The organism is Protofrankia sp. Cr2, assembly GCF_963555885.1.
Classification (GTDB): Bacteria; Actinomycetota; Actinomycetes; order Frankiales; family Frankiaceae; genus Protofrankia.
The window spans coordinates 1-54650 of record NZ_CAUVXG010000019.1 but is presented as its reverse complement, the minus strand read 5'-3'; the positions used below and the strand labels follow the sequence as shown (position 1 = coordinate 54650).

44 protein-coding genes and 4 tRNA genes are annotated in these 54650 nt (G+C 68.5%); 20 read left to right on the top strand and 28 right to left on the bottom strand.

Annotated features, from left to right (window positions below; translation table 11 throughout):
* Positions 1-130: 130 nt before the first annotated feature.
* The 14 genes from U9978_RS11365 to pgsA all read right to left on the bottom strand — a co-directional run bounded on the left by U9978_RS11365 (position 131) and on the right by pgsA (position 13523).
* Positions 131-685, bottom strand: a complete 555-nt coding sequence (locus U9978_RS11365) for an adenine phosphoribosyltransferase (RefSeq protein ID WP_322761053.1) — start codon at positions 683-685, stop codon at positions 131-133.
* Between the two features lie 20 nt (positions 686-705).
* Positions 706-1950 carry a protein translocase subunit SecF gene (gene secF, locus U9978_RS11360; protein ID WP_322761052.1) on the bottom strand — a complete coding sequence of 415 codons (1245 nt, stop codon included), beginning with the start codon at positions 1948-1950 and terminating at the stop codon, positions 706-708.
* 2 nt (positions 1951-1952) lie between these two features.
* A complete protein-coding gene (gene secD / locus U9978_RS11355; protein WP_416210931.1) occupies positions 1953-3920 on the bottom strand; it encodes a protein translocase subunit SecD in 1968 nt (655 codons plus the stop codon).
* A gap of 372 nt (positions 3921-4292) precedes the next feature.
* A complete protein-coding gene (gene yajC, locus U9978_RS11350; protein ID WP_416210930.1) occupies positions 4293-4862 on the bottom strand; it encodes a preprotein translocase subunit YajC in 570 nt (189 codons plus the stop codon).
* Positions 4863-4955: 93 nt separating this feature from the next.
* Positions 4956-5987 (bottom strand): Holliday junction branch migration DNA helicase RuvB, encoded by a 1032-nt coding sequence (gene ruvB, locus U9978_RS11345; protein WP_322750930.1) that lies wholly within the window; start codon positions 5985-5987, stop codon positions 4956-4958.
* A gap of 8 nt (positions 5988-5995) precedes the next feature.
* Entirely contained in the window at positions 5996-6685 is a 690-nt protein-coding gene (gene ruvA / locus U9978_RS11340) for a Holliday junction branch migration protein RuvA (protein WP_322761051.1), read from the bottom strand.
* Positions 6682-7221 (bottom strand): crossover junction endodeoxyribonuclease RuvC, encoded by a 540-nt coding sequence (ruvC, locus tag U9978_RS11335; RefSeq protein WP_322761050.1) that lies wholly within the window; start codon positions 7219-7221, stop codon positions 6682-6684. Before ruvC ends, ruvA begins: the two co-directional genes overlap by 4 nt.
* A 201-nt stretch (positions 7222-7422) precedes the next feature.
* Complete coding sequence (locus tag U9978_RS11330; RefSeq protein ID WP_322761049.1) at positions 7423-8178, bottom strand: YebC/PmpR family DNA-binding transcriptional regulator; 756 nt, start codon at positions 8176-8178, stop codon at positions 7423-7425.
* Positions 8175-8816 (bottom strand): pyridoxal 5'-phosphate synthase glutaminase subunit PdxT, encoded by a 642-nt coding sequence (pdxT, locus tag U9978_RS11325; protein ID WP_322761075.1) that lies wholly within the window; start codon positions 8814-8816, stop codon positions 8175-8177. Before pdxT ends, U9978_RS11330 begins: the two co-directional genes overlap by 4 nt.
* A gap of 11 nt (positions 8817-8827) precedes the next feature.
* Entirely contained in the window at positions 8828-9793 is a 966-nt protein-coding gene (gene pdxS, locus U9978_RS11320; protein WP_322761048.1) for a pyridoxal 5'-phosphate synthase lyase subunit PdxS, read from the bottom strand.
* 262 nt (positions 9794-10055) lie between these two features.
* On the bottom strand, positions 10056-10685 hold the full coding sequence (locus U9978_RS11315; RefSeq protein WP_416210929.1) for a hypothetical protein: 630 nt from the start codon (positions 10683-10685) through the stop codon (positions 10056-10058).
* Positions 10686-10720: 35 nt separating this feature from the next.
* Positions 10721-11878, bottom strand: coding sequence for a glycosyltransferase family 4 protein (locus U9978_RS11310; RefSeq protein ID WP_322761047.1), 1158 nt, complete (start codon positions 11876-11878; stop codon positions 10721-10723).
* Positions 11875-12816, bottom strand: coding sequence for a phosphatidylinositol mannoside acyltransferase (locus U9978_RS11305; RefSeq protein WP_416210928.1), 942 nt, complete (start codon positions 12814-12816; stop codon positions 11875-11877). Before U9978_RS11305 ends, U9978_RS11310 begins: the two co-directional genes overlap by 4 nt.
* Before the next feature lie 35 nt (positions 12817-12851).
* The gene (gene pgsA / locus U9978_RS11300) at positions 12852-13523 is read right to left on the bottom strand and encodes a phosphatidylinositol phosphate synthase (protein WP_322761045.1); all 672 of its coding nucleotides are present in this window, start codon (positions 13521-13523) and stop codon (positions 12852-12854) included.
* Positions 13524-13768: 245 nt separating this feature from the next.
* Here pgsA and U9978_RS11295 point away from each other — a divergent pair, with 245 nt between their 5' ends.
* The gene (locus U9978_RS11295) at positions 13769-15952 is read left to right on the top strand and encodes an elongation factor G-like protein EF-G2 (protein ID WP_322761044.1); all 2184 of its coding nucleotides are present in this window, start codon (positions 13769-13771) and stop codon (positions 15950-15952) included.
* Positions 15953-16493: 541 nt separating this feature from the next.
* On the opposite strand, the gene U9978_RS11290 is transcribed toward U9978_RS11295, so the two are convergent.
* The gene (locus U9978_RS11290; protein WP_322761073.1) at positions 16494-17051 is read right to left on the bottom strand and encodes an HIT domain-containing protein; all 558 of its coding nucleotides are present in this window, start codon (positions 17049-17051) and stop codon (positions 16494-16496) included.
* Positions 17052-17740: 689 nt separating this feature from the next.
* Here U9978_RS11290 and U9978_RS11285 point away from each other — a divergent pair.
* A complete protein-coding gene (locus U9978_RS11285; protein WP_322761043.1) occupies positions 17741-18676 on the top strand; it encodes a cytochrome P450 in 936 nt (311 codons plus the stop codon).
* Between the two features lie 56 nt (positions 18677-18732).
* Here U9978_RS11285 and U9978_RS11280 read toward each other — a convergent pair whose 3' ends face one another.
* The gene (locus U9978_RS11280; RefSeq protein ID WP_322761042.1) at positions 18733-19449 is read right to left on the bottom strand and encodes a Crp/Fnr family transcriptional regulator; all 717 of its coding nucleotides are present in this window, start codon (positions 19447-19449) and stop codon (positions 18733-18735) included.
* A gap of 833 nt (positions 19450-20282) precedes the next feature.
* Here U9978_RS11280 and trpS point away from each other — a divergent pair.
* Positions 20283-21284 carry a tryptophan--tRNA ligase gene (gene trpS, locus U9978_RS11275; RefSeq protein WP_322761041.1) on the top strand — a complete coding sequence of 334 codons (1002 nt, stop codon included), beginning with the start codon at positions 20283-20285 and terminating at the stop codon, positions 21282-21284.
* Between the two features lie 189 nt (positions 21285-21473).
* Positions 21474-21719, top strand: coding sequence for a tyrosine-type recombinase/integrase (locus U9978_RS11270; RefSeq protein WP_322761072.1), 246 nt, complete (start codon positions 21474-21476; stop codon positions 21717-21719).
* A 25-nt stretch (positions 21720-21744) separates the two neighbouring features.
* Here the strand turns inward: U9978_RS11270 and U9978_RS11265 are convergent.
* Positions 21745-21816, bottom strand: a tRNA-Val gene (locus U9978_RS11265).
* A 527-nt stretch (positions 21817-22343) separates the two neighbouring features.
* On the opposite strand from U9978_RS11265, the gene U9978_RS11260 reads away from it, so the two are divergent.
* Positions 22344-22775: an SsgA family sporulation/cell division regulator gene (locus U9978_RS11260; RefSeq protein ID WP_322761040.1), complete on the top strand. Its 432-nt coding sequence runs from the start codon at positions 22344-22346 to the stop codon at positions 22773-22775.
* Between the two features lie 177 nt (positions 22776-22952).
* On the opposite strand, the gene U9978_RS11255 is transcribed toward U9978_RS11260, so the two are convergent.
* On the bottom strand, positions 22953-24104 hold the full coding sequence (locus tag U9978_RS11255) for a chorismate-binding protein (RefSeq protein WP_322761039.1): 1152 nt from the start codon (positions 24102-24104) through the stop codon (positions 22953-22955).
* A gap of 193 nt (positions 24105-24297) precedes the next feature.
* Here U9978_RS11255 and U9978_RS11250 point away from each other — a divergent pair.
* From U9978_RS11250 to U9978_RS11235, 4 genes are all read left to right on the top strand, one after another.
* Positions 24298-24370 (top strand) — tRNA-Gly (locus U9978_RS11250).
* A 45-nt stretch (positions 24371-24415) separates the two neighbouring features.
* Positions 24416-24487 (top strand) — tRNA-Cys (locus U9978_RS11245).
* Positions 24488-24510: 23 nt separating this feature from the next.
* Positions 24511-24582 (top strand) — tRNA-Val (locus U9978_RS11240).
* A 293-nt stretch (positions 24583-24875) separates the two neighbouring features.
* A complete protein-coding gene (locus U9978_RS11235; protein ID WP_322761038.1) occupies positions 24876-25064 on the top strand; it encodes a ferredoxin in 189 nt (62 codons plus the stop codon).
* 31 nt (positions 25065-25095) lie between these two features.
* Here U9978_RS11235 and U9978_RS11230 read toward each other — a convergent pair whose 3' ends face one another.
* Complete coding sequence (locus U9978_RS11230; RefSeq protein WP_322761037.1) at positions 25096-25929, bottom strand: N-acetylmuramoyl-L-alanine amidase; 834 nt, start codon at positions 25927-25929, stop codon at positions 25096-25098.
* Positions 25930-25946: 17 nt separating this feature from the next.
* Complete coding sequence (locus U9978_RS11225) at positions 25947-26765, bottom strand: DUF3097 domain-containing protein (RefSeq protein WP_322761036.1); 819 nt, start codon at positions 26763-26765, stop codon at positions 25947-25949.
* Positions 26766-26862: 97 nt separating this feature from the next.
* Between U9978_RS11225 and U9978_RS11220 the strand changes: the two genes are divergently transcribed.
* Positions 26863-27468: an isochorismatase family protein gene (locus U9978_RS11220; protein WP_322761035.1), complete on the top strand. Its 606-nt coding sequence runs from the start codon at positions 26863-26865 to the stop codon at positions 27466-27468.
* Positions 27469-27612: 144 nt separating this feature from the next.
* Here the strand turns inward: U9978_RS11220 and U9978_RS11215 are convergent, their stop codons facing one another.
* Both U9978_RS11215 and U9978_RS11210 read right to left on the bottom strand, forming a co-directional pair.
* Positions 27613-27906 (bottom strand): DUF4193 domain-containing protein, encoded by a 294-nt coding sequence (locus U9978_RS11215; protein WP_322755642.1) that lies wholly within the window; start codon positions 27904-27906, stop codon positions 27613-27615.
* A gap of 158 nt (positions 27907-28064) precedes the next feature.
* On the bottom strand, positions 28065-28595 hold the full coding sequence (locus U9978_RS11210) for a DUF3145 family protein (protein WP_416210934.1): 531 nt from the start codon (positions 28593-28595) through the stop codon (positions 28065-28067).
* 451 nt (positions 28596-29046) lie between these two features.
* Here U9978_RS11210 and glgX point away from each other — a divergent pair, with 451 nt between their 5' ends.
* The 3 genes from glgX (at position 29047) to treZ (ending at position 35794) form a co-directional block, all read left to right on the top strand.
* Positions 29047-31287 carry a glycogen debranching protein GlgX gene (gene glgX, locus U9978_RS11205; protein ID WP_322761033.1) on the top strand — a complete coding sequence of 747 codons (2241 nt, stop codon included), beginning with the start codon at positions 29047-29049 and terminating at the stop codon, positions 31285-31287.
* Positions 31277-33760, top strand: a complete 2484-nt coding sequence (gene treY, locus U9978_RS11200) for a malto-oligosyltrehalose synthase (RefSeq protein ID WP_322761032.1) — start codon at positions 31277-31279, stop codon at positions 33758-33760. The genes glgX and treY overlap by 11 nt, the downstream gene beginning before the upstream one ends.
* Positions 33761-34042: 282 nt before the next feature.
* Positions 34043-35794, top strand: coding sequence for a malto-oligosyltrehalose trehalohydrolase (treZ, locus tag U9978_RS11195; RefSeq protein WP_322761031.1), 1752 nt, complete (start codon positions 34043-34045; stop codon positions 35792-35794).
* A gap of 338 nt (positions 35795-36132) precedes the next feature.
* Here the strand turns inward: treZ and zapE are convergent, their stop codons facing one another.
* Positions 36133-37263, bottom strand: coding sequence for a cell division protein ZapE (gene zapE, locus U9978_RS11190; RefSeq protein WP_322761030.1), 1131 nt, complete (start codon positions 37261-37263; stop codon positions 36133-36135).
* A 172-nt stretch (positions 37264-37435) separates the two neighbouring features.
* On the opposite strand from zapE, the gene U9978_RS11185 reads away from it, so the two are divergent.
* On the top strand, positions 37436-38161 hold the full coding sequence (locus tag U9978_RS11185) for a pyrimidine reductase family protein (protein WP_322761029.1): 726 nt from the start codon (positions 37436-37438) through the stop codon (positions 38159-38161).
* A gap of 33 nt (positions 38162-38194) precedes the next feature.
* Here the strand turns inward: U9978_RS11185 and U9978_RS11180 are convergent, their stop codons facing one another.
* The 3 genes from U9978_RS11180 to U9978_RS11170 all read right to left on the bottom strand — a co-directional run bounded on the left by U9978_RS11180 (position 38195) and on the right by U9978_RS11170 (position 41294).
* Positions 38195-39439 carry a sulfate adenylyltransferase subunit 1 gene (locus tag U9978_RS11180; RefSeq protein WP_322761028.1) on the bottom strand — a complete coding sequence of 415 codons (1245 nt, stop codon included), beginning with the start codon at positions 39437-39439 and terminating at the stop codon, positions 38195-38197.
* A gap of 16 nt (positions 39440-39455) precedes the next feature.
* Positions 39456-40370 (bottom strand): sulfate adenylyltransferase subunit CysD, encoded by a 915-nt coding sequence (cysD, locus tag U9978_RS11175; RefSeq protein ID WP_322761027.1) that lies wholly within the window; start codon positions 40368-40370, stop codon positions 39456-39458.
* Positions 40371-40514: 144 nt separating this feature from the next.
* Positions 40515-41294, bottom strand: coding sequence for a 3'(2'),5'-bisphosphate nucleotidase CysQ (locus U9978_RS11170; RefSeq protein WP_416210933.1), 780 nt, complete (start codon positions 41292-41294; stop codon positions 40515-40517).
* Between the two features lie 143 nt (positions 41295-41437).
* On the opposite strand from U9978_RS11170, the gene cysC reads away from it, so the two are divergent.
* The 5 genes from cysC to U9978_RS11145 all read left to right on the top strand — a co-directional run bounded on the left by cysC (position 41438) and on the right by U9978_RS11145 (position 47080).
* Entirely contained in the window at positions 41438-43030 is a 1593-nt protein-coding gene (cysC, locus tag U9978_RS11165; protein ID WP_322761026.1) for an adenylyl-sulfate kinase, read from the top strand.
* 162 nt (positions 43031-43192) lie between these two features.
* The gene (gene dnaK, locus U9978_RS11160; RefSeq protein ID WP_322761025.1) at positions 43193-45094 is read left to right on the top strand and encodes a molecular chaperone DnaK; all 1902 of its coding nucleotides are present in this window, start codon (positions 43193-43195) and stop codon (positions 45092-45094) included.
* The gene (locus U9978_RS11155) at positions 45091-45642 is read left to right on the top strand and encodes a nucleotide exchange factor GrpE (protein ID WP_322761024.1); all 552 of its coding nucleotides are present in this window, start codon (positions 45091-45093) and stop codon (positions 45640-45642) included. The genes dnaK and U9978_RS11155 overlap by 4 nt, the downstream gene beginning before the upstream one ends.
* Before the next feature lie 5 nt (positions 45643-45647).
* Positions 45648-46676 carry a DnaJ C-terminal domain-containing protein gene (locus U9978_RS11150; RefSeq protein ID WP_322761023.1) on the top strand — a complete coding sequence of 343 codons (1029 nt, stop codon included), beginning with the start codon at positions 45648-45650 and terminating at the stop codon, positions 46674-46676.
* 2 nt (positions 46677-46678) lie between these two features.
* Entirely contained in the window at positions 46679-47080 is a 402-nt protein-coding gene (locus U9978_RS11145) for a chaperone modulator CbpM (RefSeq protein WP_322761022.1), read from the top strand.
* Between the two features lie 40 nt (positions 47081-47120).
* Here the strand turns inward: U9978_RS11145 and U9978_RS11140 are convergent, their stop codons facing one another.
* Both U9978_RS11140 and U9978_RS11135 read right to left on the bottom strand, forming a co-directional pair.
* The gene (locus tag U9978_RS11140; protein ID WP_322761021.1) at positions 47121-47897 is read right to left on the bottom strand and encodes an alpha/beta hydrolase; all 777 of its coding nucleotides are present in this window, start codon (positions 47895-47897) and stop codon (positions 47121-47123) included.
* Positions 47898-48031: 134 nt separating this feature from the next.
* Positions 48032-50983, bottom strand: coding sequence for a helix-turn-helix transcriptional regulator (locus U9978_RS11135; protein ID WP_322761020.1), 2952 nt, complete (start codon positions 50981-50983; stop codon positions 48032-48034).
* A gap of 235 nt (positions 50984-51218) precedes the next feature.
* Here U9978_RS11135 and U9978_RS11130 point away from each other — a divergent pair.
* Positions 51219-54650 (top strand): TIR domain-containing protein (locus U9978_RS11130; RefSeq protein ID WP_322761019.1); only part of this gene is annotated, 3432 nt, incomplete at its 3' end.

Here is a 54650-nt window from a genome sequence, read left to right as displayed (position 1 = left end):
TTGCAGGCTAACGCTGCGTCGGTCGTACTCCATCCGCAACCCCAGGCAGACACAGCTGGATCACATGTAGATCGCAGGGCCTACGGATCAGAGCTGACGTGATCGAATCACCACGACACCACCCGATCCGTTACACCTCCATGATCGATGAAATCTCGAGGGGCACCAGGCGATCGCGTCCGAGCAGGAACATGATCTCCATCAGCACGGCGAGCCCGACAACCTCGGCACCGGACTGGCGTACCAGTTCGGCGGCGGCGAGCGCGGTGCCACCGGTGGCGAGGACATCGTCGACGAGCAGGACCCGGTCACCGGGCCTGAAGGCGTCGGTCTGGACCTCCAGCGTGGCGGTGCCGTACTCCAGGTCATAGGTCCTGCTGATCGTCGCACCGGGAAGCTTGCCCTGCTTGCGTACGGGAACGACACCGACGCCGAGACGGTAGGCAACCGGAGCCGCCAGCAGGAAACCACGCGCCTCGACGGCCGCCACGACGGTGGCACCGTGGCCGTCGGCAGTCTCGGCGAGGGCGTCGATGACCACCGCGAAGGCCGCCGGTGTCATCAGCAGGGGCGTGATGTCCTTGAAGACCACCCCGGGCTTGGGAAAGTCAGGAACGTCTCGAATGTGGGCACGCAGCACGTCCGCGGCACGACCCGGCACGCCGGTGGAGGTGGCCTCGGTCATCGGAGTTGGTTCGGTGGTCGTCACCGCCGCTTTTTACCGCCTGGACGGCCTTTGCGGCCAGAACGCCGCGCCTGCGTCGGCCGGCGCGCCGCCCCGGGCCGGCCGGATCGGGCCCCGGCCACGGCAGGTTCACGGTTGCCGAGGGGTTTCTCACGTTCGTCGTCGGAGAGATCGTCAGCGCCGGTCGGGCCCCGCGTCTGACCGACCTCCATCCCGCGGTCCGATGTCACCACATCGGGATCAGGCGCAGGCATGGTCCCCACCCCCGTGGCGACCCGGGGGCCTTTGGTCGACTCGCGCAAGGCCACCGCCCGGGACTTGGCCACTCGCGCATCCAGCGCCCGGACCGCCGGCTCGTTCTTCTTCAGATCCACCAACAGCGGTGTCGCGACGAACAGCGACGAATAGGTACCCGAAGCGATTCCGACGAACTGGGCGAGGGCAAGATCTTCCAGCGTGCCGGCGCCCAACAGCCCGGCACCGACGAAGAGCAGCGAACCGACCGGTACCAGCGCGATGAAGGAGGTGTTGAGCGAACGCATCAACGTCTGATTCAACGAGTCATTGGTGGCCTCGGCATAGGTGCGCCGGCTGGTCGTGCCCATCCCGACGGTGTTCTCCCGGACCCGATCGAAGACCACGACCGTGTCGTAGAGGGAGAAGCCCAGGATGGTCAGCAAAGCGATCACCGTGGCGGGTGTGACCTGGAAACCGACCAGCGAGTAGATGCCCATGGTGACGACCAGGTCGTGGACGAGCGACGCCATGGCGGCGACCGCCATCTTCCACTCGAACCTGACGGATAGATAGATCATCACCAACACCAGGAACACCGCGAGCCCCTGCAGCGCCTTGTTCGTGATGGTCGATCCCCAGGACGCGCCGACCGTCGAGATGTCGATGGCGGTATCGGTGAGGGCGAACCGTTGCTCGATGGCGGTCTGGAGCTGAGCGGTCTGCACGTCGGTCAACGACGGGGTCTGTACCCGTATCTGGTGCGAGGTCTCCAGCTCCTGGATCACGGCGTCGGCGGGGTTGACACCGGCCGTGGACAGTGCAGCCTGCGCCTCCGCGACCGGCCGGCCGCCGGCGGGAAACTGGAACAGCGCCCCGCCCTTGAAGTCGATCCCGAGCGAGAAACCCCGGATTGCCATACTGGCGATGCAGATCGTCAGGACCACGGCGGAGGCGAGGTACCAGACCTTGCGCCGGCCGACGAAGTCGACGTCGAACTCGCTGCGGTAGAGCCTCCTGGCCCAGGACACCTCTACTCCTCCTGTCCCGCGCCGGCCGGACGCGACCGTGACGACGGTGAATCGGACGATCGCGAATCAGCTGGACGCGCACCCGCCTTGGGCTGGGCGACCGAGGACCGCCCGCTCTTTGTCAGGCGCGCCGGTGCTGGCGGCCTGTCACGGCCGGTACCGGGGATTGCCCTCGCACCGACTGCTGAGACTGTGAGGCCGGAGAAACGGCTGGTCGCGAAGAACGGCATGCGGACGAGCAGGGAGACAACCGGTTTAGTGAAGATGAACATGATCAGAATGTCGATCAGCGTTGACAGCCCGAGCGTGAACGCGAATCCCCGGACGGACCCGACCGACAGAACGTACAGCACCGCGGCGGCAAGGAAGGAGACCGTGTCCGCGGACAACATGGTCCGCCGGGCTGACGGCCATGCCCGGTCGACCGCCACGCGCACGCTGCGGTGGGCGCGGACCTCATCCTTGATGCGCTCGAAATAGACAACGAAGGAGTCCGCGGTGACGCCGATGGCGACGATCAGACCGGCGATTCCGGCCAGGGTCAACGTAAATCCGATCCACCGGCCGAGCAGCGCCACCGCGGCGTAGACAAGCAGTCCGCTCACCGCCAGCGAGCTGATCACCACAATCCCGAGTGCCCGGTAGTACAGGAACGAGTACAGGACGACCAGCAGCAGACCGATGGCACCGGCCAACAGGCCGGCCTTGAGTGAATCCTTGCCCAGGGTCGGGGATACCGACTCCGCGCTGGACTGCTCGAATGCCAGGGGCAGGGCGCCGTAGCGCAGCACATTGGCAAGATCCTGAGCGCTGGACTGCGTGAACGACCCCGATATCTGTGCGTCACCGGCGATGCGGTCATTGGTGCTCGGAGCGGACTGAACCACGCCGTCGAGAACGATCGCCACCTGTTTGCCGATGGTCTCCTCGGTCAACTTGGTGAACTTCGCCTGCCCGCTGCCGGTAAAGCTGACGTTGACGACCCACTGTCCCGTGCTCACCGAGGTGGCACCGCCGGAACTGGCCAGTCCCGCCGTCGCCGATTTCACGTCGGTTCCCACCACCTCGGCGGGCATGAGCAGGTATTTGGTCACGCCCTCACGATCGCAGGCGGCAACCCAGTCGGACGGCTTCTCGGTACTCGCCGTCCGGCGGTGTGCATCCGACGGAGCACAGGTCAGTGCTTCGAACGCGCTGATGACCTCCGCTGGTGGCGTGGCACCGGCGGCGGCCTGCGCGGCCTGGTCCGTCGCCGCCGGCGGCGAGGACGACGCGGCGGGCGCTGGCGAGCCCGTCGTGGCAGCCTGCGTCGCAGGGGCCTGCGTGGTGGCGGCCTGCGTGGTGGCGGCCTGCGCGAGCAGGCCGCTGCTCACGACATCCGATCGACTGGTTGTGGACACAGACGGCTTCGGCGTGGCCCCGGACGTCCCTGAAGGCGACGTGCCGGGAGATGACGCAGCGGGAGGCGAGGTGGCGGCCGGACCTCCGGATGAGGTTGCGGCGGGAGCCGGCGTCGGTGTACCGCTCTGACCCGGGGCTGGGGCCGATGTCGGCGCCGGTGCGGGCGCCGCAGCCGCGGGTGCTGAGGTGGCGACCTGGCGGAAACGCAGCTCCGCCGTCTGGCCCACCAGTGCGACGACATCGTTGCGTCCGCGGCCGGGGACCGAAATCTCGATCTGCGTGCTATTCCGCTTGACCTCGGCCTCGGCGACGCCGAGACCGTTGACGCGCTCGCGAATGATGTCGACGGCCTTGTCGACGGCCCCGCTGTCCACACCCCTGCCCGCTTCGGTCGACCTGGGCGTGAGAATCACGCTGGTGCCGCCCTGCAGGTCAAGCCCGAGCTTCGGCGTCCAGGTTCCCGTCAGGGCCATGACCCCGTAGAGCAACACCAGAAGGCCGGAAAGGACCCCGATCCGGGACCAGGCGGGGCGCGTGGCCTTACGCCGTGGCCCTGACCCTTGTGCCAACGGATGTCCCTTCGTCACGCGCCGGTGCGCTCATTTCACTGCGTGTTCCAGTGCTTACGTCGGTGCTCACGTAGCTGCTTACGTCAGTGTTCATGTCAGTGCTCATGTCAGTGCTCATGTCGCTGTCCGGTGGACCAATCGGCCCACCACCGGCGGCCCCGGATCCGTCGGAACCGCTGGCAACGCACAGCGGACCATGTTCGCTCCGCCTGCGACCGACCCAGATAACGATGGTCGAGACAACGATGCCAGCCGCGCCCAAGGTATCGGAACGACTGTCAAGCTGGATGCGTTCCTCTGCCCCGTTCAGGTTGCGCCTTTTTTAGATCTTCTGTCCGACCCGCTCGGACGGTGTCGGATCAGGGAACCGACCTACCCGCCGGGCGCGTCCTGCTTGCCCGAGCCTGGGGCGGTCCCGCTCCCCGACGTGCCCCCGCTCCCGGGCGAGTCGCTTCTGGTCACGTCCCTCTTGGCCACGTCCGCCGTGCCCAGGTCCGTCTTGGTCAGGTCCGTCTTGGTCAGGTCGATGTGTGAGTCGGCCGAACCGTCGTCGTCAACCCCGGGGTCCCCCGTCGTGAGGTGATGATCCGAGTGATCATCGGCCGCCTCGTCATCGGGCGGCGTGTCGTCGTCCGGTGCGGAGACAACCTTGGCGATCGCCGCACGCGAGAATCGGCACACGACGTCCGGCGCGACCTCCAGCAGCACGTCACCCTCGTCGACCTCGACCACCGTCGCGTAGAGCCCGGCCGTGGTCACCACCAGGGTGCCCGGCGCAAGCGAGGCCAGCGTCTCCTGGTGCGCCCGCTGGCGGCGCCGCTGGGTCGAGAAAAAGAAGAAGACAAGCACCACAATCAGGATCAACGGCAGAAAACCGCCGATCCCGCTACCGCCACTAGTCTGGGCCACCGTCTCGGCGGCCACCATTGCCTGCACGTCCACGTCCTCCCTGTAGTGCGGCCGATGCTACGTACCGACCGCGGGCTCGTGGCGCGCAGGCCCCCTCTTGCCAGGCGTCCCTATTGCCGGGCGCTCTTATCGCGGGACCTGGGAACGTCCCAGCGCATCGTCAAGCGGATCAAGACCGAGATGAGTGAACGCGGCCGGGGTGGCGATCCGCCCGCGGGGGGTCCGGGCCAGCAGACCCGCACGGACCAGGAACGGCTCGGCGACCTCCTCGACCGTGTCGGGCTCCTCCCCCACGGCGACCGCCAGGGTGGTCAGGCCCACCGGACCGCCGCCGAAGCGGCGTACCAGGGCCTCCAACACGGCCCGGTCGAGCCGGTCCAAGCCGAGCGCGTCCACATCGTAGACGCGCAGGGCGGCGCGGGCGACCTCGCGCGTGACGATTCCGTCCGCCCGCACCTCTGCGTAGTCACGGACCCGGCGCAGCAGCCGGTTGGCGATCCGCGGCGTCCCTCGCGACCGCCCGGCGACCTCGGTGGCGCCGTCGCCGGTGAGACGCACCCCTAGCAACCCGGCCGAGCGGGTAAGCACACTGGTCAGCTCGTCGGGATCGTAGAAGTCCATGTGTGCGGTGAAGCCGAACCGATCACGCAGCGGACCGGTGAGAAGACCTGACCGGGTGGTCGCGCCGACCAGGGTGAACGGCGCGAGGTCGAGCGGGATAGCGGTCGCGCCGGGGCCCTTACCGAGCACCACGTCGACCCGGAAGTCCTCCATCGCGGCGTAGAGCAGTTCCTCCGCGGGGCGGGCGATCCGGTGGATCTCGTCCAGGAACAGCACGTCGCCCGGAGCGAGCGCGGTGAGGATCGCGACGAGATCTCCCGCGCGTTCGACCGCCGGACCGCTGGTCATCCGCAACGGGACCGACAGCTCCCGTGCGATGATCATCGCCAGGCTGGTCTTGCCCAACCCGGGTGGCCCGGACAACAGGACGTGGTCGGGCGGACGGGCGCGGGCCCGCGCCCCTTCCAGCATGATCGTAAGTTGCTCGCGGACCTTCTGCTGGCCGATGAACTCCGCCAGGCTCCCCGGCCGCAGACCGGCCTCGAACGCCTGCTCCTCCGGCTCAGCCACCGGCGAGACCAGACCCTCGGCATCCACGGGCTGCATCACCGGGGCCGCAGGGCAGCCAGCGTCCGGCGCAGCAGCAGAGCTACCGTGTCCGGCGCCTGATCGTCACCAACAGCGACAGCGTCACCCGAGCCGTTGTCGCTGGCGCGCACTGTGGTCAGCGCGTCCTCGGCCTCACGCGCGGTGTAGCCGAGCCCGAGCAGCGCGAGACGGACCTGTTCGGCAACGGCGACCCGGGGTCTGTCCTGCGCCGCCGACGGACCGCCGCCCACGCCGGCATCGCTGTCCGCGTCGGCGTTCCCACCCCGGGCCACGGGCACCGACATCGGCGCTGCGAGGCGGTCCTTGAGATCGAGGACGATGCGCTGCGCACCCTTGCGGCCGATGCCGGGCACCTTGGTCAGAGCGGCCAGATCCTCAGCCGCGACCGCGCGGCGCACGCCGTCGGGGCTGTGCACGCCGAGGACGGCCTGGGCGAGCCGGGGACCGACCCCGGATGCGCTCTGCAGGGTTTCGAAGACGTCACGTTCGTCGGCATCGGCGAACCCGTAGAGAGTGAGCTCGGTCTCCCGAACAACCAGGGTGGTGGCCAGGCGTGCATCCTGGCCTACCCGCAGCCGTGACAGCGTCGCGGGGGTGCACTGCACGAGCAGCCCGACCCCACCGACCTCGACGACGGCTGCCTCGGGTGACAAGGCTGCGACCGTGCCCGAAACAGAAGCGATCATCGACCGGTCTCCTTTCGGGCGCTCTGGCCGCCGTGGGCCGCCGCCGCCGCCATCCTGGCCAGCGCCGGGCCACGCCACAGGTGACACAGGGCCAGAGCCAGGGCGTCCGCCGCATCGGCCGGACGCGGCGGATCGGGCAACCTCAGCAGGCGGCTCACCATGAACGCCACCTGAGCTTTGTCCGCCCGGCCGCTACCGCTGACCGCGGCCTTCACCTCGCTGGGCGTGTACAACGCCACCGGTAGGCCCCGCCGGGCCGCGGTGACGATGGCCACCGCCCCGGCCTGCGCCGTACCCATGACCGTCCGGACGTTGGCCTGACTGAACACCCGCTCGACCGCGACCGCATCGGGGTTGTGCCGACCGATCCATTCATCCAGGCCCTGCTCAAGTGCCCACAGTCGGGCTGCGACGTCGTCGGTGGCCGGCGTGCGCAGCACGCCGACCGCAATCAGCGAGGCGTTCCGGCCGGGGCCGCCGTCAACCACACCGAGACCGCAGCGCGTGAGCCCCGGATCGACACCGAGCACCAGCACCAGCGCCCTCCCGCTTGCTGGTCCGCGGACCAGCCGTCCTGAATCCTGACTTCAGCTACCGTCGACCATTGTGGCCCCGGGACGGTTCGCCACGGTCGCGACACGCGCGAACGTCCGTTCGAATCTTGAAACGTCAAAACAGACCTGGAAACCAGGGCATCGCACAGCGCAAGGTGGCCGGCAGCCGGCGAGGACTACCCGTCAGGCCGACACCAGCTCCATGATCTCATCCGAGATATCAGCGTTGAACCAGACATTCTGGACGTCGTCGAGATCCTCCACCGCCTCAACGAGCTTGAGGACCTTGCGGGCGGATTCCTCGTCCAACGGCACGCTGACGCTCGGCAGCCACGACAGGTCCGCAGTCGAAACCGCGAGCGCGGCGCCCAGCACGGCGACCCGTACCGCGTTGAGGTCCGTCGCCTCGGACACGACCTCGAAGGCGTCACCCAGGTCGTTGACCTCCTCAGCACCGGCGTCGAGAACGGCGATCAGGACGTCGTCCTCGCTCAGGCCGGGCGTCTTGGGGACCAGGACCACACCCTTGCGATTGAACAGGTACGAGACCGAACCGGGGTCCGCAACGGTGCCACCGTTGCGGGTGATCGCGACCCGGACGTCGGAGGCGGCCCGGTTGCGGTTGTCGGTGAGGCACTCGACCAGGACGGCCACACCGCTGGGCCCGTACGCCTCGTAGGTGATCTCCTCGTAGTTGACGCCGCCGGCGAGCTCTCCCGAGCCCCGCTTGACGGCCCGGTCGATGTTGTCGTTCGGCACCGACTGCGACTTGGCCTTGGCGATGGCGTCGGCCAATGTCGGGTTGCCAGCCGGGTCTCCACCACCGGTCTTCGCCGCCACTTCGACCGATTTGATCAGTTTTGCGAACAGCTTGCCGCGGCGTGCATCAACGACTGCCTTCTTGTGCTTCGTGGTCGCCCACTTGGAGTGACCGCTCATGCCCTGCCCCTCACCTGTACCGACCCCTGCCTTCCACGATTGCCTGTGACAACGTCGACGAACATCCGGTGTATCCGGATGTCACCGGTCAACTCCGGATGGAATGCCGTCGCCAACAGATTGTCCTGGCGGACCGCGACAATCCTGTCACCAACCCGGCCCAGAACCTCAACCTCATCCCCGACCTTCTCCACCCACGGTGCCCGGATGAAGACCGCTCGAACCGGGCCGCCGCCGACACCGATAAGATCGATATCCGCCTCGAACGAGTCCACCTGACGGCCGAATGCGTTGCGCCGCACGACAACATCCAAGCCTGCCAGCAGCGGTTGGCCGGGTGCGGCGTCCAGGACCTCCCGAGCCAGCAGAATCATGCCCGCGCAGGATCCGAACACCGGCAGCCCGGCCGCGATCGCCGCCCGCAGGGGGTCCAGAACATCGAACACGCGCAGCAGCCGCCCGATCGTGGTGGACTCCCCACCGGGCAGGACCAACCCGTCCACCGCGTCCAGATCGGACGCGCGCCGGACCTCCAGCGGGTCGGCGCCGACCGCGCGCAGCGCCCGGACATGCTCGCGGACGTCGCCCTGCAGTGCCAGCACGCCCACCCGCGCCGGCCGCGCTGCCGGTGCGATCATGCCGAGGTCGCTCACCAGCCGCGATCGGCGAACCTGGCCGCGGGCTCCAGCTCGCCGGTGCTGATGCCGACCATCGCCTCCCCGAGACCACGCGAGACCTTCACCAGGACGTCGGCGTGGTTGTACATGGTGGTGGCCTCGACGATCGCCCGCGCACGCCGCGCCGGATCACCGGACTTGAAGATGCCCGAGCCGACGAACACGCCGTCGGCACCCAGCTGCATCATCAGTGCCGCGTCCGCGGGCGTGGCGATGCCACCCGCGGTGAACAGGACGAGTGGCAGGCGCCCCAGGTGCGCGACCTCGGCCACGAGCTCGTACGGGGCGCGCAGATCCTTGGCCGCGGCGAACAGCTCGCTGGGGTCCAGCACGGACAGGCGGGCGATCTCCGCTCTGATCGTGCGCATGTGCACGACGGCGTTGGACACCTCACCGGTGCCCGCCTCACCCTTCGACCGGATCATCGCCGCACCCTCGCCGATGCGACGCAACGCCTCCCCCAGGTTGGTCGCGCCACAGACGAACGGGACGGTGAACCGCCACTTGTCGATGTGATGGTGCGGGTCGGCGGGGGTGAGGACCTCGGACTCGTCGACGTAGTCGACCCCCAGCTGCTGGAGCACTTGGGCCTCGACGAAGTGGCCGATACGCGCCTTGGCCATGACCGGGATCGACACCGCCTCGATGATCTCCTCGATCATCTCCGGGTCGCTCATGCGAGCCACCCCGCCCTGGGCACGAATGTCGGCCGGCACCCGCTCCAAGGCCATCACCGCGACCGCACCGGCATCCTCGGCGATCCTCGCCTGGTCGGCGGTGACCACATCCATGATCACACCACCTTTGAGCATCTCCGCCATGCCCCGCTTGACGCGGGCCGTCCCCACCTGGGTACCGGCAGAACCGGGAGGCTCGGCCACCCGTGCGGACCCGTCGTCGGGCTGCGCAGACTCGGGTGCGGTCAGGCCATCGGACATGACTCGCCTCTCTGTACACGGATCCGTCGGGAGCAGGTGCCCCTGCCCGCGCGCACGTCGGCCAACCCGGACTTCGGCCTACCGGGCCACCGGCGGATGCACGAATCCGCACCGGACGGGGGACGCCTCATCGTACGGCCGAAGTGCCACCTGAATCCCACCTGGGACCCTCGGGTACGCACACGGGCGGTCGGCGACGAGTGGTAACGACCGCATGCCTATGCCGGATACCCATGCCGGATACCACATTACAGACAAGTCATCATGGAGCGAATCCGGTCATATCACCATTCAACGTACCGCCGTCGGGCTTGTTCTCGTCGCCATCGCCGTCGATCCTCCCGTCTCCGCTGCTGCGCACCGGGAGAGCGTCGTCGATCTCGAAGTAGGCCGGCAACGGTCTACGCCCGGACAAACGCAGGACCCGGACAACCCGTCTGCTTCGCAACGCCCGCACATCACGGACCGCGTCATTGTGCAGCTGGCGGGCAAGGGCCACCCGGGCCGCGGCAACGTCCACCGCGTGCAGGGCGTCAGGCGCGCGGTCGGCTGTCGCCGCGACCTGCGCTGACCGCAACGCCCGGCTGAGGTTGTTCTCCACCGCTTCGGCGTCGTTGTCCAGCGGGCCGTCAGCAGCGAGAGCCGCATGGGCCGCATGGGCCGCCCGCGCCCGCACCACCGCCTCGCCCAGCTCGGCCAGCTCGCACTGTCGGGCGAGTTCCCCGGCCGCTGCCACGCGCAGCGCCAGCTGGCCGGTCAGACCCGTGCGGGCATCGGTGACCCGGACCGCGAGGCGGTCGAGACGACTCGCGAGCCAGGTGAGGTATGTGGCGATCAGAACGATGACCGCGACCGTGAGGACAACTAGGGGCACCTCGCGCAGCGTAGTCAACAGCGGGTGACCTCGCGCCAGGGGATTGATTCCGATCAAGCAGAATGACGAATCGTCTTCGGCTGAGAGCCCACAGCTACCGACACCGGCGTGTCGCCGGCGACCATCTCGTACACCCCGACGATGCGTTTCGCGATCATCGGCCAGTCATAGGCGGTCACCACCGCCCGGCCCCGATCGGTGAGCCGGCCACGCTCACCCGGATCGGCCAGCAGCTCGGCAAGCGCACGGGCGAGGCCCGTCGCATCCCCGACCGGGAACAGTCGGCCGGCGTGGCCGTCATCGAGAACGCGGCGGAAGGCGTCGATGTCGCTGGCCACAACCGGAGCGCCGGCGGCCATCGCCTCCAGCAGGACGATGCCGAAACTCTCCTGCCCGGTGTTGGGTGCGCAATAGATCTGCCCAGAACGAAACACCCGGGGTTTGTCGGCCTCGGAGACCAGACCGAGCAGGTGCACCCGGTCCCGCAGACCTGGCTCCACCCGGTCGAGAACCGCCTCGCAGTCGCCCGGGCCCGCGACCAGCAACTGCGCCCCCTCGCACCGCGCCACCAGCGTCGGCAAGGCCGCCAGCAGCACGTCCAGACCTTTGCGGGGCTCGTCGATACGCCCCAGGAAGACCACGGTCGCGCCGCCCGGTGGGCGCGTGGGCAGCGGCGTGGCGTCCCGGAAGGTGCCCACCGCGACTCCGTTGGGAATGAGGATCGCGTCCACGCCGAGATGTTCGACGATCGTTCGTCTGGCCGCCTCGGACACCGCGATCCGCGCCCGGACCTTCTCCATCGAGGGCTGCAATGCGCCGTGCGCAGCCGTCAGAATCTTCGAACGCGGGTTGGACGTGTGGAATGTGGCGACGATGGGACCATCGGCAAGCATGCACGTGAGCAGGCTGACGCTCGGCGCCGTGGGCTCGTGCACGTGCAACACGTCGAAGTCGTTCTCCCGCAACCACCTGCGCACGCGGGCGGCTGACACCGGCCCCATCAGCAGCCTGGCGACCGAGCCGTTGTAGGGCACCGGCACCGCGTGGCCCGCGTCCACGGCATATGGCGGGAGGGTTGTCTCGTCGTCGACCGGCGTGATCACCGAAACGTCGTGACCGAGTCCGATGAGAGTCTCGGCGAGGTCCCGCACGTGGACCTGAACCCCTCCGGGCACATCCCAGGTGTAAGGGCAGGCCAGCCCGATCTTCACGTTTCCACTCCGGCCGATGGCGGGCAGGCTGTTTGCTCTGCCGCCGCGGCGGTCGCCGGCTCTGCCTGCTCTGCCTGTTCTGCCTGCTCTGCGGTCGCCGGCTCGTCCCGCCAGATGCGCTGGAGCATGTGCCAGTCCGCGGGGTGGGCCGCGATGCCCTCGGCGAAGGCGTCTGCCAACGCCTGGGTCATCCGGACGACGTCGGTATGCGGCACGGCCGGGTGAATACGCACACCCCAACCGTCCGGCTCGAACCATAGGGTGGCAGGCAGCAACGTCGCCCCGGTCCGCAGAGCGAGAGCGGCCGGCCCCGGCGGCATCGTGGCCGTCGCTCCGAAGAAGGTGACCGGCACCCCGTCCGCGGACAGGTCGCGGTCGGCCAGCAGGCACACCGTGCCGCCAGCGAGCAAGCGGTCCGCCAGCAGGTCAAATGGTGGCAGCTCACCACCGGTCAGCGGGATGACCTCCATGCCGAGCGCGGAACGGAACCGTACGAAACGATCGAAAAGGGATGCCGGTTCCACCCGCTCGGCGACCGTTGTGAACGGCTCCCCGTTCGCGGCGAGCCACGCGCCGGCATGCTCCCAGTTTCCCATGTGCGGCAGCGCGGCGATGGTGCCTCGACCGGACGCCAGAGCCGCACGTAGCCGCGGTTCGGCCAGCATGCGCATACCCTTGGTGATCCGTTCGCCCGGCATGTCCTGCAGCCGGAAGACCTCCAGCCAGTAACGGGCGTAGGACCGCATGGCAGCCCGCGTGAGATCGTCGAGATCTGCGTCGGGTGGGACTGTTCGCGCCAGGTTCGACCGCAGCCGGCGGACTCCACGGCCGTCCCGGCGCAGGGCCGCATCGGCCGCCGCGGTGAACACCCGCGCGGCGACACGCTCGGGCAGGACACGCACGACCCGCCAGCCCGTCGCGTAGGCCAGGTCCGTCATCCGGGCTTGCGCAGTCGTCAACGCCGGCCGCCCCGTCAGTGGACCCGCGTGGCCGCGGGCGATTCGACCGGCGGCTGGGCCGCCCGCGCGGCAGCGCCCTGACCTCGCCCCAGGTACTGCCGATGGACATGGACGATCCGCTGCGCCACCGTCAGCACCGTGGCCGCGGCGAGGAACCACAGCGCGGCCGGCAGCAGATACGGCACGCCCAGGCCATAGAGACCAGCGGCGACCAGGACGACCAGGAGCCGCTCACCGCGTTCGGCGAAGCCGACGTCACAGTGGAATCCCAGCCCTTCCGCTCTGGCCTTGACATACGAGATGATCGAACCCGCCACCAGGCAGATCAGGGCGGCCACACACAGCGGCAACGAATCACCGTCACCGGCGTACCAAATGATCAACGAGCCGAAGATGGCGCCGTCACCGACCCGGTCGGAGGTGGAGTCCAGGAACGCACCCCACGGCGAGGAGATCCCACGAGCGCGGGCGATGAGTCCGTCGATGAGATCGGAGACGGCGAACAGGGTGATGACGACAGCGCCAACGAAGAAGACCCCGCGGGTGAAGAAACCCAGCGCCCCACCGACCACGCCGATGGTGCCCACCATGGTCACGGCATCCGGTGACACCGACGACCGGGCCAACCGCTCACCCAAGGGATCGAGCACGCGCTGGATCTGCGGTCGCGCCTTGCTAGCGAGCATGTCCCGTCCCGTCCCGTACGTCCCGCACTGCTCGTTCACAGTACCGCCGGCACGATCGGCAACCGCCACCTCATTCGGCCGACACGGGTTGTTCACACGCCCGTCAAGGAGGAATCTATTCCCAGGGACTCGTGTTCCCTGCGGGGCTCGCCTTCCCCGGGGGCCCAGTAGTCCGTCCGGCAGCCGTCCACTGGTTTCTCACCTTCCCATCCAGCCAGTGGCCATGTCACTCCGGGGAGGCGCGGGTGAAGTCAGCACCATGCGATGTCCGTCCCGTTCACCAACGCGGCACCGACGTGCGCAACATCGTCCTGGTCGGCCACACCGGCGCAGGCAAGACCACCCTCGCCGAGTGCCTGCTGGCCACGGCGGACGGCGGTGAGGCTGCGCACGGCCATTCCGCCAATACCCGACATACCGATCATGAAGATACCGAAAGTCGGCAGCGCACACTCAACCTCACCGCGCTGTCCACGATCCACCGGGGACTGCGGATCAACCTGCTCGACACACCGGGGCTCGCCGATTTCATCGGGGACCTGCGCGCCGGCCTGCGCGCTGCTGATGCGGCCCTGTTCGTGGTCAGCGCCCTCGACGGAGTCGACGGCTTCACGCGGCTGCTCTGGGACGAATGCGCCGCCGCCGCAACGCCCCGCGCGATCGCGATCACCAAACTCGACCGTCCCCAGGCCGACTTCGCCTCGACCCTCAGCATCTGCCAGGAGGTGTTCGGGGCGGGCGTGCTCCCGCTTTACCTGCCGGTCGGCCGCTCGCGGTCTGCCGAACCCATGCCGGGTGAGCAGCGATACCGGCTGGTCGACCTGTTGGCGCCTGCCGAGGACGGTCCGGCGGGCCAGAACAGCGATGCGGGCCAGAACAGCGGGCCTGGGGCGATTGCCGCGGCCCGCGACGCCCTGATCGAGGGGATCATCGCCGAGAGCGAGGACGAGTCCCTGCTGGACCGCTACCTGGCCGGTGAGACGCTCTCGGCGAAACAGCTGCTCGACGATCTGGAGACTGCGGTCGCCCGTGGCCGTTTCCATCCGGTCGTGGCGACCGTCGGAAACGGGGCCGATGGACTGGGCGTGACAGAACTGCTGGACCTCTTCGCGGGGGCGTTCCCGTCCCCGTTCGAACATCCACTACCGGCCACCAGCCGGCCGGACGGATCGCCGTGCCCGCTGCCGTCGGGCGACCCCGATGGTCCGCTGGCCGCCGAGGTCATCAAGACCACGACCGATCCCTATGTCGGACGCATCAGCCTCATCCGGGTGTTCTCCGGCACGCTGCGCCCGGACACGCCGGTTCATGTCGCCGGACACGGCCGGGCCGACCGGGGCCACCCCGACCACGACGAGGACGCGAAGATCGGCACGATCTCCCGCCCACTGGGCCGGTCGACGCAGGAGGCCGTCGAGATGTGCCGAGCCGGCGACATCTGTACCGCATCCAAGATCATAACAGCGGAGGCCGGGGACACGCTGTCGAGCCCGGACGGCCCCATCCTGTTCGAGGCCTGGACCATGCCCGAGCCGCAGCTGCCGGTGGCGATCCGGGCCCGGACGAAGAGCGCCGAGGACAAATTGTCAACCGCGCTTGCCCGCCTCACCGCCGAGGACCCGAGCGTGACCGTCGAGCACAGCGGTGAGACCGGTCAGCTCGTCCTGTGGTGTATGGGCGAGGCGCATAGCGATGTGATCATCGAGCGGCTCGCGAGCCGGTACGGCGTGGATGTCGACCGGGTGCCGGTACAGGTGCCCATGCGGGAGACGCTACGCGGACCGGCCCGGGGAACAGGCCGGCACGTCAAGCAGTCCGGCGGCCACGGTCAGTATGCAATCTGTCATATCGAAGTGGAACCACTACCGCCCGGTCTCGGGCGGGAATTCCGCGACGAGGTCGTCGGCGGTGCGGTCCCGCGTCAGTTCATTCCGTCGGTGGAGAAAGGCGTGTGGCGCCAGCTCGATCTCGGGGTCTCCGCCGGCTTCCCGCTTGTCGACATCCGGGTTCGCCTGGTGGACGGCAAGGCGCACTCCGTGGACTCCTCCGACGTCGCCTTCCAGGCCGCGGGTGCGCTGGCGTTGAAAAACGCGGCTCAGTCCGCCGGGATGGTCCTGCTCGAACCGGTGCTCGCCGTCTGCGTGCTCACACCCGACGCGCATGTCGGCCCGGTCACCAGCGACCTGGCGGCACGGCGTGGGCGGGTCGTCGGGATCGAGCCCGTCGGTGGAACAGGGCCAGGAGACCCCGGCGGCAGGAATCGTACGGTGATCAGAGCTGAGGTACCGGAAACGGAAATGCTCAGATATGCCGTTGACATCCGCTCGCTGACCCAGGGCACTGGAACGTTCTCCCGCGGCCACCTGCGGTACGAGCCGGTACCTGAACACCTCGCCGCCACGTATCTCACCGCTCGAACAGCCGAGTAAGAGCGCCCGGCAACAGGGACGTGGATGTACGAGCGGGGCCGCATTCCCTTCGGTGCGACGAGTGGAAGGAAGACGTCAGGAGGCGCCGGTTTTCGGGCGGAAAATGTACGTCAGCCATCCACTCGTGCTGGACCGGCCACCTGCCCACATGCCTACCGGCACCAGCACCCGGCGCCTTCACCGGCACCCCCGAAGGGGCCCTCGACTGCGCCTACGAGCTGTACCTGTCGACCCCCGACATCTGACCGCCCCCGCCTGCCCAGGTGCCAGCCCCCGAAGGACTCACGGGCGAGACCGCTAAGCGGCTGTCAGTCGGGCGTTCTCAACGATGTGAATCTGATGCTCCTGCCACAGCATCAGATTCACATCGTTCCTACCGAGCGCCCGGCAATAGAGACGGGGGTCAAGGAGCGGGGCCGGGGTGCGTAGATCGCAAGGCGCGAGGACGGAGGCACCGGAGGTTGTGGGTGTCGACCGACGACAACACAGCGAGGTGCGTGCCCCAGCCCCGCGACGCCGCGTCCCCTATTGCCGGTCGCTCTTAGTCCGTCTCCTTCCAGGCCGCGGCGGTCAGGTCGCGGGTCTGGCCGAGGAGTGCGGGCAGCACCCTGGTGCCGCCGACCACCGGCATGAAGTTGGTGTCACCGCCCCAGCGTGGCACGACGTGCTGGTGGACGTGTTCGGCGATCCCGGCGCCCGCGACAGTACCGAGGTTCATCCCGACGTTGAAACCGTGCGCACCGCTGGCCCGCCGCAGAGCCCGCAGCGCATGCTGGGTGAACAGGGCCATCTCCGTGGTCTCGGAGTCCATGAGATCGGCGTAGTCGGGGATGTGACGATACGGGACGATCATCAGGTGCCCGGAGTTGTACGGGTAGAGGTTGAGGACGGCATAGACGCCCTCACCCCGCGCGACGACCAGCCCCTCCTCGTCCGACATGGACGGGATGATGCAGAACGGGCAGTTTTCGCCGGTCGGTCTGTCCTCGCCCTTGATATAGGCCATCCGGTGCGGCGTATACAGCCGGCGGAAGCCGTCCGGACTGCCGACACCTGCCTGGGCCTCCAACGAGACGCCCTCCGGCGTGGTCGACGTCATATCCACGAACTGTCCGTTTCCGATGTGCGACCGGGGCGCGGGGTTCGAAGCGGTCGACCTGGCTGGTACGTCACTGGCGCGGCCTCCCGACACATCCGGAACCTGAGTTCGGGCCTGCTGGAGCGGCCTGAGCCGGCGCCACCGCGACCCGCGCCCAGCGTACCGGCGTTCATCCGTCCACACCCACCCGGGTGCCACGCGAAAAGGCCGGCTGGCAGGCGAAGGAGCACGGACGCCCGGCTACAGCCCCTCGGTCTGGATGCCCGTGACCACGCATACCTTGGCCAGCCAGACGAGAGGCTGACGGCGTGGGGGGGTCGCCGTCAACCTCTCCCCACTAGCGTAAACGGTTTCCACGCACCGCGCCGCCACTATGACCGGAGTCATTCAGCGTGTCGTCGCCGGGATGGCCCCGTGACACCAGGTTCTGCCATGCCCGGTTCTGTCCGACCTGGCCCTCGATGCATTCGCCTGCGTCGACGGATTCCGGTTGTGAGCGGGTCAGGAACCTGGCCGCCGCGGAGCGGAGATTTTACTCACAGCTATTTCACATCTTCTTCTCAACGTGCCGCCACACTCGGCCGTGACAGTTGATGATCAGAACCCACCCAGCAGACCTGAGGTAGACGACGGCATCCGCCAAGGCCAGCTCCGTCCAGGCCAGCTCCGTCGACGGCGCATCGGAGAACGTGCCGGTCACCCCGGCTGGGGACGCGGTCGCCGTTCCGGACCCGACGCCACCGCGCCAAAGCCCACCAGGCCAAAGCCCACCAGGCCAAAGCCCACCAGGGCCGACCGGGCGGCCCGTCCGTACCGCTGTCGAGTTCCTGACCGATCCGCTCGCCCTGCTCGCCCGGCTGCGCCGCGAATACGGCCCGATCGTGCGGGTGCCGCTCGGACGCGGTGCCGCCTACCTCGTCAGTGATCCGGCGTCCGTCCAGGACATCCTGGTGGCATCCCAGCGGGCCTTCGTCAAAAGAATTCACCGGCGCCGGACACCCGTCGACGAGGGAGTACAGCCGCCGGCGCTAATACTGGGATCCGGGCTTCTGACCAGCACCGGCGAGCTGCACCGGATTCGACGCAGGCTCATCCAACCGCTGTTCCACCGTCAGCGGATCGCCGCCTACGACCCCGTATTCGCGACGCTGGCCGAACAGGCGGCCGAGCGATGGTCCGAAGGAACACGCCTGGACATGCACATGACCGAACTCACGCTCGGGATCATAGCCAGGACCGTGTTCGACCTACCCGTCGACAATGAGGTCGTGACCACGGTGCGGCGGGCACTGGCGGTGAACATGGGCGTGTCACAGCGAGCAATCATCCCGGGCGGCCGCCACCTGGAAAAGTTGCCACTGCCTGCGATCAGACGAGCTCGGGACTCGCGCGCAGACCTCGATGCACTGGTCCGAAAGATGATCACAAACCGTCGGCAACACCCGACCGGCGGCGACGACCTGCTGTCACTGCTGCTGGCGGCCTGCGACGCCGAGACCGGCGCACCCCTGGACGACGACGCCGTACGCGACGAGGCGCTGACAATCCTGCTCGCCGGGCACGAGACCACGGCGGGCGCTTCGACCCCGTTCCGCGGGTGCCGGTCGGTCCGCTCCCCCGCGTGACGTTGCGCCCCGGCTCCGGAGTACCGATGACCGCCCATCGCCGCACCCGATGACCACTACCGGTCGCCGTCGGCGACCGTCCCGAGCGTGGGCAGGTCGTGGATGACGATTCGCCGATAGCGAGTGCTGAGGATGCCGGCGGCCCGCAACTCGGCTAGCGCCTTGTGCGCGCTCGGCTCGCCGGCGCCTATCAGCGCACCCACCTCGGGTTGCGTCAGCACGCCGATCGAAATACCGTCGTCAACCGCCTCGCCGTGCAGATATGCCAGCTCAACCAGGACGCGCGCCAATCGGATCTTCACCTGATCGCCGTAGTCGACCCGACGCCGCGTCGACCAGCGCAGCTTCGCCGCCACCGCGCGGTTCATCTCCGCCGCCACGACCGGATGGCTGCTCAGAAAGAGGTTCGTGTCAGCTGCGCTGATCCGGCGTGCGGTCACCGCACCGCCAGCGGTCACCGTGGCGGACCGGGGCTCACCGTCCATCGCTGCCAGTTCACCGACGACATCTCCGCCCACGCGGATCGCAAGCAATGCCTGGGCGCCGTGCGGGGTCACCCCCGTGACCTTGCACACGCCGTCAAGCAGGATGAACAGGTCCCGGTCGGTGTCGCCTTCAATGATCATAGTCGTGCCGCTGATGAACCGAACGATCTGCCCGAGTCCCAGCAGCTCACTGCGTAGTCGCCGGTCGATCCGCCCGAGGAAGGTGTGGCCGGGCCAGTCGCGGCCGTACCGCGGTTCGTCCGGGTCGGCCCCGTTCCCGTCGCTCACCGTCCTGGTCTCAGCTTCGCCGCCAGGTGGCATTGCGGCTTCGCCGCCAGGTGGCATTGCGGCTTCGCCGCCAGGTGCCCGAGTAGCCTGTCCATGCAGGGGGGTAGCCATCCCCGCCCCGTCACGGACAGGCGCCAGGTCATCGACCGAAAGCACGGCTCGCACCCCGCAGTCCGCCCGTCCAGACCCAGCCTTTCCAGTCCCTGCCCCTGCCATACTCCGCCCTCCCCCATGCCGCACCCTGGACAGTCGGCCCCGCGAAGCGCCATGGCGACCGTCATCTCACCCATGACGTCCATGAAGGTGCGTGCGACGCCATACATCACGCCCAGCACAAAACCCGATCCGTACCGTACCGGACCTGATGGGCAGCCCATAGTCGGATGTCATCGGTTCGACAACAGCCAGCGGACGACAGCGGCCGGGGAACACGGTACGAACCCTCACGATCATCACCGTGCAGTCGATAGCACGCGGATGAACGAGGCGCGGACCATGACAGATGGATGGTTAAGAGCGCGCGACAGTAGGGAAGTGAATCAAGGAGCGGGGCTGGGGTGCGTACATCGCGAGGTGCGAGGAGGGAGGCACCGGAGGTGTCGGGTGTCGACCGACGGAGCCGGCGGTAGTTGTGGGAAGACAAAACCAGTGGTCGCGGATCGTCGCCGGTTGACCGGGCCGAGCGGGGCAACGGGGCTGCGAGCCATGCGACGGATACGTGGCAGACTCAGCGGTGCGACACCACACCGTGCCCTGCATACGGCACGGGCCACCCCTCGGTCAATACCGACCCAGGGGACGAAAATTGAGTAGAGAGTGTGCCGGTAACAGCCATGGATGTGCAGCGAGAGCGAGCCTTCTCCGGTATTCAACCGACCGGGAAAATCCATATTGGTAACTATGTGGGTGCACTCTCGCTCTGGGTCGAGAACCAGGATCTCTACGACAACATCTTCTGCATCGTCGACCTGCACTCCATAACGATTCCCGAGGCCATCGATCCCGCTGTTCTCCGCGCCAAGACACGCGAGACCGCCGCGCTGTACGTCGCCGCCGGCATTAATCCTGAGAAGGCCGTCATCTTCGTGCAGTCGGCTGTCTCGGCGCACGCCGAACTCGCCTGGATTCTGAACTGTGTCACGCCGCTGGGGTGGCTGGAGCGGATGACCCAGTTCAAGACGAAGTCCGCCGCGCAGGAGAGCGTCGGCACGGGGCTGCTCGACTATCCCGTGCTACAGGCCGCGGATATCCTCCTCTATGGCGCCCACCGGGTTCCGGTCGGCGAGGATCAGCGTCAGCACATCGAGTTGACCCGGGACATCGCGCAGCGGTTCCACCACATGTTCGGTCCGGCGTTTGTGCTGCCTGAGCCTCTGATCCGATCGAGCGGCGCGCGCATCATGGGCCTTGACGAACCGACGATGAAAATGTCGAAATCCCTGGGCGCAACCAGGACTGGGCACGCAATCGGTCTCGTGGACACGCCGGACCAGATCCGAGCGGCCGTCATGCGCGCGACCACTGATTCGTCGAACGACACGCGCTTTGAGACGGCGGGCCCCGGCGTCGTCAATCTCCTCACTCTCTTCGAAATACTCTCCGGGCAGAACCGGGACGAGGTCGAGAACGTCTTCGAGGGCAAGGGCTATGGATTCCTCAAGCGCACGGTCGCCGACCAGGTCGTCGCATCCCTCGAACCGATCCGTACGCGGTTTACTGAACTGATGGCAGACCCGGCCGGCCTCGAGGGGATTCTGGTCGACGGAGCGGACCGTGCCCGCCCGATCGCAACCGCAACCTTGGACAAGGTGAAGGGCCTGACCGGGCTCGGCTAGGCGTGCGACGATCGTCAGATCGCGCGCCCGGAGGCCGCAGTCCCCGGAGCGCTAAGTGGTCGGCAGCAAAGGACGCCCCCGACGAGATCCTCTGCGGGGGCGTCCGGTTTTTCGGGGACGGTCGCTCTTTCGGTGCAGCCCCTCCCTACCTGTCGTGGGTGGTACGGCCGTCGTTGATGATGCGGCCAGCTGGATACCCGCGGGCGCACGGCGGGGCTACCTGCGTCGCTGACCTTCCACGGGCTTCGGTACTGCTACGCCACTTGGCTGATCTCTGAAGGGGTGCCGGTCAACGTCGTGCAAGTCGCACTCGGACACGAGCATGCGAGTACGACCTTGAACCGGTACACCCACCGGCCAAAGGACTACCACGATCGGCTTCGGGCGGCCCTGACAGACCCTGCTGACGATCCGCTGACTGACGACGGTCCGTGAAGATCGATACCGCTCAAAATCCCTGTGGGCGTACGTGGTTTCGAACCACGGACCTCTGCCGTGTGAAGGCAGCGCTCTACCACTGAGCTATACGCCCGGAAGACATTTGAAGCCTACTACGCCGCCATGGCGATGCCACGGCGGGGGCCGGCCCCACCCGAGCGGGGTTGCCCCGGGCGGGGCTGATGGTCCGACCCGGACAACGCTGTGGCGAGGCCGACGGACCGTGCGGAAGCGTCGCACGATGTCGACAACGTTAGGTCTTGCGGAACGGAGCCTCGTCCGTCACGATCCGGACACAACTCACCTCGATTGGGACGAGCAAGGGCGGGGTAGACCCCCCCTGACGCACACTGCGGCAACAGCGATCCAGCACGAAGGGTAATCGACCTACGGGGGGTGTGCCACATGGCGCGAACCGATACAAGTGACCACGGAAGGCGCACACCGTGGTCTCTTCCAGCCAACTGTGGCCTGCGCGCCTGCTCCATGCCGGGCAAGTCTCCCGAACCGGCGTAACGGATGTTCAAGTCGCATAACCTTGTTTCCAACGAGCCTCAAAGAGGGAACTATCTCGTTACACGGGTGCTCGCCCGCACCACCGCAGCACTGAGAGGCCGCCCGATGACAATTCGTCATGATTCCATCACAGCAGAGCTCGCACTCCGGCTCGTCGTTCCCGGTGGGGCGCCCGTCCCGGTCGCGGCGACCATGCGCTATGAACCCGCGGACCCGTACGCGGTCAGCATCGGGTTCCGTACGGGCGCGGACGAGGTTGTCGAGTGGACGTTCGCCCGCCAACTGCTCAGCGACGGTGTCCGGCGTCCGGCCGGCGACGGAGACGTGCAGGTCTGGCCGGCGGCTCAGTCCGGCGGACGGATCGTCTGCCTCTCCCTGTCCAGTCCCTCGGGCCACGCGCTGTTCGAGATGCCGCGCTCGGAGGTGCTGTCTTTCCTTCGCCGCACCTATTCGGTGGTCCCACTCGGCGCAGAAAGCGAAGTCGTCGACTTGGACGCAGAGCTTGCGCTGCTCATCTGGGGTGGGCCTGCAACCTGACGTCGTGGGCCGGGGCGGGCCTTCGACCTCTGACATCACCCCCGGGCCGGGACGGGCAAGCGCCCCGGCCCGGGGGTCGCGAGTCAGGTGCCCGCTTTCCCCAGCAGCGGTGGACCCCAGCAGCGGTGTTCATCCGAAGCCGACCGGAGGTAGAGACCGCAACCAGGTCTCGACGCATCACTGCGAGGTGGACGAAGCGATCCTCAGCAGACGTCCAGCCTTGAGCTCTGCTTCGCGCCATTCGGCCCACGGATCGCTGCTCCAGGTGATTCCAGCGCCGGAGCCGAAGTGCAGACGCCCGGCCGCGAACCAGAATGTTCGGATGCCGACGGCAAGCTCACCGAGCCCTTTCTCGGCGTCCACCCAACCAATCGCACCACAATAGGGTCCACGAGCAGACGGTTCGAGTTCTCCGATGACGCGCAACGCACTCGACTTCGGGGCACCGGACACCGAGCCGGGCGGAAAGCTCGCCGCGAACAGTTCAGGCCAACCGACATCTGGTCGCAGCTGGGCCTGGACCGTTGACACCAGATGCACCAGACCCGGGTGAGCCTCGACCGTGCACAACTTCAGAACGCTCACCCCGCCGATACGTGCCACCCGGCCCAGGTCGTTACGGACCAGATCAACGATCATGATGTTCTCCGCAACGTCCTTGTCCCACAGATCGGTCGCCACCCGCCCGGTTCCCTTGATCGGCCCGGATCTCACGACGTCGGCCCGGCGCGACAGGAACAGCTCCGGTGACGCGCTGGCCAGCCGGATATCGACCTCCGGGACGTACATCACGGCCGCGTACGGCGCCGGGTTGTCTCGCGCGAGTGCCGCTGCAAGTGCCGCGACCACCTCACCGGCGTCGTCGGCCACAGGCACGGACTGCACCCGGCAGAGGTTGACCTGGTAGACCTCGCCAGCGGCGATCTCAGCCCGGATGCGGCGAACCCCACGGGTATAGCCGGGACCGTCCAAACTGGAGGTCCAGGCTCCACGTGGCGGGCCTTGCCAGGGCCGGCCGGCAAGCGTCGCCAACGGTGGCGCGGGCCGGACCTCACCGAAACGAACACACCGCGCCGTGCCCTCGAAGTCGACCGCCACCGCCCAGAACCCGCCGCGATCGAGCGCGGCCAGATCGTCGGTGATATCGATCACTCCGGTCGCGAGCCTGCCGCCGACGACCGCGAAAGAGCCGGTCCGCCGTGGTGGACGGTACCGGACCTCGCTGTGCCCACCACCTGCAGGTGCCGCGCCCCATGCCGCACGGTTGGAGACACCGCTTGACCCGGCCCGCCTGCCCTGGTCCGAGCTGTCCCGTGTGGTGCCGTCCATCCAAAGCACGCTACCGGCGTGGGCGGCTGGGTCGCGTCCTGCGACCAGGACAGAGACGACCGACGTGACTGATCGGGGCGTACGGGACCCTGACCCAGGAACTGCACATCATCGGCACATCGGACGGCGGTCCATTCGACGCTTCCCCCATCGTCCGCTAGAGTGCTACCTGCACCGCCAAACGGTGGGGCACGCGGACGTGGCTCAGCTGGTAGAGCATCACCTTGCCAAGGTGAGGGTCGCGGGTTCGAATCCCGTCGTCCGCTCGAGACTGTGTGAGGTCAGAGGTCAAGCTGGTTCCGGCCTCCCCCGGCGGAGTGGCCGAGTGGCTTAGGCAAGGGCCTGCAAAGCCCTGTACGCGGGTTCGATTCCCGCCTCCGCCTCAGGAACAATCTCGGACAAACTGGGGCGATTAGCTCAGTGGGAGAGCGCTACCTTGACACGGTAGAGGTCACTGGTTCAATCCCAGTATCGCCCACCCCGGTTTACCTGGGCTTTCTACGATGCCCGCATGCCAATCATGGCATGCGGGCATCGTGTGTACGGATCCGCGAGCATCGCCGGTCGCGGATGTCCCATGTGCTCCGCGGATGACATCTGCAATCTGACCGCCCCACCTTCAGTGCGCCCGACACACAGGGGTGTGCTGTCGGGCACGCACGCCCGGCGGCCCCCAATGGACCATATGGCCGCCGGGCGTGCAACAATGCCTGTTCCTGTACGCATGACAGCACCCATCGGATCCGACCCATCCGTTCGACAGGAGGACACATGCGCGTCAGCGTTGACCCGTCCGTGTGCGCCGGCCATGGCCAATGCAACGTCCACGGCCCGGACGTCTACGGGCTCGAGGACGGCTACTGTCTGATCACCGACCCGGAAGTACCCGCGGGCCTTGAGGAACAGGCGCGCAAGGGCGCCGAGGCCTGCCCCGAACAGGCGATCACAGTCACCGACTGAACCAGCTGGCGTCCCTCGCCCGAACAGCCGTTCAGGACCGTGGCGCCGTGAGAAAGAGCGTGACGCCGTCGGCGACACCCTGCGCGGCGTGCTGGCGCCAGGTTGCGTCCGAGACCCTGGTGGCATCGGCCGGGTTGCGCATGTTGGCGCATTCGAGGAACACCTTCGGCACCCGCGACAGGTTCAACCCACCGAGGTCCGCACGGAAGGACAACCCGGCGTCCGCGACGTAGTCGGCCCGTGGTTCGCCGGTGTCACGTTCGAACCCCATCCGCAGCGCCTCCGCCAGACGTGCCGACGGAGCGAGAATCACGGCGTTGGCGCCGTCCGGGCCGAGGCTTGGGGCGATGACATGAAACCCGCTGCCGCTCGGCGGCCCGCCGTCGGCGTGCACGGACACCGCCGCATCGGCGTGCACGTCGTTGCCGATCCGCGCCCGCTCGTTGATGCACGGACCGACCCCGGAGTCATCGGTTCTGGTCAGCACAACCATGGCGCCGCGTCCGCGCAGCAGCGCGGCCGCCCGGACCGCGACGTCATAGGTGAACGCGTGTTCGGGATATCCATCGTCGGTCTCGGCGCCGACGGTGTCACACTCTTTTTCCATGCCGCCCGCGTCCACCTTGCGGGAGATGGCCGCTGCGGCGGCCGCGTTACCGCCGTTGTGCCCGGGATCCAGCAGAATCGTGCGTCCCCGGAGCGAGTCCTGACCCGCCGGCAGCGACATGCCGCCAACGGCGGCGTCGGTCCGCGGCAGGGCACCGGAACCAGATGAACCGGATGACACGCCACGAGCCGCGAAACCGACCAGGAGGAGCACGGCGGCCGCGAAGGCCATCGCGAACGCTCGCGACTGGGAAGGCATCTACAGAGGATCCATCGTCATAAGGTCGCCGCGGTCACGAAATCGATGAGACGTTCGACCGCGCCGAGAAGACCCACTTCGACATCGGTGTAGGAGTGCACGCCAGCAAGCACCCGACGCCACATGTCCACGGGTTCGGCGACGCCGAGGGCACGACACACGCCTTCTTTCCACGGCTCGCCCGGGGGCACCCGCGGCCAGGCCGCGATCCCCACGGACGCCGGCTTCACCGCCTGCCAGATGTCGATGTAGGGATGCCCGGTCACCAGCACGTCCGGCGATGTCACAGACGCGGCGATCCGACTCTCCTTGGAACCGGGGACGAGGTGGTCGACGAGCACCCCGAGACGACGCGACGGCCCCGGCCGGAACGACGCGACGACCGCGGGAAGGTCGTCCACGCCGTCAAGGGATTCGACGACGACACCTTCGACCCGAAGATCATCTCCCCAGATACGCTCGACGAGCGCGGCGTCGTGCAGCCCCTCCACGTAGATTCGACTCGCCTGCGCGACCCGCGCCCGGTGGCCGTGAACGGCCACGGACCCGGACGCGGTGCGGGCCGGGCCCGCGGGCGCCGAGCGCTGGGGCCGGATCAGCGTGACCGGCCGGCCGTCCAGCAGGAAGGCGCCGGGGTCGAGCGGGAAGATCCGACGCCGACCATGACGGTCCTCCAGCACCACACCACCGGCCTCCATCTCTACGACCGCGCCGCAGAAGCCGGTCGCGGCATCCTCGACGACCAGCTCCTGCGCGGCCTCCACCGTGGGCGGTGGTGCAGGCCGCGCGCGTTTCTCCTGCGCCAGCACGTCAGGCCCGTAGTCTCTGCTACGCACCCGCCCACTGTAGCCCGGCCCATCGCACGCCCGGCCCGGCCTATCGCGAGCCCGGCCCTGGCGCGCCAAATCCGGAGCGAAGTCCCAAAATCGACCTATGACCGGACCTGTGCCCGAGAGATACCGACCGGGCGTCGCCCTCCTCGTGATCGACATGCAGAACGACTTCGCCGCGCCGGACGGAAGTCTGTACGTCTCTGGTGGGCAGGAGCTCATACCGACCGTCAATGCCGAGATCGAACAAGCGGTAGCCGCAGGTTCACCGGTCATCTACACCCAGGACTGGCATCCACCCACCACCCCGCACTTCTCCACCGGCGGAGGCATCTGGCCGCCGCATTGCGTACGGGACACCGTGGGCGCGCGACTGCATCCGGCGCTACGGGTTGACGGAACCGTGGTTCGCAAGGGGACAGGCGGTGAGAACGGCTACTCGGGATTCACCGTCCGGGATCCGCTCACTGACACTGCACAGGCGACCGAACTCCACACGATTCTCATGTCACGGGATATCGCTACCATCGTGGTCGTAGGCCTCGCCGGGGACCACTGCGTGAAGGCGACAGCGCTCGACGGGCGTGCACGTGGCTATCAGGTGGTGCTGCCACTCGCCCTCACCCGGTTCGTCGGGCTCCGGCCAGGTGACGACACCCGGGCCATCACCGAGCTACGTGACGCCGGCGTCATGGTGGTTCCCTTCTGACCATGCGAACCCGCCTGATGTGTTCCTGCTGATCGTTCCCATCAGGCGAGTTCACCCGGTGCCGGACCGGTGGTCGGGCGGATCGTGGTCGGGCGGATCGCAGAGCGATACATCCGACACCATTGGTGATCTATAGCTCTTACCTCACGCCGCGCAGTCGGCACAGATCATCCGCCGGCTGTCGGCGAGTTGGCTGCGGTGGTGGACCAGGAAGCAGCTCTTGCAGGTGAACTCGTCCGCCTGACGCGGTAGGACGCGGACCGTCAGCTCCTCGCCGGCCAGATCCGCGCCGGGTAGGTCGAGTTCGGCCTCGAACGGGTCGACCTCGTCCCCGAGGTCAGCCGCCGCATCCGCCCGCCGCGCCTTGAGCGCCTCCAGACTCTGCTCGGAAACCTCCTCGGCATCGGTGGTGCGGGGGGTGTCGTAATCGGTGGCCACTGAGATTCTCCCGTGAATTGAGTGCGTCTCGTGCGCAACCCACAACGCACGACCGGCAGGGTATGTGCCCGCTAGGACGATCCCCACTGGGTGTGGCCTTCACCACATCGACCTTGATGATCATTAGCGAATTCTCGTCAGGCGGCCGGACACGATGGTCAGCCGGTCCGGCGCAACCAGGTGACCGGCGCCCCATGGGCTGCCTGCCGAAGCGGCTCCAGCGCCTCGTCCCACGCCGTGCCCAGCAAGCGGTGCAACCCTCGTGCCAGGGTCTCGCGACCCTCGCCCCGCTCGATGAGGGCACGTAGCGCGGCTTCCCCGACGACGATGTCCCCGTTCGCGGCGATCGATGCACGGTGCAGGCCGAGCTCGGGCGTGTGGGAGTAGCGCTCCGAGTCACATCCCGGCGAGGGTGCCTCGACCACGTCGAAGCAGACCTGACCGAGGCGGCGCAACTGGCCGGCAAGGCGCCCGGCCGTCCCACACGGGGCACGCCACTCCAGGCCCGCATAAAGCGCGCCCGCGGAGCGCGGCTGCTCGCTCCAGGTCAGGGACACCGACGAGGACAGCACGGCGGACACGGCGAACTCCAGGTGCGGACACAGCGACGGCGGGCAGGCCAGAACCGCCAACATGCCGGGAACCTTGAAGGCCGCCGGACCGGATACAAGTTCTCGTGCTGATGACATTGCAACCACGCAGGACCTCCGTCGACGAGTTACGCCTTCCCCTGCGATCTCGCCTCACGATCGTCCGCGCCGCGCGGTACCGATGGTGCCATGGGGCGCCGTGGCATCCATACCCGACCCCCGTCTGACAGATCTGGTTCATCCGGTCGATATCCGGACTATTCGCGATGGCCACGCGTCGATCATGTGATCAGACACATCCCGGACCGGAGCACCGGGACCGGGACCGGGTTTCCGACCGAACCACACGTTATGGTCGACGACACTGCCCGACCGGATCAGTACATGATCATATCACGGTGTGTTCAAGTCCACCTACAACGATCGGACCTGGGACGATCGGCCAGACATGATCAAAAACCGTCCGCCTGGACTCACCCGACCCGCGGATGTTCGTCCCCACCCGCGCCGGTCGGCCCTGGATCTCCGACCACCCGTAGGCTTCGTACGTATGTTGCAAGTCTGGCCGGGCAGCCCCTATCCGCTCGGTGCCACCTATGACGGCACCGGGACCAATTTCGCGATCTTCTCTGAGGCTGCCGAGAAGGTCGAACTGTGCCTGTTCGACGATGACGACGCCGAGACGCGCGTCGAGTTGAAGGAAGTCGACGCATTCGTCTACCACGGGTTCCTCCCCAGCATCGGCCCCGGCCAGCGATACGGCTACCGGGTGCACGGCCCCCACGACCCGGCCCGGGGGCTGCGGTGCAATCCGCACAAGCTTCTCCTCGACCCGTATGCGAAAGCCGTCGACGGCGAGATCGACTGGGACCAGTCGGTGTTCGGCTACAACTTCGGCGATCCAGACAGCATGAACACCGCCGACTCCGCCTCGCGGATGATGAAGTCGGTGGTCATCAGCCCGTTCTTCGACTGGAACAACGACCGCCCGCCCCGCACCCCGTACAACGAGACCGTCATCTATGAGGCGCACGTGCGTGGCCTCACGATCGCGCACCCAGACCTTCCGGCGGAGTACCGGGGCACCTATGCCGGGGTGGCACATCCGATCATGGTCGACCACTACCACACGCTCGGTGTGACCGCCGTGGAGCTCATGCCCGTCCACCAGTTCGTCCAGGACGAGCATCTGGTCAGCCGCGGCCTGCGCAACTACTGGGGATACAACTCGCTGGCCTTCCTGGCCCCCCACAACGCCTACGCGGCCGCAGCCCGGTCGGGGCAGCAGGTCCAGGAGTTCAAGTTGATGGTGAAGGACCTGCACGATGCCGGCATCGAGGTGATCCTGGACGTGGTGTACAACCACACGGCCGAGGGGAACCACATGGGTCCCATGCTCTGCTTCCGCGGAATCGACAATGCCGCCTACTACCGGCTGATAGAGGACGATCCGCGCTACTACATGGACTACACCGGCACCGGCAACAGCATGCGGGTCCGCCATCCCCATGTCCTCCAGCTCATCATGGACTCGCTGCGCTACTGGGTTACCGAGATGCACGTCGACGGATTCCGGTTCGATCTGGCTGCGACCCTGGCCCGGGAGTTCTACGAGGTCGACCGACTGTCCTCTTTCTTCGACCTCGTCCAGCAGGATCCGGTCGTCTCCCAGGTCAAACTGATCGCCGAACCCTGGGACCTGGGCGCCGGTGGCTACCAGGTCGGCAACTTCCCGCCACTGTGGACCGAGTGGAACGGCAAGTACCGTGACACCGTGCGGGACTTCTGGCGTGGTCAGGACCACGGCATCACCGAGTTCGCATCCCGCCTGACCGGGTCAAGCGACCTCTACGAATCCGACGGCCGCCGCCCGTCCGCATCCATCAACTTCATCACGGCCCACGACGGTTTCACCCTCCACGACCTGGTCTCATACAACAACAAACACAATGAGGCCAACGGTGAGGACAACTGGGACGGATCGGACGACAACCGGTCGTGGAACTGTGGTGTGGAGGGGCCGACCGACGATCCTGATGTGCTCGCGCTACGCGCGGCTCAGATCAGAAACTTCCTCACCACGCTCTTTCTCTCGCAGGGCGTACCCATGCTGGTGGCCGGTGATGAGATGGGGCGCACCCAGCATGGCAACAACAACGGCTACTGTCAGGACAACGAGATCTCGTGGTTGGACTGGTCACTGGCGGAACGCAACGCAAGCCTGGTGGAGTTCACCGCGCTCGTGTCCGCTCTGCGTCGGGAACACCCGGTGTTCCGCCGCCGGCGCTTCTTCCAGGGTGACGCGATTCGCGGTTCGGGCACCGGTTCGGTACCCGGCCCGGGAGATGCAGCGGGCAGTGGCGCCGAGGAACCGCTCAAGGACATCGTCTGGCTGCTTCCGGACGGTACCGAGATGTCAGATGCAGACTGGGAGTTCGGCCTGGCGCGGTCACTGGGGATGTTCCTCAACGGCCACGGCATACCCGACCGCAACCACCGCGGCGAAAACGTTGTAGACCAGTCGTTCCTGCTGTTCTTCAACGCGCACTTCGAGCCGCTCGGATTCCGCGTACCGCCGGAGAACTTCGGCACCAGCTGGGAGATCGTCATCGATACCGGGGTACCCGGCGCGGTCGTGACAACAGCCGTCGACTCAGGCGACTCGGGCGGAGCTGCCGGCTCGGGCGAAAGCGGCCCGTTCGACGCGCGCGCCGGCAACCGGATCGTGAAGGCCGACGACCCCATCGAGGTCGACGCCCGGTCAACCCTGGTGCTGCGCTGTGCCGACTGAGTCACGGGGCAGCGTCACCCCGACGCCCGCCCGGACGGTCCCGGGCTCGACCTACCGGTTGCAGCTGAGCATGGAGTTCTCCTTCACCGACGCGGCTGTCATCGTCCCGTACCTGGCCGCGCTCGGGGTCACCCACCTGTACTGCTCGCCCGTCCTGGAGGCCGTCGACGGTTCGAGCCACGGCTATGACGTCGTCAGCCACGACCAGATCAGCCCCGAACTCGGCGGGCCGGCCGGGTTCCGCAGACTCGTGACCGCCTGCCGCAAGGCGGGCCTCGGCATCGTTTTGGACCTGGTGCCCAACCACATGGCGATCACCGCTCCGGAGACCGCGAACGCTGTCTGGTGGTCGGTGTTGCGGGAGGGCCGGACGTCGCCGTACGCGTCCTGGTTCGACATCGACTGGGACTCTCCGGACAATCCAGGAAAGATCGTCGTCCCGATTCTGGGTGACCCGCTGGCGGACTGCCTCGCGGCCGGGGAAATCATGATCACGACGAACGAGGATGCCGAATCCGTGGTCACTTACCACGACCACGTACTGCCGGTCGCGGTGGGCACCGCCGACCCTGGCGACGTGGCGGCAACCCTTGATCGGCAGCACTACCGGCTGTGCTTCTGGCGCGTCGCCGGCACCGAGCTCAACTACCGCCGGTTCTTCGACATCACCACGCTCGCCGGCCTGCGTCAGGAGGACCCGGACGTCTTCGCCGCGACCCATCGCCTGATTCTCGACCAGGTGCGGGCCGGCGCCGTCGACGGCCTGCGGGTCGATCATCCCGACGGTCTCGCCGATCCCGAGGAGTACCTGCGCCGGCTGTCCGAGGCCACCGAGGGCGCGTGGACGGTCGTGGAGAAGATCCTCGAACCGGGTGAGGTACTGCCCGACACCTGGGCGTGCGCGGGCACCACCGGCTACGACACGCTGAACCGGCTCACCCGGCTGTTCGTCGATCCAGCGGCGGCCAGGCCCTTCACCAAGCTGTACGCCGAGATAACCGGCTCCTCCCCCGACTTCGCGGCGCTCGCCCGCGAGGCCAAGCTGGCCGCGCTCATGGACGTCCTGCGGCCCGAGTTGGACCGGCTCGCCGAGCTCGCGCTGACGCAGGCACGGCGGCGGCGCGCAGACCTGACCCGCGTCGGTCTTCGCGAGGCGCTCGCCGAGGTGCTGGCCGCGTTCGCGGTCTACCGCGCCTACATCCGGCCGGGCGGGGCCGCAACCCTGGACGCCCGAGCTCACGTGGTCGGGGCGTGTGAGCGGGCCCGGGAATCCCTGCCGCGGCGGTCGGGCGAAATCGATCTCATCGAGAACCTGGCGCTGGCCGGCCCACCCGAGTTCGTGGTGCGATTCCAGCAGACCACCGGGCCCGTCATGGCTAAGGGCATCGAGGACACCGCCTTCTACCGGTACGGCCGGATGGTCGCCCTCAACGAGGTCGGCGGCGCCCCCGGCGACTTCCCCGCCTTTCCCGCCGGGCATCCGCACAGCGCGGTGCACGAGTTCCATGAGGCCAACGCGACCATTCAACGGACCTGGCCGCTGACGATGACGACCCTGTCCACGCACGACACCAAGCGGTCGGAGGATGTGCGTGCCAGGCTGGTGGTACTGACCGAGGACCCGCACGGCTGGGGCGAGGTGGCGCAACGTCTGGTCGCTCTGGGTGAGCGCCATACCGATACCGAACGGGGCTGGCCGGACCGTGAAGCCGGCTACCTGCTGGCGCAGACGCTCGTCGGCGCGTGGCCGCTGCCGGCGCAGCGGGTCCGGGACTACCTGCTCAAGGCCGTCCGCGAGGCCAAGGTGCACACCTGCTGGACCGACCCGAACCTCGGCTACGAGTCCGCGCTGGTGAACTACGTCGACGCCGTCCTGGACGACCGGGACTACGTCGCCACCCTGGAGACCTACGTCGCCACCCTGGTGGAGCTCGGCCGCCAGAACTCCGTCGCCCAGAAGCTCCTCCAGCTGGTCTGCCCCGGTGTGCCCGACATCTACCAGGGCCAGGAACTGTGGGACGCCTCCCTGGTCGACCCGGACAACCGGCGACCGGTCAACTTCGGCGAGCGGGCGAAACTCCTGACCGAGCTGGGGCCTGATCCCGGAGCCCGCAAACCACCCGCGCTCGACGACACCGGCGCGGCGAAACTGCTGGTCGTCGCCCGCGCGTTACGGCTGCGACGGGAACAACCGCAGTGGTTCGGCACGGAGGCGACCTATCGGCCGTTGTGGGCATCGGGTTCGGCTGCCGAGCATGTCGTCGCGTTCGTCCGCTCCGGATCGGTGGTCGCGGTGGCGCCCCGGCTGGTGCTGGGACTACGCCGCGGCGGCGGCTGGCGGGACACCACCCTCCCGCTGCCCGACGGACGCTGGACGGACCTGTTCACCGGCCGGCGCCATGATGGCGGCGTGGCCTACGTCCTGCGGCTGCTGCGCGACTTCCCCGTCAGCCTCCTCGTGCGCACGCCCTGACCGCCATCGCATCGTGCCGGCATCGCATCGTGCCGGCATCGCATCGTGCCGCGGCCGGGTCGTGACTCGGCCGAAAATCGGCCGAAACGCTGTGCGGGACGGGCCTGCCTATGATGCCCTGAAACATGGGCAGAGGCAGAGGCAGACTTCACGCAGTCCACCAGCGACGAATCCCCTCCTCGGGGCAACCGTGGGTGGCATGTCCGGCGCTACCCACGGTAACAGTTCCGTGAAATCACGGTCACAGATACTCACGCATCCGACAACGGGTAGACAGGACCGATGAGCACTTTCCGCGTGTGGGTGCCAGAGGCCAAGACGGTAGGTGTGATCACCGACAGTGGCGGCAGCGAGACCGTCCACGAGATGCTGGCCGACGACGGCGGTTGGTGGTGGGTGAACGTGCCCGCTGCGGGCCACGGCACCGAGTACGCCTACCTGATCGACGGCGAGGCCGACGAACTGCCGGACCCTCGCGCCGCCGATCAGCCCCACGGCGTCCACGGTCGCTCCCGGCTCGTCGACCACTCCCTGTTCACCTGGACGGACAATGCCTGGCGAGGGGTGACGCTGGCCGGAAGCGTCCTCTATGAGCTGCACATCGGCACGTTCACCCCGGCCGGTACCTTCGACGCGGCCATCGAACGGCTCGACCACCTGGTGGCTCTCGGCGTGGACGCCGTCGAGCTGCTGCCCGTCAACGCCTTCGCGGGCCGCCACGGCTGGGGCTATGACGGCGTCGGCCTGTTCGCCGTCCACGAGCCCTACGGCGGCTCGGACGGGCTCAAGCGGTTCGTCGACGCGGCCCACAGCCGGGGTATCGGCGTGATCATGGACGTTGTCTACAACCATCTCGGGCCCGACGGGAACTACCTCGCCCGGTTCGGCCCCTACTTCACCGACTCCCGCGTCACACCCTGGGGACCGGCTGTCAATCTCGACGCCCCCGGCTCCGACGAGGTCCGGGCCTTCATCGTCGACAACGCGCTGGGCTGGCTGCGGCACTACCACTGCGACGGCCTGCGGCTGGACGCGGTGCACGCCTTCGCCGACGGCCGTGCCGTCCACATCCTCGAGGAGATCACCGTCGCGGTGCACCGGCTCGCCGCCCAGCAGCGCCGGCCGCTGTTCGTGATCGCCGAATCCGACCTCAACGACCCACGGCTGGTGACCACCCGCGATGCCGGTGGGCTCGGCTTGGACGCGCAGTGGTGCGACGACGTGCACCATGCCATGTGGACAGCACTGTCGGGTGAACGCCAAGGCTACTACAGCGACTTCGGCAGTCTCGCGATCCTGGCCAAGGCGATGGAACGCGCCTTCGTCCATGACGGGACGTACTCGGCGTTCCGCGGGCGCTCCCACGGCCGTCCGGTGCCCAACCACCTCCCGGCGCATCGGTTCGTGACGTTCCTGCAGGACCACGACCAGGTCGGCAACCGGGCAATCGGCGACCGTGCCGGGCAGACGCTCAGCGCAGGGCTGCTGCGGGTGGGCGCCGCGCTCCTGTTGACCTCACCGTTCACTCCGATGTTGTTCATGGGCGAGGAATGGGGGGCGAGCACACCGTGGCAGTTCTTCAGTGACCACACCGCACCCGGGCTGGCCGACGCCGTCCGCAAGGGTCGCCGGGGCGAGTTCGCCGCGCACGGCTGGGGGCCCGACGAGATCCCCGATCCACAGGACGAGACGACATTCGTCCGCTCGAAACTGGACTGGACGGAACTACGGACTCCGCGCCACGCCGGTCTGCTGAAGTGGTACCGGCGCCTGACCACCCTGCGCCGGACCCTGCCCGACCTCACCAACCCGGACCTGTCCTGCGTACGCGCCAGCTTCGACGAGGACGCCCGGTGGTTCGTGCTGCGCCGCGGCCAGGTCGCGGTCGTGTGCAACCTCGCACCACGGCGCCAACCGGTACCGGTCGAGGGCGTGCCGTTTGACGTGCCGGCCGCGTCCGCCAGCGGGTTCACCTATATGCCGGGCCGTATCGAGCTCGACGGGGAATCAGTGGTGATCGCCCGCCTGCTGTGAGCCGGCTTGCTGTGAGCCGACCGGGTCAACGCCGACGGTCGCGGCGTTCGGTTCGGGACAGCACCGCGTACAAGAGGCCGAGAATGCCTACGGCTATCAGTAGCACGACGACCAGCAGCATCACATAGGTCGTCATACGTACAACCGTCCTTTCAGGCCGAGCTCGAGGCGGCGAACGTCCGACACCAGACACCCACGACACCTCGGGGTCACCGGTACCGCACCCCGTCAGTATCCCGTTCGGGTGACGGCTGCACATCTCGCGGTCCGGTCATCCACCGGATCATCCGGCAGCACCGGTGCCGGTGCCGGTGCCGGTGCCGGTGCCGGGAAACGGGTTACGACGCCTTGGCGCTGCCTTCCCAGACTGCCAGGTCGTCGGACCCGCCGTCGCGGGCCAACGCCGACAACCGCGAAATCGCGCGCTGGAACTTCTTGCGATGCGGCCCGGCCAGCATCTCAGCCGAGAACAGTTCGTTGAAGGGTTGGCCGGATGCCACGACCGGAATCGATCGGTCGTAGAGACGGTCGGCGAGGACGACGAGCCGCAGCGCCATCGCCTGGTCGGAGACCGCGGTGACGCCGTGCAGGCAGAACAGTCCGACATCGTCGACGAGCGCGCCGTAGCGGGACGGGTGCAACCGGCCGAGGTGGGCGCACAGTTCGGCGAAGCCGTCCTCGCTGGCACCGAGGGTCACCGCGGCACGACGAGTTATCTCATCGTCGCTGTGAGGAGCAGGCGGCTTCGGCAGGCCACGATGGCGGAAGTCCTCGCCAGAGATCCGCAGAATGTCGAACCGCGACGACAGCCCCTGGATCTCGCGCAGGAAGTCATCCGCGCCGAACCGACCGGCACCGAGATCTTCCGGCTGGGTGTTGCTGGTCGCGGCCAGGTGCACACCCGCCTCGACGAGCCTGGTCAGCAACGTGGAGACGAGGACCGTGTCACCGGGGTCGTCCAGCTCGAACTCGTCGATCGCCAGCAGCCGTAGGCCGGACAGGGCGTCCACGGTCCGGGCGAACCCCAGCGCGCCGACCAGCGAAGTGATCTCCACGAACGTCCCGTATGCCTTGGGGCCCGGCACCGCGTGCCACAGCGACGCGAGCAGGTGGGTCTTGCCGACCCCGAACCCGCCGTCGAGATAGACCCCCGGACGCGTACCCCCCGCATCCGACCCGCCGCCGGCGTCATCCCGGCGGCCCCCATCCCGGCGGCTCAGATCACGGCGTCCGAACCGGAACAGGCCACGGCCGCCGGCGCCGCCCGAACCCCGGGCTCGGGTCCCGCCCGACGCGACCCGGTCGGCGAACCGGCCCAGCGCCGCGACGGCACCGACCTGGCTCGGCTCGCCGGGATCCGGCCGGTAGGTCACGAAGCGGACGTCATTGAACCGTGGCGGTGGAACGAGGGCCGCGACCAGATCGTCCGGACGTACCTCGGGATGGCGGTCTACCAGGCGCTCCGGCATGTTTTCACCCTACGGAGACACCACCGGTCGATGACGCCCGGAGAAGTGCCCCGCGAGGTAACTCACACCATTTCACGCTGAACACCGTGATATGCAACAGCCCACGCTACGAGCAATCAGCCGACAACGGGTCGAATGTCGAATAGAGTCTGCGTCGAATAGAGTCTGGTGAGTGCGCCGGTTGCCGTCCCCTGATGACGTCGATCTGGATGCCTGCTACCGCCTACCGGCGGTCGCCGTCGGTGGTGTGCACGTCCGATCGAACTTCGTCTCGTCCCTCGACGGTGGCGCCGAGGTGGACGGTCGTTCCGGCGGTCTCGGCGGCAGTGCCGACCGCCGGGTCTTTCGCATGCTGCGCTGGCTCGCCGACGTCGTCCTCGTCGGCGCCGGCACCGCGATCGCCGAGGACTACGGGCCGGTCGTGGTGCCACCGGAGCGCCGCGATCGACGGCTCGCAGCCGGGCAGGCCCCGATCCCGCCGGTGGCGGTCGTCTCCGGCAGCCTGCGGCTCGACCCGTCCGCCCGGCTGTTCAGCGCGGACGTGCGTCCGCTCGTGCTCACCTGCCGGGCCGCGCCGGCTGACCGGTACCGCGACCTTGCGGCCGTCGCCGACATGCTGGTCTGCGGCGACGAGACAGTAGATCTCGCGACGGCACTGCATGCGCTCGCCGGGCGGGGACTGGGACGCGTGCTGTGCGAAGGCGGACCATCGCTGCACGCGTCCCTCGCCGGCGCAGACCTTCTCGATGAGTTGTGCCTGACACTTGCCCCGTTACTCGCCGGCCCCGACCACGCCCGGATCGTCGGCGGCGCCCATTGGCCGAAGCCCGTCACGATGACACTCGGTCACGTTCTCGAGGAAGACGGCAGCCTGTTCCTGCGCTACCTGCGTCGCTGAATCATGTGCGTCGCTGAAGCTCCGAGGACATACCTACAGAATCATGCCGGCGGCGACCGTGGACCCGGTCGCCTCGTCGACGAGAATGACGCTCCCGGTCGTCCGGTTACGCCGGTACGGATCGAAGCACAGCGGTGTCGTGGTCCGCACCGTCACCCGGCCGATGTCGTTGAGCCGCAGCTCCGACACGCTCTCGTCGCGGTGCAGCGTGTCGACGTCGACCCGGTAGGCGATGTTCTTCAGCACGCTGCGCACGGACCGGGTCGTGTGCTTGATCCCGAGCCTGGCTCTGGCCCGCAGCGGCGCGTCCGCCATCCAGCACACCATCATGTCGATGTCCTGGCCGACCGTTGGCTGGTTCGCCGGTCGGGCGAGCATGTCCCCGCGGGAGACATCAAGATCGTCTTCGAGACGGACCGTTACCGACATCGGCGCGAAGGCTTCGGCGACCGGTCCGTCAAAGGTGTCGATGGCCGCTATCCGCGAGGTCAGACCGGACGGCAGGACGATCACGTCATCCCCGGGCTTGAGAATGCCACCGGCGACCTGGCCTGCATAACCGCGGTAGTCGTGCAGGTCCTCCGATCGCGGCCGGACCACCCACTGCACCGGGAAGCGCACGTCGATGAGGTTGCGGTCGGAGGCGATGTGCAGCTCCTCCAGGTGGTGCAGCAACGAGGTGCCCTCGTACCAGGGTGTGCTCGGCGAGCGGGACACGATGTTGTCCCCACCGAGCGCCGAAACCGGGATCGTCGCGACGTCGACGATCTCGAGCTTGGCGGCGAACCCCCGGAACTCACTTTTGATCTTTTCGAACACATCCTCGTCGAACCCGACGAGGTCCATCTTGTTCACGCACAGCACCAGGTGTGGGACGCGCAGCAGCGAGGCCAGAAAGGCGTGCCGCCGGGTCTGTTGCAGCACGCCCTTACGCGCATCCACCAGCAACAGTGCCAGATCGGCGGTGGACGCCCCGGTGACCATGTTGCGGGTGTACTGGACGTGCCCAGGGGTGTCGGCGAGGATGAACGACCGCTTCGGCGTGGCGAAGTACCGGTATGCGACGTCGATCGTGATGCCCTGTTCCCGCTCGGCTCGCAGCCCGTCGGTGAGCAGCGCCAGGTCGACGTAGGCATCGCCCCGCTCGCGGCTGGTGCGCTCCACCGCTGCCAGCTGGTCGGTGAACAGCGACTTGGTGTCGAAGAGCAGGCGTCCGATCAGTGTGGACTTGCCGTCGTCGACAGAACCAGCGGTGGCGACCCGCAGCAGCTCCCCCATCAGAACAGCTCCCCCATCAGAAGTAGCCTTCCCGTTTGCGGTCCTCCATGGCAGCTTCGCTGACCCGGTCGTCTGCGCGGGTCGCGCCGCGTTCGGTGATCCTGCTGGCCGCCACCTCGGCGATCACCTCGTCGATCGTCGCCGCGGTCGACGCGATCGCCCCGGTGCAGGACATGTCCCCCACGGTGCGGTAACGCACCTGACGCGCAACGGCGCGCTCCCCGTCCAGCGGCGGCGTCAGGGCAGTCACCGCGAGCAGCATCCCGTCCCGTTCAACCACCTCACGGGTGTGCGCATAGTAGATCGACGGGATCTCCAGGTTCTCCTGCGCGATGTAGCGCCAGATGTCGAGTTCCGTCCAGTTCGATAGCGGAAAGACCCGGATGTGCTCGCCCGGACGGTGCCGCCCGTTGTAGAGCGACCACAGCTCGGGACGCTGGTTCTTCGGATCCCACTGGCCGAACTCGTCCCGGAAGGAGTAGACGCGCTCCTTGGCCCGGGCCTTCTCCTCGTCACGACGGGCCCCGCCGAACACCGCGTCGAACTTGTTCGCCTCGATGGTGTCCAACAGCACCGGCGTCTGCAGCTGGTTGCGGGACGCGCCCGGCCGGGTGTCTTCGGTGATCGCTCCGACATCGATCGCATCCTGGACGGATCCGACGACGAGGCGGGCCGCCAGCTGCGCCACCCGGACATCGCGGAACTGCATCACCTCGCTGAAGTTGTGGCCGGTGTCAATGTGGACCAGCGGAAACGGCAGCTTCGCCGGCCAGAACGCCTTCTGGGCGACCCGGAGCATGACGATCGAGTCCTTGCCGCCGGAGAACAGCAGCGCGGGACGCTCGAACTCGGCCACCACCTCCCGAAAGATGTGGACCGCCTCCGCCTCGAGCATCTGCAGATGGGTGAGTTCGTAGCCCGTGACAGGCACGCGGAATCCCCCCGTCGACCCCAGTGGACAACATCGATAGATGACAACGCCGGTGGACATCCGGCGGATATCAGCCCAACGTAGCCGAGGGACCGGTGCCCAGGACAGCGAAGCGACAGCGGATCACGGATCACGGATCACGGATCACGGATCACGGATCAACGCCAGGATGGGCCCGGCCAGGTCCGGGCGGCAGACCAGCAGGTCCGGCAGGAGCGGATCCGGTCGGTTGTAGACCAGCGGCGATCCATCCAGCCTGCTGGCGTGCAGGCCGGCCGCGCGGGCGACGGCAACCGGTGCGGCCGAGTCCCACTCGTACTGGCCGCCGGCGTGCAGGTAGGCGTCGGCGTCGCCACGGACGACAGCCGCGACCTTCGCTCCGGCGGAACCGACCGGCACGACCGAGCCGCCCAACGCCGCGGCCACCGCGCCGACCACCGCCGGCGCCCTGGTTCGGCTGGCCACCAGCCGCGGGCCACCCACCGGCGTGGGACGGTCCGGCAACGGCGCACCGGTCGCCAACGTGACGCCCTGCGCCGGCAGGGCGACCGCCCCCACGACCAGGTCGCCGTCCTCCCACAGCGCGACGTGCACGGCCCAGTCGAGCCGGCCCTGCTCGCCGAACTCACGGGTTCCGTCCAACGGATCGATGATCCATACCCGCCGGGCGGTCAGCCGCGCCGGGTCGTCGACCGCTTCCTCTGAGAGGACCGCGTCATGCCGACGATGCCGGGCGAGGGCGCCCGCGAGCCATTCCTGTGACCGGGCGTCACCAGCGTCCCGCAGTACGGCCGGGTCGTCGAAGCCCAGTTCCGCTCGGACCCGCACCAGGAGATCGCCCGCGCCGGTGGCCAGGCGCGCCGCCAGAACGGCGTCGGTGAGTTCCTGATGCTCCGCCGTGGCGGTGTGATCGTCGGTGTTCACCACTGGCAGTCTGCCACCGGTCGGACAGTCTGCCACCGGTCGGACAGCCACCAGGTCGACGGTCGAGGCAGGACTACAACCACCTCAGCCCGTCCCCAGCCCGTTGCCATGGCAGAACGGACGTCAACGGCTACGGTCAGGGTGTGCCCACCATCCGGGAGAGGACCGCGCTGCTGGTCGACGAGGCGCGCGCAACGGAACTGACCGAGGCGTCGCTGCACTGGCCGTCACTGACGCTGACGGCCGCGCAGCTTGCCGACCTTGAGCTCCTGCTGTCCAGCGGGTGCCTGAGCCACCACGTCCCGGGTGTGACCGACGATGCCTACGACGGCCCGGTGCGGATGCCGCGGCACACCGTTGACGTCGCCGACGCCCACGCGCTGACCAGCGAGAGCACCGAGAAACCGCGCCCTGGGGTGACGGTCGCGCTGAGGGACTCCGAAGGCGTGATGATTGCCGCGCTGCGAGTGACCGATGTGGCCGGGTCGGCGCTGTCGGGCGTCGTCGAAGGACTACAGCTGCCCGATCACCCCGACTACCCCGAACTGCGGTTCACCCCCGCGGCGTTGCGGGCGGAACTGCTCGGACGCGGGTGGTTCACACCGACCGACCCGGAGCCCACCGCGCTGTGGGTCGACGGCCTGCTCCACACCGCGGACCTCGACCGGATCGAAGCCCTCGCCGCGGACGGGAACACCGTTGTGGTCCTCGCTCCGGCCGGTGGGGCGGATCCCGCCGACGCTCGCCACCACCTGCGGGTACGGTGCCTGCGGGCGGCGCTCGCCACACTGATCGACGTTCGGGCCATGCTCGTCCTGGTGCCCGTGCGGGCGATGCCTCGGCTGACCGAGGCGGTCGCCCTCGGCCCCGACAACACGGTCCGGGTCGGACCCACCACCGGTGACCAGGTAAGCGACAATCAGATAAGTGACAATCAGGTAACGAATCACCAGCCCGCCGGCCACCGGGAGGCCGACGATCGGGAGACCGAGCCTGCCCTGGCCGCGGAAATCATCCACCGGACGCAGGTCGCGGTCGCCTACGGGCTCGGTTCGGTCATCGTCGGACCGGCGCCGAGCGCACCGGGGGCAAGCGCGCTGGGACTACTCCTCGACCGCGGAACACGGCTACCGCCGGTGCTCACACCGCCCGCGGTCGCCGCCGAGCTGGTCCGCGCACAGCCACCGCGGGCCGAGCGGGGACTTACCGTGATGTTCACCGGTCTGTCCGGATCGGGCAAGTCGACCGTGGCCGGGCTGCTCGTCTGCCGACTGTTGGAACGCGGTGACCGACGGGTGACGCTGCTCGACGGCGATGTCGTCCGACTGCACCTGTCCAGGGGACTCGGCTTCTCCCGCGAGGACCGGAACACCAACGTCGCGCGGATCGGCTTCGTCGCCGCGGCCGTCACGGCCGCCGGCGGCACCGCGGTATGCGCGCCGATCGCCCCCTACGACACGGTCCGCCGCCAGGTCAGGACGATGGTCGAGGACAGCGGAGGCGGGTTCGTCCTGGTCCATGTGGCCACCCCGCTGGAGATCTGCGAGGCCCGCGACCGCAAGGGTCTGTACGCAAAAGCCCGCGCCGGCATCATCCCGACCTTTACCGGCGTATCCGACCCGTACGAGGAACCCGCGGACGCCGAGATCGTCATCGACACCACGCAGACATCCTCCCAGGACGCCGTGCAGACCATCCTCGATCACCTCCACGCCCACGGTTGGCTCATGCCCTGACAGCGCGGCTCGCCACCGGGTTTTTTCGCCGCGGGCGTGCGGGCGGACGCCATCCGGGTAGGCCTCGGGTGACCAAAGCGCCTCCCGATACACCGTGCGGGGGCACCCGGGGTGACCAGACGTGGACGAACGCCGCCACGGCGGTCGTCGGAGGAACAACCCATGGCCAAAGCTGTCGGAATCGACCTCGGAACGACCAACTCCGTGATCGCGGCATGGGAGGGCGGTGAGCCCACCGTCGTCCCGAATGCCGAGGGCTCGCGCACGACCCCGTCCGTGGTCGCCTTCACCGAACCCGGTGAACGTCTGGTCGGCCAGCTGGCGCGACGGCAGGCGATCCTGAACCCCAAGGGCACGATCTACTCGGCCAAGCGTTTCATCGGCCGGCGCTACGACGAGGTGGCAAGCGAGGCCAAGGCGGTCACGTTCGACGTCGTGCCCGGCCCTGACGAGCTCGCCCGCTTCCAGGTCCGGGGGAAACTGTCCGCCCCCGAAGAGATCAGCGCGATGATATTGCGCAAGCTCGCTGACGACGCCGGGAAGTTCCTGGGCGAGAAGGTCACCGAAGCGGTCGTCACCGTCCCGGCCTACTTCAACGACGCCCAACGCACCGCGACCCGGGACGCCGGAAAGATCGCAGGACTCGGCGTGCTGAGAATCATCAACGAGCCGACCGCGGCGGCGCTGGCCTATGGGCTGGACAAACGTCAGCACGAGAGCGTGATGGTGTTCGACCTCGGCGGCGGGACCTTCGACGTGAGCATCCTCGATGTCGGAGACGGTGTGGTCGAGGTGCGTTCGACCGCCGGGGACACCCATCTGGGCGGCGACGACTTCGACCGCAGGCTGGTCGACCACCTTGCGGACGACTTCCGACGCGAGCAGGGCATCGACCTGCGCGACGACCCGCAGGCGCTGCAACGGCTGTTCGAGGCCGCGGAAAAGGCGAAGGTGGAGCTCAGCTCGGTGACCCAGACGCAGATCAACCTTCCGTTCGTCACCGCGGACGCCGCCGGCCCGCGGCACCTGACCGCCACGATCATGCGGTCGACCTTCGAGCAGATCACCGCGGACCTCCTCGAGCGGTGTCTCGGGCCGGTCCGCCAGGCCATGGATGACGCGAAGGTGACCGGTGACGACCTCGACGAGGTCATCCTGGTCGGCGGCGCGACCCGGATGCCGGCCGTGCAGTCCCTTGTACGCAGGCTGACCGGCGGCAAGGAACCGAACATGAGCGTCAACCCGGACGAGGTCGTGGCCCTGGGCGCCGCGATCCAGGCCGGGGTGCTCAAGGGCGAGGTCACCGATGTGCTGCTGCTCGACGTGACGCCGCTGTCGTTGGGGGTCGAGACCCGTGGCGGCGTCCTGACGAAGATCGTCGATCGGAACACGACGATCCCGGCGCGTCGCGCGGAGGTCTTCTCGACCGCGGAGGACAATCAGTCCGCGGTCGACGTCGTCGTGCTCCAGGGCGAGCGGGAACGCGCGGCCGACAACCGGGTGCTCGGCCGTTTCCAGCTGCACAACATCCGGCCGGCGCCACGGGGCGAACCGCAGGTCGAGGTCACCTTGGATGTCGACGCCAACGGCATCCTCAACGTCACCGCCCGCGACAAGGACACCGGTGCCCAGCAGGGCATCACCATCACCGAGAGCTCCAATCTGGACCGCGGCGAGATCGATCGGATGATGGCCGAGGCCGATCGCAACCGCGCGCAGGACCAGGCGCTGCGCCAAGCGGTGGACGCCCGCAACGAGCTCGACGCCGTCGCCTACCAGGTCGAACGCCGGCTGGGAGAGCTCGGGGACGCAGCCGCCGAACACGAGCGGGCACGGGCGGAGATGCTGGTCGGCCAGGCGCGTGAAGCCGTCCGGCAGGGCGCACCGCCCGACCGGGTCCGGCCGCTTACATCCGAACTTCAGCAGGTCTATCACGGCCTGATGGCCGCCGGGACCCGACCCGACGGGCAGGCGGGCGCCACCGGCGGCTCGGCTGGTGGTCCAGCAGGCGGCGAGGACGTCATCGACGCGGACTTCGACCGAAGCGAGCCTGAGCGCTCATGACCTCCACCGACCCGCCTGCGCACACCTGCGACAGCCCGGGTGACCATCCGGCGCCGGACGATGACCGGCCTGCGCTGGACGACAACCGGTCGGCGTTGGACGACCGGGAGGACCATCTGCTCCGGGCACTGGCCGATCTGGACAACATGCGCAAGCGGTATGCAGGCGAGCTGCGTCGGGAGCGGGCGGCCGAACGCAGCACCGCGACGGCCGCCTGGCTGCCGGTGCTCGACAACCTCGAACGCGCGCTGGCCCACGCCGACGCCGACCCGAGCGTGATCGTGGCGGGGGTGCGGGCCGTGCGCGATCAGGCCGTGGAGGTACTGGACCGGCTCGGTTACCCACGCCGCGACGAGGTGGGGGTGCCCTTCGACCCGGCCCGGCACGAGGTGGTGGCCGTCGTCGAGAACACCGGCGCGCCGCCGGGAACGGTCCTGGATGTGGTGCGTCCCGGCTACGGCGATGCCGAGCGGCAGCTGCGGCCGGAGGCCGTCGCCGTCAGTAGACGGCAGGATGGCGTCGCCGTCAGTGGACGGCAGCAGGACTGACAGCCATGGCACGCGACTACTACGAGGTGCTCGGCGTGCCACGCGGTGCAGGCGCCGAGGAACTCCAACAGGCCTATCGCAAGCTCGCGCGCACCTACCATCCCGACGTGAACGCCGATCCGGCCGCCGAGGAGCGGTTCAAGGAGGTCAACGAGGCCTACAGCGTGTTGTCCGACCCGGGTACCCGGGCACGCTACGACCGCTTCGGGCCGGACTTCCGCCAGATCCCGGCGGACTTTGACGAGCGGGCAGCCGCGGCGGGCTTCGGCCGAGGCGCACAGGGCCGAGGCGCACAGGGCCGAGGCGCGCGAGCCGGCGCCGACCGCGGGCGGACCCGACGCGGTGGTGGGACAGCCGCCGGGCAGGGCTTCGACGGCGGTGGGGGTTTCAGTGGTGACGGGGACTTAGGCGGGGGCTTCGGGGGCGACGTCGACGGGTTCGGGATCGACTTCGAGGATCTCGTCGGTGACCTGTTCGGCGCCCGCGGCGCGGCCGGCCCCATCCCCGGAGCCGATCAGGAGGCTGAACTGGAACTGACCGTGGAGGAGGCGTTCCACGGTGGCCGGCGGCGCGTCACCCTTGCCGGGCCGGACGGACCGCGCAGCTATCAGGTCACGATTCCCCCCGGTGTGGTCGACGGACAGCGAATCCGGCTTGCCGGACAGGGCGGGCAGGGCAGCGGGGGCGGCCGGGCCGGCGACCTGTACCTGGCGGTGCGGATCGCGCCGCATCCCCGCTACCGGCTCTCCGGCCGGGACATCCACGTCGAGTTGCCGGTGACGCCGTGGGAGGCCGCGCTCGGTGCGAGCGTCGCGGTCACGACCCCACGTGGCGAGGCGAAGGTCCGGGTCGTGGCGGGTTCGTCCTGCGGGCGCCGGCTGCGCCTGCGCGGCGAGGGGATGCCCAACCCCAACGGGGGCACCGGCGACCTGTACGCCGAGGTCCGGGTGATGGTCCCCCCGACCCTCACCCCTGCTGAACGCCAGCTGTTCGAGCAACTCGCCGCGGAGTCGACCTTCACCCCGAGGACGTGACCATGAACGCCCACCCGCGGCCGGAGCGCCGGCCGGCAGCGTCCGAAACCGTTCGGGTGGGCTACCCGCTCGCCCGGCGCTACCAGCCCCGTCCGGACCAGCCCGGTCCGCGCTGGTCCGGCTCCCAGCGACTGACCGTGGACGCTGTCGCGCGGCGAGCCGGCCTGCACCCGGACCTGGTCCGCCGGTTCGTCGCGCTGAGCCTGCTGGACGCGACGCGTGACGCCCGCGGGCAGCTGTGGTTCACCACGGACGCGCTGGTCACGCTCGGTCGCATCCAACGGCTGCGGGCCGGGCTTTCGCTGAACTACGCGGCCGTCGGCCTCGTGCTGGACCTGCTCGACCGGGTCGAGACGCTCGAGCGCGAACTGCGCGGCCATCCGCCGACGTCCCGTCCGGGTTGACCAGGTACCAGACGCGTCCGCCGCCGGGGGCCGGTGGTTCCTATGGTCGCGGGTCGGTTTGCGCCACGAAACCAGCCAGAATGCGGTTCACCGCCTCGGGGTTGGCGAGCATGATCAAGTGCCCGCAGCCGCGGACCTCGGCCGTCTCCAGCTGCGGGCACAGTTCACGCAGCCGCTCGGTGTCGGCGGGGAAGCTGCCGGCTATGTACAGCAGCGGGCAGGTGATCTTGGACAGGGCGTCCTCGGACGGGTACGCGATGAAGTGCCGCCAGGTCGAGACCAGCACGTGCCGGGGGGTGGCGGTGACCTCGGCGATCGTCTGCTCCCGCACCTCGTCGGAGGTACCCGGCGCGAACACCAACTCATCGGCGAAGCCGCGGATCGCCGCCAGCCAGTGCTCGGACTCAAGCCCGGAAAGAAACTGTCGGGCAGCCTCGTCGAATCCCGGGCCGGCGAGAGTCGGGCCGTCAAGAATGCACAACCCACGGACGAACTCGGGGTAGCGGTTGGCGAAGTCGAAGGCGATCCGGTCGAAGCTGTGCTGGACGACGATCGCACGGTCGAGTCCCAGTTCGCGGCATACGGCGGCCAGATCGTCGGCCGCGCCTTCGATGGTGTAGTCCTGTTCGGGTTTGTCGGACTCACCGTGGCCGCGCCGGTCGAGCGCTACCACTCGGTGGCTGGTGGCGAAGTGCGCTACCTGCGGCGCGAAGTTGGTCCGGTTCCCGCCCCAGCCGTGGACGAACAGAATCGGCGGCGCACCAGCCCCGCTGTCGTCGTAGGCGATACCGACTCCGTCGATCTCCATGGTTGCCATCGGTCTCCCTTTCGTCTTTCGAAGGTGTCTTTCGAAACACCGTCGGGATGACCTTAGGGCGGCGTGCGTTTATCAAGCGTCGACAATTGTCGCCATCTTCGGTTCTAACCGCTGCGGCCGGCGGCTACCGAGAACTATGTAGTCCGGTTGGCTGGTTCGGCGCTCAGGCCGTGTGCGATGGCGAACGCGGTGGCCTCGGCCCGGTTTCGGGCGCCGATCTTCGTGTAGATGTTCGCGACGTGGCGGTTGACCGTCAGCAGCGACAGGACGAGATCGGCCGCGATCTCCTTGCTCGTCCGTCCGGCCGCGAGCAGTCCGAGTACCTCGACCTCGCGCGGGGTCAGCCCGGCGGGGCGGGGCCGGGTCGAGGTGTCCTCGCCCCGGCCGGTACGGCGGCCGGCGCCAGCCCGTGCCTGGTGGTCCGCCGAGCGTGCCCATGCGGCCCAGCCGGGCATGGCGCGCCGGTCCAGCGCGCGTAGGGCCGTGTCGAGGGCCATCGGGTCGGCCCGGACGATCGCGTCGTCGACGTCGACGAGTGCGCGGACGGCGTGGCCGCCACCGGCGGTCGTGGCATGCCGTGCCACCGCAAACTGCTCGGCCGCGCCGATCCGGTCGCCCAGCAGCGCGGCGACGCGGCCAGCGCCATGTTCGGTGGATCCCATCGGGCCGGGCGGACCACCGCTGGTCCGGTGCCGGTCCAGAGCGGGGGCCAGCCAGCCGGCCGCTTCAGGGTCGCCCAGTTCCCAGGCCGTGGCAATGCCGAACCAGAGCATCCCCGCGACGGAATGATCATGCGGGGACATCCGGGCGAGCAGCCCGGCGACGTCGCGCAGCCGCGCCCGGGCTGTGTCACGCTCACCGGCGAATGCATGGCAGAGCGCCGCCAACGCGACGAACGCGTTCGCGAAGGGCGCCTTGGCGGCCAACGGGCCTCGCAGCCAGTCCCCCAGCCGCGCTCCCAGGCCGGACCAATCGGCGTCGCGGGCGACGTATCCCAGAATCACCGCGTGGGACACGGTACCGAGCAGATGGCGCCGGTGGCCGGACCACAGTCCCTCGACCAGTCCGAATGCCCGCTCCAGATGACCGTGCGCGGCGGCGACGTCGCCTGCGAGAGCGGTGCACAGGGCAAGCTGCGAGCACGCCTCGCTCCTGGCGACCACCGACCCGACCCGTTCACCGACTGCCAGCAGTTCCCGGTAGCAGTCGGTGGCGACGGTGATCCGGCCGTGGCGGAAGGTGAAATCCCGGCCGACCAGGTCGAGACCGCGCATGACCGCCCGCGGACTCGACCAGCTGTGAACCCGCGCCAGCAGTGCCTGTGTCTGTTCGACGGTTCTCGGCTGGAACGGTTCGATCGAACGGGCCTGGTCGTCCTCGCCGCCATGGGCGCGCAGGAGTGCGACGGCGTCGGCCGGGTACTCTCGCCATCGCCCGACCCGGACCCACGCCGTCTCACCGGACTCGACGGTGTCAACCGGGTCCACGGCGACCGCAAGCCGGGCCCACGTCAGGTTACGGTCGTCTCCGACCAGCCGAAGACCGTCGCCTACCAGCGGCTCCCAGGCCGAAGCGGGTGCACCTTCCCGTAGCGCGTCGACCACGTGGACGACGAGTTCGGCGCCTTGCACCGCGTCGAGCAGGGTGAGCGCGCGACGGGTGGTCTCGGGTGCCCTGGTGCCGTCGAGGGCTTCGGCCTGCGCGACCGCCAGCCGCCGAAGAACCTCCGCCCGTTCGTTGCCGGCTCCGGCCGGCAACAGGTCCAGGGCGTTGCCAAGCAGCCGGACGGCTTGGCCGTGAGCGTGGTCGCGGCTGGCGGACGCGGCGGCGTGCAGACAGTGGACGACGCCGCGTTCGGCTCCCGGCAACGCCCGGGACCGCAGGTACTGCTCCGCGACGGCAGCGTGATCGGTGGGCTGTTCGCCTTCGAGGACGTCGGCGGCACGGCGGTGCAGGCGGGCAGCCCGATCGGGATTGATCGAGTCAGCCAGCGCGTCGCGGACGATCGCGTGCGCGAACGCGTAGGGGGCGCCGACGTTCGCCGTCCGTCGCAGGAAACCTGTCGCCAATGCCTGGTCCACCGCGTCGAGTGCTGCCGCCTCGGACAGTTCCGCCACCGCACCCACCGTGGCCAGGCGCAGGTCGCCGGAAAACACCGCGGCGGCCTGCAGGAACGATCGCGTCGCCGGTGCCAGGCCTCCGACGCGTGCCCGCACCGCCTGGCGGACGGTGGCCGGAATGCCCAGCGTGGACACGCTCGTGTCGCTGAGCCACCGTCCGTCGCGTCGGACGAGTTTGCCGTCCTCGACCAGCCCTCGGGCGACTTCGCGGACGTAGAACGGATTTCCCGCCGTGTGCTCGTGCACCGCGCGGACGACCGCCGGCGGCACCTCGTCCGTCCCGGCTGGCTCGTCGCCACCGGTGCTCCTGGCGCCGGTACCCCTGGCGCCGGTCTCGCCGAAGGTCCGGGCCAGGTAGCGCCCCACGCCGGTCGGGTCGAGTCCGCGCAGCCGCAGGTCGAGATAGCCGTGGATGCGGACGAGGGATCCGAGCAGGGCAACGAGCGCAGTGTCGCCGGCAATGCCGGCAATACCGCTAATGCCCGACACAGCCGGGTCGGGGTCCCGATACGTGCCGATCAGTACGATGCCGGCGGCCACCGCGCGTGCTGCGACGTAGCCATAGAGCTCGAGACTGTCCGCCGTCGCCCAGTGCAGGTCGTCTATCACCACGACGGTCCCCGTACCACCCCCGGCGCTGGCAAGGGTGTCGTGGGCTGACGCGAACACCCGCAACCGTGCCTCGCGTGGGTTCAGCTGACCCGTGCCGATGTCAATGCCTCCGAGCTGTGCCATTGCGTCCACCCACGGGCCGTACGACGGTTGGGCCTGACCCTGGAAGCACGCACCCCACAGCACCCGGGCACCAGTGCTGGCCACCATCTCGGCGAAGGCACGACAGAGGGCTGTCTTGCCGACACCTGGCTCGCCGGAGATCGACACGACGCTGCCCTGACCGGACCGCGCCCGTTCGAGAGCGTCCTGCAGCAACGCCAGCTCCGACCCGCGCCCGACGAGACCCCCCACGCGAACGCATGCTACGCGCGAAGCCACAGATGTGATCAATCAAACGCGGTGCGCTGCGCGCGGACCAGTTCGGGCAGGCCACCGCTACTGACCGACTCCGAACTCGTCCACCGTGCCGCCACTACCAGCGACGAGCAGCTCGTCCGGGCCGCACCACCAGGCGCGCGGTTGAGCAGCCATGTTACTACTATGCGTCTCCTGAGTGGTCAGCGCTGGACGTCGTTCGGGGGGCGTGATGACTGGTGTGCCGGCTCCGGCCACTGGCGTGCGGGTGTTCATCTCCTATGCGCACGACTCACCGGACCACGCCGAGGCGGTGCGCTCCCTGTGGCTGCTGCTACGCCGCTGCGGCGTGGACGCGAAGCTGGATGTGGTGGCGGCCCAGCAGCCCCAGGACTGGACGCTGTGGATGCTGGAGCAGCTGCGCGAGGCGGCGTTCACTCTGGTGATCGCCTCGCCCGAATACCGGCTGCGGGTGGAGGGACGCGAGACACCGTCACGAGGGCGGGGCGCGCAGTTCGAGGGTTCCCTGATCCGCGACGAGTTCTACCGGGATCAGGTGGCGGGCCGGGCGACGTTCCTGCCGGTGCTGTTACCAGGTCGGACGGTCGATGAGATCCCCGCCTTTCTGAGCCCGTCGGCGGGGACGCACTACCCGATCCTGGAATTCACCCCGGCCGGCGTCGAGTCGCTGCTGCGGGTGCTGACCGCGCAACCGGCGGAGGTCGAGCCGCCCGTCGGCACGGTGCCGATGCTGCCCGCCCGCCCGGTTGACGTCGGGGTGGCCGGTCGGCAGCCGGCCGATCCGGTGCACAAGCCCGGCGCCGAGTCCGGCCTCGGGCCAACGGTGTTGATCAACTATGCGCGGTCCGATGAACCGTGGGCGGCCTGGATCGCCTGGCAACTGGCGGCCGCGGGGTACCGGCCCCGGTCGACGACATGGCATGCGGCGCCGGGCGAGAACACCGCTGACCGGATCGACCCGGAACTGGGCGACGCAGCCTTCGTACTGCTGGTCCTCTCCCCGAACTACCTGAACGCGCAGTGGAAGACAGCCGAATGGCAGGCTGCGCTCACCACGGCGCTCCAACGCGGTCGTCCGCTGCTCGTGCCGGTCCGGGTGGTCGCGTGTGAGGCGCCGTCACTCCTGCGCGGGGTCAGCCGCATCAGTCTGGTCGAACTACCCGAAACGCAGGCGCGGCGCGTCCTGCTCGACGGCGTCTCCGCCGCTGCCGGCCGTTCGGCGCAACCGGCGGTGCCGCCGTCCTATCCCGGGCTGGACGATGCCGGCGGCGGCGAACGTCCGACCTATCCCGGGCTGGACGTGCATACGATCACGGCGCTGGTCGGGCAGCGTGTGGAGGATGCCTGTCGCATGCGTTTTCGGGATGCAAAAGTCACCCGAGCGAGCGCCGGCAACGGACTCGTGTACTTCGATGTGGACGGCCTTTTCGATGTGGACGGCCATCACGACGTTGAGCGGCTGCGCTGGCCGGTGGGGATCAGTCCGGACGGGCTCAACCAGGAGACCGTGACCCTCTTCTACGATCAGGTCGTCCATCCTCGCTACGAGGCCCTCGTCGGCGACTCGGTCGAGTCCTACCTGGTGTACGGAGGTGAACTCGCCGAATACGGACTCGTCACGCGGGCGAGAAAGAAGTTGATCCGGGTACGCAGCCTGGCCGAATTCGAAGGCCGGTGGGACCCTCGGCGCTACCTCCGCCGCCAGACCAGCCGGCTGATCACCGACTCGACCTATCCCGCCGAGCTGTACGTCCGGCAACGATTCGTGCTCCCCGACGGCCATCCTGACGCCTCGTCCCAGGGGGACGACGCGCTCGCTGCGATCATCGACTGGCTGGACGTCGAGGAAGCCCGGTTCCTTCTAGTACTCGGGGAATTCGGGCACGGCAAGACGTTCCTGCTGCACGAACTGGCTCGCCGGTTGCCGTCCGAGTACCCCGCCATGGTGCCGATGCTGGTCGAACTGCGCGCGCTGGAAAAGCGGCACAGGCTGTCCGACCTACTCGCCCTGCACCTGGCCAAACATGACGAATACGGCGTCGACGTTCGGACGGTCCAACGGATGCTGGCGCAGGGCCGGATCGTCATGCTGTTCGACGGGTTCGACGAACTCGCGCTCGGGGTAACCTACGACCGGGCTGCCGACTACCTACGCATGATCATGTCGGCGATCACGGGCCGGGCAAAAGTCGTCCTGACCAGCCGTACCCAGCACTTCGCCAACGACGACCAGTGGCGGACCGAGCTCGGCGAACTCGTGCGCCGCCACCCTGGCAGCCGGGCGATCCGCCTGGACGATTTCAACGAGACGCAGATCCGGGAGTTTCTCGGGCAGCTGTTCGCCCGCCGAGTCACCACCGGGGCCGTTGACGAGCGGGAATGTCAGGCCGAGGCGCAACGGCAGGCGGATGCCCGCTTTGAGCTGATCCGCTCCGTCCACGATCTGTTGGGCCTGTCCGCGAACCCGCGGATGCTGTCGTTCATCGCCGAACTGCCGCAGGCGGACCTGCTCGCAGCGCGCTCCGCCGACGGCACGATCAGCCCCGCGGATCTTTACACCACGCTCATCGACCGGTGGCTGCACAACGAGGTGACACGGCGCCAACCGGCCCCTGGCGCCCAGACCCTCATCGCCGGTCAGCTTCGGCAGGCGGTCGACGAGCTGGCCGTCATGCTGTGGGACCGCGGCGAAGAGGCTACCGACCTGGCAGGCCTGTCGGACACGGTATGCACCGCTCTGACCGACCTGGGCACAACGAAGATCGATCAGGAGCAGGCAACCTTCATCGTCGGCTCCGGGAGTCTGTTGGTACGGCGACAGGACAATCGGTTCTCCTTCGTCCACCCTTCGATCATGGAGTTCCTGACCGCCGCGGCGACCGCCGCCGCGTTCGGCGACGGTCATGGCATGCCCGCGCCACTGACCCGCCGGAACATGTCCCAGCTGATGGTCGAGTTCCTGTGTGGACTGGCGGATCACCAGACGCTCCGATCCTGGGTCCGCCGAACCCTGACCGACCCCGACGGCGACGTCGGCGCGTCACCGGTGAACGCCCTGCGGGTCGCCCGCACCTTGAACATGCTTATCGACCGCGCCCAGTTGGCCGGGCAGGACCTCCGGGGCCAGGTTCTCTCCGGCCGCAACCTGCGGTTCGCCGACCTCACCGGCGCCGTGCTACGCGGCGTCCGGCTGGCCGACGCCGACCTCACCCGCGCTGATCTCACAAACGCCGACCTCACCGGCGCCCGGCTGGCCGATGCAGACCTCACCCGCGCTGATCTCACAAACGCCGACCTCACCGGCGCCCGGCTGTTCCGGCCGAACCTGACCGACGCACAGCTCACGGGTAGCCGCTGGCATGGCGCCGCACTGCTGCGCCCCGTGTTCGACGCCACCACCGCCGCCGCGCCCGAACTGGCCGCCGCCGCGGTCCTCGGACGCGATCGGGTCGAGGCCATGCTGCTGCCACCACCCGGGGACCTGCGATGCCTCGCCTACACCCCCGAGGGCTCCCTGCTCGCCGCAGGCTGGGGACAGCAGGTCCTGCTGATCGAATCCGACGGCCTGCACCCGTTGCGTGTACTCACCGGCCACACCGGCCTGGTCCGCTCAGTGGCGTTCTCGCCGGACAGCACCACTCTT

Excerpts from the sequence above, each read along its gene's own strand:
- U9978_RS11365 (WP_322761053.1), bottom strand. The coding sequence starts at position 685 with ATGACCGAGGCCACCTCCACCGGCGTGCCGGGTCGTGCCGCGGACGTG.
- ruvA (WP_322761051.1), bottom strand. The coding sequence starts at position 6,685 with ATGATCGCTTCTGTTTCGGGCACGGTCGCAGCCTTGTCACCCGAGGCA.
- U9978_RS11330 (WP_322761049.1), bottom strand. The coding sequence starts at position 8,178 with ATGAGCGGTCACTCCAAGTGGGCGACCACGAAGCACAAGAAGGCAGTC.
- pdxT (WP_322761075.1), bottom strand. The coding sequence starts at position 8,816 with ATGATCGCACCGGCAGCGCGGCCGGCGCGGGTGGGCGTGCTGGCACTG.
- pdxS (WP_322761048.1), bottom strand. The coding sequence starts at position 9,793 with ATGTCCGATGGCCTGACCGCACCCGAGTCTGCGCAGCCCGACGACGGG.
- U9978_RS11305 (WP_416210928.1), bottom strand. The coding sequence starts at position 12,816 with ATGACGGACCTGGCCTACGCGACGGGCTGGCGGGTCGTGCGTGTCCTG.
- pgsA (WP_322761045.1), bottom strand. The coding sequence starts at position 13,523 with ATGCTCGCTAGCAAGGCGCGACCGCAGATCCAGCGCGTGCTCGATCCC.
- U9978_RS11290 (WP_322761073.1), bottom strand. The coding sequence starts at position 17,051 with ATGACGTCGACCACGCCGGAGGGCGTCTCGTTGGAGGCCCAGGCAGGT.
- trpS (WP_322761041.1), top strand. The coding sequence starts at position 20,283 with ATGGATGTGCAGCGAGAGCGAGCCTTCTCCGGTATTCAACCGACCGGG.
- U9978_RS11260 (WP_322761040.1), top strand. The coding sequence starts at position 22,344 with ATGACAATTCGTCATGATTCCATCACAGCAGAGCTCGCACTCCGGCTC.
- U9978_RS11255 (WP_322761039.1), bottom strand. The coding sequence starts at position 24,104 with ATGGACGGCACCACACGGGACAGCTCGGACCAGGGCAGGCGGGCCGGG.
- U9978_RS11235 (WP_322761038.1), top strand. The coding sequence starts at position 24,876 with ATGCGCGTCAGCGTTGACCCGTCCGTGTGCGCCGGCCATGGCCAATGC.
- U9978_RS11230 (WP_322761037.1), bottom strand. The coding sequence starts at position 25,929 with ATGCCTTCCCAGTCGCGAGCGTTCGCGATGGCCTTCGCGGCCGCCGTG.
- U9978_RS11220 (WP_322761035.1), top strand. The coding sequence starts at position 26,863 with ATGACCGGACCTGTGCCCGAGAGATACCGACCGGGCGTCGCCCTCCTC.
- U9978_RS11210 (WP_416210934.1), bottom strand. The coding sequence starts at position 28,595 with ATGTCATCAGCACGAGAACTTGTATCCGGTCCGGCGGCCTTCAAGGTT.
- glgX (WP_322761033.1), top strand. The coding sequence starts at position 29,047 with ATGTTGCAAGTCTGGCCGGGCAGCCCCTATCCGCTCGGTGCCACCTAT.
- treZ (WP_322761031.1), top strand. The coding sequence starts at position 34,043 with ATGAGCACTTTCCGCGTGTGGGTGCCAGAGGCCAAGACGGTAGGTGTG.
- zapE (WP_322761030.1), bottom strand. The coding sequence starts at position 37,263 with ATGCCGGAGCGCCTGGTAGACCGCCATCCCGAGGTACGTCCGGACGAT.
- U9978_RS11180 (WP_322761028.1), bottom strand. The coding sequence starts at position 39,439 with ATGGGGGAGCTGCTGCGGGTCGCCACCGCTGGTTCTGTCGACGACGGC.
- dnaK (WP_322761025.1), top strand. The coding sequence starts at position 43,193 with ATGGCCAAAGCTGTCGGAATCGACCTCGGAACGACCAACTCCGTGATC.
- U9978_RS11155 (WP_322761024.1), top strand. The coding sequence starts at position 45,091 with ATGACCTCCACCGACCCGCCTGCGCACACCTGCGACAGCCCGGGTGAC.
- U9978_RS11150 (WP_322761023.1), top strand. The coding sequence starts at position 45,648 with ATGGCACGCGACTACTACGAGGTGCTCGGCGTGCCACGCGGTGCAGGC.
- U9978_RS11145 (WP_322761022.1), top strand. The coding sequence starts at position 46,679 with ATGAACGCCCACCCGCGGCCGGAGCGCCGGCCGGCAGCGTCCGAAACC.
- U9978_RS11140 (WP_322761021.1), bottom strand. The coding sequence starts at position 47,897 with ATGGCAACCATGGAGATCGACGGAGTCGGTATCGCCTACGACGACAGC.